Annotated in this window: 55 protein-coding genes (1 of these 55 running past the window's edge); 31 read left to right on the top strand and 24 right to left on the bottom strand. The window is 74.0% G+C overall.

What is annotated here, in order from left to right; all coding sequences use genetic code 11:
• From FRZ03_RS05655 to FRZ03_RS05640, 4 genes are all read left to right on the top strand, one after another.
• A protein-coding gene (locus FRZ03_RS05655) for a hypothetical protein (RefSeq protein ID WP_261398594.1) crosses the window boundary here: on the top strand, positions 1–885 show its 3' portion. It extends 21 nt beyond the left edge of the window; 885 of the gene's 906 nt are visible here — the last part of the coding sequence; its start codon lies beyond the left edge, outside the window; the stop codon is at positions 883–885.
• Complete coding sequence (locus tag FRZ03_RS05650; protein WP_261398593.1) at positions 882–2,279, top strand: peptidoglycan-binding protein; 1,398 nt, start codon at positions 882–884, stop codon at positions 2,277–2,279. Before FRZ03_RS05655 ends, FRZ03_RS05650 begins: the two co-directional genes overlap by 4 nt.
• Positions 2,276–3,091, top strand: a complete 816-nt coding sequence (locus FRZ03_RS05645) for an ABC transporter ATP-binding protein (protein ID WP_186785267.1) — start codon at positions 2,276–2,278, stop codon at positions 3,089–3,091. The genes FRZ03_RS05650 and FRZ03_RS05645 overlap by 4 nt, the downstream gene beginning before the upstream one ends.
• A 113-nt stretch (positions 3,092–3,204) precedes the next feature.
• Positions 3,205–4,401: an ABC transporter permease gene (locus tag FRZ03_RS05640; RefSeq protein WP_146464017.1), complete on the top strand. Its 1,197-nt coding sequence runs from the start codon at positions 3,205–3,207 to the stop codon at positions 4,399–4,401.
• A 187-nt stretch (positions 4,402–4,588) separates the two neighbouring features.
• On the opposite strand, the gene FRZ03_RS05635 is transcribed toward FRZ03_RS05640, so the two are convergent.
• On the bottom strand, positions 4,589–5,233 hold the full coding sequence (locus FRZ03_RS05635; RefSeq protein ID WP_146464016.1) for a TetR/AcrR family transcriptional regulator: 645 nt from the start codon (positions 5,231–5,233) through the stop codon (positions 4,589–4,591).
• Between the two features lie 50 nt (positions 5,234–5,283).
• Here FRZ03_RS05635 and FRZ03_RS05630 point away from each other — a divergent pair, with 50 nt between their 5' ends.
• Entirely contained in the window at positions 5,284–6,249 is a 966-nt protein-coding gene (locus FRZ03_RS05630; protein ID WP_146464015.1) for an NADP-dependent oxidoreductase, read from the top strand.
• 219 nt (positions 6,250–6,468) lie between these two features.
• On the opposite strand, the gene FRZ03_RS05625 is transcribed toward FRZ03_RS05630, so the two are convergent.
• Positions 6,469–7,680 carry a glycoside hydrolase family 6 protein gene (locus tag FRZ03_RS05625; RefSeq protein ID WP_146464014.1) on the bottom strand — a complete coding sequence of 404 codons (1,212 nt, stop codon included), beginning with the start codon at positions 7,678–7,680 and terminating at the stop codon, positions 6,469–6,471.
• Between the two features lie 420 nt (positions 7,681–8,100).
• Between FRZ03_RS05625 and purB the strand changes: the two genes are divergently transcribed.
• Positions 8,101–9,543 (top strand): adenylosuccinate lyase, encoded by a 1,443-nt coding sequence (gene purB, locus FRZ03_RS05620; RefSeq protein ID WP_146464013.1) that lies wholly within the window; start codon positions 8,101–8,103, stop codon positions 9,541–9,543.
• Positions 9,544–9,599: 56 nt separating this feature from the next.
• The gene (mug, locus tag FRZ03_RS05615) at positions 9,600–10,088 is read left to right on the top strand and encodes a G/U mismatch-specific DNA glycosylase (protein ID WP_261398592.1); all 489 of its coding nucleotides are present in this window, start codon (positions 9,600–9,602) and stop codon (positions 10,086–10,088) included.
• A 43-nt stretch (positions 10,089–10,131) separates the two neighbouring features.
• Here mug and FRZ03_RS05610 read toward each other — a convergent pair whose 3' ends face one another.
• On the bottom strand, positions 10,132–10,431 hold the full coding sequence (locus FRZ03_RS05610; RefSeq protein ID WP_146464011.1) for an ABC transporter ATPase: 300 nt from the start codon (positions 10,429–10,431) through the stop codon (positions 10,132–10,134).
• Positions 10,432–10,739: 308 nt separating this feature from the next.
• On the opposite strand from FRZ03_RS05610, the gene FRZ03_RS05605 reads away from it, so the two are divergent.
• Positions 10,740–11,897, top strand: a complete 1,158-nt coding sequence (locus FRZ03_RS05605; protein WP_146464010.1) for an ROK family transcriptional regulator — start codon at positions 10,740–10,742, stop codon at positions 11,895–11,897.
• A gap of 160 nt (positions 11,898–12,057) precedes the next feature.
• Here the strand turns inward: FRZ03_RS05605 and FRZ03_RS05600 are convergent, their stop codons facing one another.
• Both FRZ03_RS05600 and FRZ03_RS05595 read right to left on the bottom strand, forming a co-directional pair.
• The gene (locus FRZ03_RS05600) at positions 12,058–12,819 is read right to left on the bottom strand and encodes a GntR family transcriptional regulator (protein ID WP_146464025.1); all 762 of its coding nucleotides are present in this window, start codon (positions 12,817–12,819) and stop codon (positions 12,058–12,060) included.
• 241 nt (positions 12,820–13,060) lie between these two features.
• Complete coding sequence (locus FRZ03_RS05595; RefSeq protein ID WP_146464009.1) at positions 13,061–13,945, bottom strand: RNA polymerase sigma-70 factor; 885 nt, start codon at positions 13,943–13,945, stop codon at positions 13,061–13,063.
• 122 nt (positions 13,946–14,067) lie between these two features.
• Here FRZ03_RS05595 and FRZ03_RS05590 point away from each other — a divergent pair, with 122 nt between their 5' ends.
• The 4 genes from FRZ03_RS05590 to FRZ03_RS05575 all read left to right on the top strand — a co-directional run bounded on the left by FRZ03_RS05590 (position 14,068) and on the right by FRZ03_RS05575 (position 18,956).
• Positions 14,068–14,721 (top strand): NADPH-dependent F420 reductase, encoded by a 654-nt coding sequence (locus FRZ03_RS05590; RefSeq protein WP_146464008.1) that lies wholly within the window; start codon positions 14,068–14,070, stop codon positions 14,719–14,721.
• A 100-nt stretch (positions 14,722–14,821) separates the two neighbouring features.
• Positions 14,822–15,655 carry an alpha/beta fold hydrolase gene (locus tag FRZ03_RS05585; protein ID WP_146464007.1) on the top strand — a complete coding sequence of 278 codons (834 nt, stop codon included), beginning with the start codon at positions 14,822–14,824 and terminating at the stop codon, positions 15,653–15,655.
• Positions 15,656–15,766: 111 nt separating this feature from the next.
• A complete protein-coding gene (locus FRZ03_RS05580) occupies positions 15,767–17,350 on the top strand; it encodes an alkaline phosphatase D family protein (protein ID WP_146464006.1) in 1,584 nt (527 codons plus the stop codon).
• Between the two features lie 247 nt (positions 17,351–17,597).
• Complete coding sequence (locus tag FRZ03_RS05575; RefSeq protein WP_261398591.1) at positions 17,598–18,956, top strand: GNAT family N-acetyltransferase; 1,359 nt, start codon at positions 17,598–17,600, stop codon at positions 18,954–18,956.
• Between the two features lie 123 nt (positions 18,957–19,079).
• On the opposite strand, the gene FRZ03_RS05570 is transcribed toward FRZ03_RS05575, so the two are convergent.
• Positions 19,080–20,279 carry a trans-sulfuration enzyme family protein gene (locus tag FRZ03_RS05570; protein ID WP_146464004.1) on the bottom strand — a complete coding sequence of 400 codons (1,200 nt, stop codon included), beginning with the start codon at positions 20,277–20,279 and terminating at the stop codon, positions 19,080–19,082.
• A 60-nt stretch (positions 20,280–20,339) separates the two neighbouring features.
• On the opposite strand from FRZ03_RS05570, the gene FRZ03_RS05565 reads away from it, so the two are divergent.
• The 5 genes from FRZ03_RS05565 (at position 20,340) to FRZ03_RS05545 (ending at position 25,615) form a co-directional block, all read left to right on the top strand.
• Positions 20,340–20,825: an Lrp/AsnC family transcriptional regulator gene (locus FRZ03_RS05565; RefSeq protein WP_070028223.1), complete on the top strand. Its 486-nt coding sequence runs from the start codon at positions 20,340–20,342 to the stop codon at positions 20,823–20,825.
• Positions 20,826–20,878: 53 nt separating this feature from the next.
• Positions 20,879–22,570 (top strand): DUF885 domain-containing protein, encoded by a 1,692-nt coding sequence (locus FRZ03_RS05560; protein ID WP_146464003.1) that lies wholly within the window; start codon positions 20,879–20,881, stop codon positions 22,568–22,570.
• A gap of 159 nt (positions 22,571–22,729) precedes the next feature.
• The gene (locus FRZ03_RS05555; RefSeq protein ID WP_146464002.1) at positions 22,730–22,951 is read left to right on the top strand and encodes a ferredoxin; all 222 of its coding nucleotides are present in this window, start codon (positions 22,730–22,732) and stop codon (positions 22,949–22,951) included.
• Positions 22,941–24,332 carry an NAD(P)/FAD-dependent oxidoreductase gene (locus tag FRZ03_RS05550; RefSeq protein WP_146464001.1) on the top strand — a complete coding sequence of 464 codons (1,392 nt, stop codon included), beginning with the start codon at positions 22,941–22,943 and terminating at the stop codon, positions 24,330–24,332. Before FRZ03_RS05555 ends, FRZ03_RS05550 begins: the two co-directional genes overlap by 11 nt.
• Before the next feature lie 41 nt (positions 24,333–24,373).
• On the top strand, positions 24,374–25,615 hold the full coding sequence (locus tag FRZ03_RS05545) for a cytochrome P450 (protein ID WP_146464000.1): 1,242 nt from the start codon (positions 24,374–24,376) through the stop codon (positions 25,613–25,615).
• Positions 25,616–25,622: 7 nt separating this feature from the next.
• Here FRZ03_RS05545 and FRZ03_RS05540 read toward each other — a convergent pair whose 3' ends face one another.
• The 6 genes from FRZ03_RS05540 to FRZ03_RS05515 form a co-directional block, all read right to left on the bottom strand.
• A complete protein-coding gene (locus tag FRZ03_RS05540; protein WP_146463999.1) occupies positions 25,623–26,138 on the bottom strand; it encodes an immunity 21 family protein in 516 nt (171 codons plus the stop codon).
• A gap of 342 nt (positions 26,139–26,480) precedes the next feature.
• Positions 26,481–29,477 carry an AAA family ATPase gene (locus FRZ03_RS05535; RefSeq protein WP_146463998.1) on the bottom strand — a complete coding sequence of 999 codons (2,997 nt, stop codon included), beginning with the start codon at positions 29,475–29,477 and terminating at the stop codon, positions 26,481–26,483.
• On the bottom strand, positions 29,474–30,637 hold the full coding sequence (locus FRZ03_RS05530; protein ID WP_146463997.1) for an exonuclease SbcCD subunit D: 1,164 nt from the start codon (positions 30,635–30,637) through the stop codon (positions 29,474–29,476). The genes FRZ03_RS05535 and FRZ03_RS05530 overlap by 4 nt, the downstream gene beginning before the upstream one ends.
• Positions 30,638–30,744: 107 nt before the next feature.
• Positions 30,745–31,371 (bottom strand): YigZ family protein, encoded by a 627-nt coding sequence (locus FRZ03_RS05525; RefSeq protein ID WP_146463996.1) that lies wholly within the window; start codon positions 31,369–31,371, stop codon positions 30,745–30,747.
• 33 nt (positions 31,372–31,404) lie between these two features.
• Positions 31,405–31,938 (bottom strand): SixA phosphatase family protein, encoded by a 534-nt coding sequence (locus FRZ03_RS05520; RefSeq protein WP_146463995.1) that lies wholly within the window; start codon positions 31,936–31,938, stop codon positions 31,405–31,407.
• Positions 31,935–32,702: a hypothetical protein gene (locus FRZ03_RS05515; RefSeq protein ID WP_146463994.1), complete on the bottom strand. Its 768-nt coding sequence runs from the start codon at positions 32,700–32,702 to the stop codon at positions 31,935–31,937. Before FRZ03_RS05515 ends, FRZ03_RS05520 begins: the two co-directional genes overlap by 4 nt.
• A 146-nt stretch (positions 32,703–32,848) precedes the next feature.
• On the opposite strand from FRZ03_RS05515, the gene FRZ03_RS05510 reads away from it, so the two are divergent.
• Together FRZ03_RS05510 and FRZ03_RS05505 are read left to right on the top strand one after the other, a co-directional pair.
• Positions 32,849–33,256 (top strand): CoA-binding protein, encoded by a 408-nt coding sequence (locus tag FRZ03_RS05510; protein WP_146463993.1) that lies wholly within the window; start codon positions 32,849–32,851, stop codon positions 33,254–33,256.
• A 202-nt stretch (positions 33,257–33,458) separates the two neighbouring features.
• Positions 33,459–35,102, top strand: coding sequence for an APC family permease (locus FRZ03_RS05505; RefSeq protein WP_146463992.1), 1,644 nt, complete (start codon positions 33,459–33,461; stop codon positions 35,100–35,102).
• 111 nt (positions 35,103–35,213) lie between these two features.
• Here FRZ03_RS05505 and FRZ03_RS05500 read toward each other — a convergent pair whose 3' ends face one another.
• On the bottom strand, positions 35,214–35,576 hold the full coding sequence (locus FRZ03_RS05500; protein WP_261398590.1) for an ArsR/SmtB family transcription factor: 363 nt from the start codon (positions 35,574–35,576) through the stop codon (positions 35,214–35,216).
• A 62-nt stretch (positions 35,577–35,638) separates the two neighbouring features.
• On the opposite strand from FRZ03_RS05500, the gene FRZ03_RS05495 reads away from it, so the two are divergent.
• On the top strand, positions 35,639–36,667 hold the full coding sequence (locus FRZ03_RS05495) for a cation diffusion facilitator family transporter (RefSeq protein WP_146463991.1): 1,029 nt from the start codon (positions 35,639–35,641) through the stop codon (positions 36,665–36,667).
• Here FRZ03_RS05495 and FRZ03_RS05490 read toward each other — a convergent pair whose 3' ends face one another.
• Positions 36,668–37,222 (bottom strand): YbaK/EbsC family protein, encoded by a 555-nt coding sequence (locus FRZ03_RS05490; RefSeq protein ID WP_146463990.1) that lies wholly within the window; start codon positions 37,220–37,222, stop codon positions 36,668–36,670.
• Positions 37,223–37,265: 43 nt separating this feature from the next.
• Complete coding sequence (locus FRZ03_RS05485) at positions 37,266–37,838, bottom strand: helix-turn-helix domain-containing protein (RefSeq protein WP_146463989.1); 573 nt, start codon at positions 37,836–37,838, stop codon at positions 37,266–37,268.
• A 107-nt stretch (positions 37,839–37,945) separates the two neighbouring features.
• On the opposite strand from FRZ03_RS05485, the gene FRZ03_RS05480 reads away from it, so the two are divergent.
• Entirely contained in the window at positions 37,946–38,803 is an 858-nt protein-coding gene (locus FRZ03_RS05480) for an EamA family transporter (protein ID WP_146463988.1), read from the top strand.
• 6 nt (positions 38,804–38,809) lie between these two features.
• Here FRZ03_RS05480 and FRZ03_RS05475 read toward each other — a convergent pair whose 3' ends face one another.
• Complete coding sequence (locus FRZ03_RS05475; protein WP_146463987.1) at positions 38,810–39,574, bottom strand: acyltransferase; 765 nt, start codon at positions 39,572–39,574, stop codon at positions 38,810–38,812.
• Between the two features lie 109 nt (positions 39,575–39,683).
• Between FRZ03_RS05475 and FRZ03_RS05470 the strand changes: the two genes are divergently transcribed.
• Entirely contained in the window at positions 39,684–40,211 is a 528-nt protein-coding gene (locus FRZ03_RS05470; RefSeq protein ID WP_146464023.1) for a gamma carbonic anhydrase family protein, read from the top strand.
• 78 nt (positions 40,212–40,289) lie between these two features.
• Here the strand turns inward: FRZ03_RS05470 and FRZ03_RS05465 are convergent, their stop codons facing one another.
• Positions 40,290–40,940 carry a DedA family protein gene (locus tag FRZ03_RS05465; protein ID WP_146463986.1) on the bottom strand — a complete coding sequence of 217 codons (651 nt, stop codon included), beginning with the start codon at positions 40,938–40,940 and terminating at the stop codon, positions 40,290–40,292.
• 220 nt (positions 40,941–41,160) lie between these two features.
• Here FRZ03_RS05465 and FRZ03_RS05460 point away from each other — a divergent pair, with 220 nt between their 5' ends.
• Positions 41,161–42,171: a lysylphosphatidylglycerol synthase transmembrane domain-containing protein gene (locus FRZ03_RS05460; RefSeq protein ID WP_261398582.1), complete on the top strand. Its 1,011-nt coding sequence runs from the start codon at positions 41,161–41,163 to the stop codon at positions 42,169–42,171.
• A 55-nt stretch (positions 42,172–42,226) separates the two neighbouring features.
• Here the strand turns inward: FRZ03_RS05460 and FRZ03_RS05455 are convergent, their stop codons facing one another.
• Both FRZ03_RS05455 and FRZ03_RS05450 read right to left on the bottom strand, forming a co-directional pair.
• The gene (locus tag FRZ03_RS05455; RefSeq protein ID WP_146463984.1) at positions 42,227–43,381 is read right to left on the bottom strand and encodes an endo-1,4-beta-xylanase; all 1,155 of its coding nucleotides are present in this window, start codon (positions 43,379–43,381) and stop codon (positions 42,227–42,229) included.
• A gap of 240 nt (positions 43,382–43,621) precedes the next feature.
• Positions 43,622–44,074, bottom strand: a complete 453-nt coding sequence (locus FRZ03_RS05450; protein ID WP_186785266.1) for a DUF4442 domain-containing protein — start codon at positions 44,072–44,074, stop codon at positions 43,622–43,624.
• Between the two features lie 117 nt (positions 44,075–44,191).
• Here FRZ03_RS05450 and FRZ03_RS05445 point away from each other — a divergent pair, with 117 nt between their 5' ends.
• Positions 44,192–45,271, top strand: coding sequence for a DUF8017 domain-containing protein (locus tag FRZ03_RS05445; RefSeq protein WP_146463983.1), 1,080 nt, complete (start codon positions 44,192–44,194; stop codon positions 45,269–45,271).
• A 49-nt stretch (positions 45,272–45,320) separates the two neighbouring features.
• Here the strand turns inward: FRZ03_RS05445 and FRZ03_RS05440 are convergent, their stop codons facing one another.
• From FRZ03_RS05440 to FRZ03_RS05430, 3 genes are all read right to left on the bottom strand, one after another.
• A complete protein-coding gene (locus tag FRZ03_RS05440; protein WP_146463982.1) occupies positions 45,321–46,166 on the bottom strand; it encodes a spermidine synthase in 846 nt (281 codons plus the stop codon).
• A 60-nt stretch (positions 46,167–46,226) separates the two neighbouring features.
• Positions 46,227–47,405: an elongation factor Tu gene (gene tuf / locus FRZ03_RS05435; protein WP_146463981.1), complete on the bottom strand. Its 1,179-nt coding sequence runs from the start codon at positions 47,403–47,405 to the stop codon at positions 46,227–46,229.
• A gap of 315 nt (positions 47,406–47,720) precedes the next feature.
• On the bottom strand, positions 47,721–48,170 hold the full coding sequence (locus FRZ03_RS05430; RefSeq protein ID WP_146463980.1) for a hypothetical protein: 450 nt from the start codon (positions 48,168–48,170) through the stop codon (positions 47,721–47,723).
• A gap of 246 nt (positions 48,171–48,416) precedes the next feature.
• Between FRZ03_RS05430 and FRZ03_RS05425 the strand changes: the two genes are divergently transcribed.
• Positions 48,417–49,163, top strand: a complete 747-nt coding sequence (locus FRZ03_RS05425) for a TVP38/TMEM64 family protein (RefSeq protein ID WP_146463979.1) — start codon at positions 48,417–48,419, stop codon at positions 49,161–49,163.
• Between the two features lie 4 nt (positions 49,164–49,167).
• Here FRZ03_RS05425 and FRZ03_RS05420 read toward each other — a convergent pair whose 3' ends face one another.
• Entirely contained in the window at positions 49,168–50,337 is a 1,170-nt protein-coding gene (locus tag FRZ03_RS05420; protein WP_146463978.1) for a thiolase family protein, read from the bottom strand.
• 120 nt (positions 50,338–50,457) lie between these two features.
• On the opposite strand from FRZ03_RS05420, the gene FRZ03_RS05415 reads away from it, so the two are divergent.
• The 4 genes from FRZ03_RS05415 to lnt all read left to right on the top strand — a co-directional run bounded on the left by FRZ03_RS05415 (position 50,458) and on the right by lnt (position 53,596).
• Complete coding sequence (locus FRZ03_RS05415) at positions 50,458–50,928, top strand: winged helix-turn-helix transcriptional regulator (protein WP_146463977.1); 471 nt, start codon at positions 50,458–50,460, stop codon at positions 50,926–50,928.
• Between the two features lie 229 nt (positions 50,929–51,157).
• Positions 51,158–51,337 carry a hypothetical protein gene (locus FRZ03_RS05410; protein ID WP_146463976.1) on the top strand — a complete coding sequence of 60 codons (180 nt, stop codon included), beginning with the start codon at positions 51,158–51,160 and terminating at the stop codon, positions 51,335–51,337.
• A 143-nt stretch (positions 51,338–51,480) separates the two neighbouring features.
• Entirely contained in the window at positions 51,481–51,939 is a 459-nt protein-coding gene (locus FRZ03_RS05405; protein ID WP_186785265.1) for a nuclear transport factor 2 family protein, read from the top strand.
• A gap of 82 nt (positions 51,940–52,021) precedes the next feature.
• The gene (lnt, locus tag FRZ03_RS05400) at positions 52,022–53,596 is read left to right on the top strand and encodes an apolipoprotein N-acyltransferase (protein ID WP_146463975.1); all 1,575 of its coding nucleotides are present in this window, start codon (positions 52,022–52,024) and stop codon (positions 53,594–53,596) included.
• On the opposite strand, the gene FRZ03_RS05395 is transcribed toward lnt, so the two are convergent.
• Positions 53,514–54,425 carry a Gfo/Idh/MocA family protein gene (locus FRZ03_RS05395; RefSeq protein WP_146463974.1) on the bottom strand — a complete coding sequence of 304 codons (912 nt, stop codon included), beginning with the start codon at positions 54,423–54,425 and terminating at the stop codon, positions 53,514–53,516. The two genes, lnt and FRZ03_RS05395, sit on opposite strands and share 83 nt — an antisense overlap.
• A 129-nt stretch (positions 54,426–54,554) precedes the next feature.
• Here FRZ03_RS05395 and FRZ03_RS05390 point away from each other — a divergent pair, with 129 nt between their 5' ends.
• On the top strand, positions 54,555–55,067 hold the full coding sequence (locus FRZ03_RS05390; RefSeq protein ID WP_146463973.1) for a DinB family protein: 513 nt from the start codon (positions 54,555–54,557) through the stop codon (positions 55,065–55,067).
• Between the two features lie 115 nt (positions 55,068–55,182).
• The coding region (locus FRZ03_RS40070; protein WP_261398573.1) for a hypothetical protein at positions 55,183–55,595 on the top strand (413 nt) is incomplete at its 3' end.

Genomic DNA, 55,595 nt, shown 5'->3' with positions numbered 1-55,595 from the left:
CTGCTGGCGGCGTGCGGCGCCGAGACGGCGTCGCACGCGGCGGGCGGCGCGAAGGACCCGGCCGGAGCGCGGGGACAGCTCGACGTTCCCCCGGACGCCGGACCGGACCTCAAGAAGCGGTACCTGCTGGAGAACGCGCTCGCGGTCTGCATGAAGAAGCAGGGGTTCACCTACACGCCCGTCGCCCCCGAGGACCCGGCTGCCTCCTGGGCCACCGACGGGGCGGACTACGACCTGACGAAGAAGTACCGCCAGAAGTACGGCTTCGGCATCTACGCGGCCGCCGTCTACCCCGACGATCCGAAGGCGCCGGGCAGCGCGGCGTTCCGGGAGACCTCGAACGGCTCCTCGCCCAACGCGGACTACGTCGCCACCCTCACACCCGGGCAGAAGGCCGCCTACGACAAGGCGCTGGGCGGCCCACCGGACCCGAAGACCGGGAGGAAGGAGTGGACCGGCTGCTCCGGGGAGGCCGACAGACAGGTCTACGGCTCCGCGTCCGCCCAGGAGCGAAGCGTCACCACCGCCGAACAGAACCAGGCCAACGCCCAGGCGCTCAACGGTGATCCGCGGCTGATCGCCCTGGCGCAGTCGTACGCCACCTGTCTCAAGGACCACGGCATCCCCGTCACGACCACACAGCCGACCGGCATCGGGGAGATGGTCAAGCTGGGGGCGATGGCGTCCGCCGGCCCCGCTGCCGGGCCCGCCGCGGTGGGCCCCGACGGGAAGCAGGCGAAGACCCTGAGCAAGGAGGAGGCCATGCCCCGCCTCGCCAAGGACGTCGACCTGGCGCTCACGGACCTGGAGTGCGGCAGGAAGTTCCGGGCCGCCTACTTCCCGAAGTTCATGAAGGCCCCGGCCAGCGGCGGAGGTGCCGGGTGACGCGGCGCCCCGCTCGGGCGGCCAGCCGTCCCCGGCAACTGGCGCTCATCGTCGCGGCAGTGGCGCTGGTCGGGGCGGGCGGCTGGTTCGCCGGTTCGCAGATGCGGTCGCCGGCGGACGCCGCAGCCGCGCACCGGCCGCCGAAGGCCGGGCCGGTCACCGTCGCGGTCACCCGGCGGTCCCTGACCGCGCGCGTGGTCGCCCAGGGCACGGTGGAGTTCGACTCGCCGCAGAGTGTGTCCTTGGCCGGACCCGTCGGCGCCCCGGATTCCGGCTCCGGGGGGCCCGCGGCCGGTGATGCCGTCGTCCAGCGGGTCACCAGGGCGCCGGTCGCCGGGGCGGAGGTGACGGAGGGTGATGTGCTGATGCAGGTGAGCGGCCGGCCGGTGCTGGTGCTGCGGGGCGCCGTCCCGATGTACCGCACGCTGGGTCCGGGCACGTCCGGGGACGACGTCAGGCAACTCGAACAGGCCCTGGCCCGGCTGGGGTTCGACCCCGGGGCCGTCGACGGGACGTACGGGCAGTCGGACGCCGCGGCGGTGAGCCGCTGGTACCGGAGCAGGGGCTATGGCGCGCAGGAGCCCGACAGCGCCGACAAGCAGCAGCTCGCCACCCTCGAAACGGCGGTGACCACCGCCCAGCAGGGCCTCCTCGACGCCCGGGACGGCGAGTCCAAGGGCTCCGGCACCGGTGGGGACGGGCAAAGGCTCCGGCTCAAGGCGGCACAGCAGCAGCTGGATGCGGCCAACGCGGCGCTCGCCGCCTTCCAGGCCGGATACGGAACGAAGATCCCGGCGGGCGAGGTGGTCTTCCTGCCGAAGCTGCCGGCCCGGTGGGACAAGGTGTCCGTGAAGGTCGGTGACCAACCGTCCGCGGCGATCGGCACGGTGACCGGCTCCAAGGTCGTGGTGCGGGCCGTGGTGCCCGGCAGTGACGCCGGGCTGCTCCGCACGGGCATGACGGCGCGGGTGCGGACCACCGACGGCACGGAGGTGACCGGCCGACTGACGGCGCTCCGCGAGGACGTGCCGAAGGACGGCACACAGGACGGCAAGGACCGGTCGGGGTCATCGGAGACGTCGGGCGGCGGGAGCGGGGACGGGGCGGCTCCGGTACCGGTGCGGATCTCCGTCCCAGCGGGCCGGCTGACGAAGAACGCCGGGGACACGGTGCGGGTGACCATCGAGGTGGGCGCGTCGCAGGGCGAGGTGCTGACGGTGCCTCTCACCGCGCTGCACACGTCGGCCGACGGACGGGCCAGGGTGCAGGTCGTGCACGCCGGCACGACCGTGGACGTCCCGGTCACGGCGGGCCTGACGGCGGACGGGCAGGTGGAGGTCACACCGTCCGGCGACGACCTGAAGGCGGGCGACCAGGTGGTGGTCGGGCGATGACCGAGCCGCCGACGAGCGCCCCGCCGAAGACGCGCCAGCCGAAGACCTTCGCGCCCGTCGGGAGCACCGGGATCACAGGGAACACCGAGAACGCCGAGAACGCCGACGAAGGGGAGAACGTCGGGGACGCCGTCATCCAGCTCGTCTCCGTCGGCCGGACATTCGACTCCGAACCGCCGGTCCACGCCCTGCGTGACGTGAACCTGACCGTCCGGCGCGGCGAGCACCTGTCGATCGTCGGCCCGTCCGGTTCCGGTAAGTCGACGCTGCTCAACACGCTCGGACTGCTCGACCGGCCGACCTCCGGCACCTACCGGCTCGACGGGGTGGAGACCAACGCCCTCGGCGACCTGGAGCGCACCGCACTGCGCGGCAGCCGGATCGGCTTCGTCTTCCAGTCCTTCCATCTGCTGCCGTACCGGACGGTGGAGGAGAACGTCATGCTGGCCGAGACCTACCGCCGGCCGCGCCCCGGCCGCGGCCGGGGCGGCCGCCGGGCCAGGGCCGAGGAGGTGCTGGACCGGGTCGGCCTGGCGCACCGGGCAGGCTTCCGGCCGGACCGGCTCTCCGGGGGTGAACGGCAGCGCGTGGCGATCGCCCGGGCGCTGCTGGGCGAGCCCGCACTCCTGCTGTGCGACGAGCCCACCGGCAACCTCGACAGCGAGAACACCGAATCGGTGCTGGACCTCTTCGACCGGCTGAGCGAGCAGGGCATGACCCTGGTCGTGATCACGCATGAGGAGGCGGTGAGCCGACGCGCCGACCGGCGGGCGAGGATCAGCGACGGACGACTCACCGAGGAGAGCCGATGAGGGCCCCCGCGCGCCTCCCGGAGGCGGCAGAAGTGAACACCGGCGGACGGCGCACCGGTCGCCGCGCACGGCCCCGGCGTCGCGGCGGGGCCAGGGGCGTCGAGCGTCCCCGGATGGACGTCAGGGACCTGTGGACGGAGGCGCTGGCGGGGGTGCTCGCCCGTCCGCTGCGTTCCGCCCTGACCACCCTGGGCACCGTGCTGGGCATCACCACCCTGGTCATCACCATCGGTGTGTCGTCCACCGCGGGCAACCAGATCGTCGGCCGGTTCGACGCGCTCGGCGCCACCTCGGTCACGGTGGTGGTGCCCCCGCCGCCGCCGTCGGCCGACCCCGTCCCGCTCGTGGACTGGTCGGGTGTCCGGGCGGTCGCGCGGCTGGCCGGGGTCGAGTCCGTGGCGGCGATCGCCGACTCCCAGGAGACCGCGAGCGTCCAGGTACGGGCGAACGACGTGGTGGCCCCCGGCGAGGTCACCGGCCAGACCATGGCGGTCGTCGCGGCGTCCCCGACGCTGCCCGCGGCGGTCCGGGGCAGGATGACCGCCGGGCGGTTCTTCGACGACGGGGACGTCTCCCGGCACGAGCGGGTGGCGGTGGTCGGCGACCAGGCCGCGCGGCTGCTCGGCATCGGCTCGGTCGAGGACTCGCCCGCGGTCTTCCTGAAGGGGCAGGCCTACACCGTGATCGGCGTCCTCGGCGGGGCCGAACGGGAACAGCGGCTCGCCACCGCGGTGATCCTGCCGCCCACGACGGCAGCGGACCGGCTGGGCCTGGGAACGGTGACCCGGGTGCTGATCAACACCGCGCTCGGCGCAGCGGACCAGGTGGCCCACCAGGCGCCGATCGCGCTGGCCCCCGGCGCCGACGACGCCCTCGCCGTCATGGCGCCGCCCGATCCGGCCGACGCGCGCAAGGGGGTGCAGGGCGACGTCAACGGGCTGTTCCTGGTCCTCGGACTGGTCTCGCTGGTGGTCGGGGCCATCGGCATCGCCAATGTGACGCTGGTGACGGTCATCGAGCGGATCGGCGAGATCGGGCTGCGCCGCGCCCTCGGTGCCTCGCGGCGCCAGGTCGCCGGCCAGTTCCTGCTGGAGTCGACGACGATCGGCCTCCTCGGGGGCGTCGTCGGTGCGGCCCTGGGTCTGGTCGTGGTGGTGGCCGTCTCCGCCGTCCGGGACTGGACCCCGGTCCTGGACGTCCGGCTCGCTTTCGGCGCCCCGGTCGCCGGTGCGCTCGTCGGCCTTCTGGCCGGGCTCTACCCGTCCCTGCGGGCCGCCCGCATGGAGCCGGTCGACGCGCTGCGGTCCTGAGGCGCGGCCCTGCCGCGAGGGACTACCGCCCACGGAGGCAGGGGCCGACGCGCTCCAGCGGCCGTGGGCGAGGGCGCCGTACACCGGGCGGGGGCCGGACCGGACGGGGAAGGCAGCAGAGGTGGTGGGGTGGATCAGGGCGGGGTCGCGGCCACGAAGGGCACAGGCCGGCCCCCTTGCGACATATTCAGGAAGCGACGTCCTGCGCTTCCTGGGGGCCCAGACGGCCCTGGGACCGCAGGCCGTCCATCAGGAGGTCGAGCAAGCGGGCGGCCCTGGCCTCGTGCCCGGGCGGGGGGAACACGGTGAAGATGCCGATCAGCGAGGCGGCGACGTCATCCGCGGTCACGTCGGCGCGCAGTTCCCCGGTCGCGCGGCCCGCGTCGAGGATCGTGTCGATGGCCGTCAGCAGCTCGGTCCGGGTCCGCGCATGGGTGATCTCACCCGATTCGATCATCGCGAGCAGCGTGTCGAGCATGCCGTTCTTGGTGGCGATCCAGTCCCCGAACGAGTCCATCCAGTGCCGCATCGCCGCAGGTGGGGGTAGCTGGCCGAGCAGTTCGCGGGCGCCCGTCGTCAGACGGACGACCTGGTCCTGGTAGACCGCGTCGACGAGCGACTCCCGGGTCGGAAAGTGCCGGTAGAGAGTGGCGATACCGACCCCTGCCTCGCGGGCGATCACGCGCATCGACGGCTCGGCGTCGGCCGCCATGAAGACGCGGGTGGCCACGGCGAGGAGCTGCTCGCGGTTGCGGACCGCGTCCGCCCGTGGCGGGCGGACGCCCGCCCCATCGGAAACGGAGCGCGCTCCGTTTGTGCTACGGTCGTTCATGTAAACGGAGCATAGTCCGTTTCGTCGTACGGCAAAGGAGACGGGCGCCCATGCAGGCACGGAGCAGGCAACCAGGCGCGGGCGGCAGCAGGGCGGTTCGCCTCGATTCGTTCGGCGGCCCGGACGTCCTGGTCGTCCGCGAGGTCGCCGCGCCGCAGGCCGGCCCGGGGCAGATCCGCGTGCGGGTCACCGCGGCCGGCCTGAACCCGATGGACTGGATCATGACCGCCGACGCGGACACCGCCGCCAGGTTCGGCCTGGCCCTGCCTGCCGGGTTCGGGACCGACTACGCAGGAGTGGTCGACCAGGTCGGTGACGGGGTGAGCGGCTTCGCGCCCGGCGACCGGGTGTTCGGGGGAGCCCTGTCCCGCGCGGTCGCCGACTTCGTGGTGGTCGACCCGGCCGGAGGGATCGCGGCGAACGAGGCCCACCACACCCCCGACGGCGTCGACGACCGCACCGCCGCCACCCTCACGATCGCCGGCCGCACGGCATCCGCCGCCCTCGCCGCGATCGACCCCGGCCCGGACGACACCGTGCTGATCGGCGGCGCCGGGGGCGGGGTCGGGGTGTTCGCCGTCCAGCTGGCGCGGATCGCGGGAGCGCGCGTGATCGGGACGGGATCGGCGACATCGGCCGACCACCTGCGCAGCCTCGGAGCCGAACCGGTCGCCTACGGCGACGGCCTGGCCGACCGGGTCCGAGCCCTCGCTCCCGGCGGCATCACCGCCGCCCTCGACCTGCACGGGACCGAGACAGTGCACGTCGCGAGGGAACTCGGCGTCCCGGACAGCCGCGTCTGCACCATCGCCGCGCAGGTCGAGGGGGTGGCAGCGGGCAACGGCGCGAACGCGGCCCCCGGAGCCCTGGAGGAGATCGCCCGCCTGGTCGCCGCGGGCCGGCTGCGGGTGCCTCTCGCGGGGAGCTTCCCGATCGAGCAGATCCGCCGTGCGGCGGAGTTCCAAGCCGGACGGCACGTACAGGGCAAGGTCGTCATCGACCTCCGGGTCGGGTAGGCCGGGGGTCCGCCGCCGCTGGCGTCCACATCCCGCACGATCCCTGCGGCCGGGAACGGTGTCTGCTTGCGTCGCCGCGAGACCGCGGGGCCCTCGGAGACCGGCCGCCCGGAGCGCCGCGCCGCACCCCTCCGCCCGACCCACCGTGGCGGGGCCGACGGTCGACGCCGGACGGCCACGCCACGGGGCATGGCCGTCGGCTCAGATCCGGTTCCCCGCTCAGCGGTGCCACAGGTCCGGGTTGAAGGTCAGCGGCGGCGAGGCGTCGGCGGCCAGAGCGTGGGCCTGGTCGGGCCACCAGGCGCCGGCGATCGGGTCGACGACGCCGTACTCCGGATCGGTCGGGCCTGCGGTGCCGCGGGTGCAGCTGCCGTCCGACTCACCGGGCACCTTCACCCACAGGTAGGCGTCGAGCAGCCGGTTGCCGGTGTTGGTGGTGGGGCGCACGCCGAGGCCGCGGCCGGGCGGGTTGCACCACTCCTGGGCGTCCGGGTAGGAGGCGGTCGGCGTCCACGGACCCTGGCCGTTGCGGCTGCTGTCGATCACGAAGTGGGTCAGCCGGGCGTCGGCGGGCACATGCGAGGCGTACCACGCGTCGGCGTCCGCAGCCGGCCACGACCGGTCGGCGCAGTCGCCCGGTCGGGCGCCCGCCGTGTTCCGCAGGTACCAGACGCACTTGGCGATCTGGGTTCCGTAGCGGACCAGATCGCTGTCGGTCCGGTAGTTGGAGACATTGAGGAAGAAGCCCTGGGCCCGGGCCACCCCGCCGTCGATCAGCAGCTGGGACATGGTGCCGACGGGCTGCCAGGAGCTGTGGCCGGCGTCCAGGTAGACGACCGCACCGGGCTGCCGCTCCAGCCGGTCCACCGCGCCGTTGATCTCCGCGAGCCGGGCGGTCTGCTGTTCGGCGGTGCCGCCGCAGTATGCGGGGGAAAGGGCGAGCCCGTCGGGCTCCAGGACGACCACGGTCTTGTGGCGGTCGATGCCCTTGGCCAGGGCGTCGACCCAGGCGGCGTACTCCTCGCCGGTGGCGGCGCCGCCCGCGGAGTACTGCGAGCAGTCGCGGCCGGGGACGTTGTACGCCACGGTGACCGGCACCCGCTTCTCCACCGCGGCCTTGGCCTGGAGCTTCGCCATGTCGCGCGTGGTCTGCTCGGGGTCGGCGGTGCCGGTGAACCACTGGGCGACCGGGTACGAGGCCATCGCGGCCATCGCGGCGGCGTCCGCCTTGTCGCCCGCCTTGAGGTCGGCGAGGGACTGCTTGGCCGCCTTGCTCGCGGGCTCGACGTAGAACCTGGTGCCCTGGGCGAGCGTGTGATCGTCGGCGGGGGACGCCTTCGCCGCGGCGGCCGGTGCTGCGAACAGGCCGACGAGGGCGGCGGTCGCGGCCGCCGCGGCGAGGAAGGGCCCGGCCTTGCGTGTATGGGGCACGGATGAACTCCTCGGGTCGAAGAGATATGGGAGCGCTCCCAAGCGTTAGTCCCACATCAAGTCAGGCAGCCGAGGCGGCGTCAAGGGAGCTGTCGGCCCGATTTCCTCACGACTCCCCCGGCCCGCCGCCGGGCGCACCGGCCGGGACGGCGCGGACGGTCACCGCCGGCCGCGCCCGGCAGGTGAACGACCAGGGCGCTCGCGGCTTCGGGGGTCGCCGTACGCGCCCATTACCCTACGTACGGGGAGCCTCGCAGGTGTCGCGCCGTCCGGGGACGGCGGCCGTCCGCCCGAGCGGCCGGAGCCGCTGCCGCACGAGGCCCACCAGAGGCAGGGCAGCGCCGGGAGCGGGCTCTCGTAGCTTCCGACGAATACCCCGGTGGCGCTGAGCTGCACGAATCGCCAGTAGAATCCGGTTACGTGACTTCAGCGCCCGCCAAGCCCCGCATCCCGAACGTCCTCGCCGGACGCTACGCCTCCGCCGAGCTCGCCACGCTCTGGTCGCCCGAGCAGAAGGTGAGGCTGGAGCGGCAGCTCTGGCTCGCCGTGCTGCGTGCCCAGAAGGACCTCGGCATCGAGGTGCCGGACGAGGCAATCGCCGACTACGAGCGCGTCCTCGACACCGTCGACCTGGCCTCCATCGCGGAGCGCGAGAAGGTCACCCGGCACGACGTGAAGGCGCGGATCGAGGAGTTCAACGCCCTCGCCGGTCATGAGCACGTGCACAAGGGCATGACCTCCCGTGACCTCACGGAGAACGTCGAGCAGCTCCAGATCCGGCTCTCCCTGGAGCTGATGCGCGACCGCACGGTGGCGGTCCTCGCCCGTCTCGGCAAGCTGGCCGGCGAGTACGCCGAGCTGGTCATGGCCGGCCGCTCGCACAACGTGGCCGCGCAGGCCACCACCCTCGGCAAGCGCTTCGCGACCGCCGCCGACGAGCTGCTCGTGGCGTACGGCCGGGTCGAGGAGCTGCTCACCCGCTACCCGCTGCGCGGCATCAAGGGCCCCGTCGGCACCGCGCAGGACATGCTGGACCTGCTGGGCGGCGACGCGGGGAAGCTGGCCGAGCTGGAGCAGCGGATCGCCGCCCACCTGGGCTTCTCCCAGGCGTTCACCTCGGTCGGGCAGGTCTACCCGCGCTCGCTGGACTACGAGGTCGTCACCGCGCTGGTGCAGCTGGCGGCGGCGCCGTCCTCGCTGGCCAAGACGATCCGGCTGATGGCCGGCAACGAGCTGGTCACCGAGGGCTTCAAGCCCGGCCAGGTCGGCTCCTCGGCGATGCCGCACAAGATGAACACCCGCTCCTGCGAGCGCGTCAACGGCCTGATGGTGGTCCTGCGCGGCTACGCCTCGATGACCGGCGAGCTGGCGGGCGACCAGTGGAACGAGGGCGACGTCTCCTGCTCCGTGGTGCGTCGCGTCGCGCTCCCGGACGCGTTCTTCGCGCTGGACGGCCTGCTGGAGACCTTCCTCACCGTCCTCGACGAGTTCGGCGCCTTCCCGGCGGTCGTCGCCCGTGAGCTGGACCGCTACCTGCCGTTCCTCGCCACCACCAAGGTGCTGATGGGCGCGGTGCGCGCCGGGGTCGGCCGCGAGGTGGCGCACGAGGCGATCAAGGAGAACGCCGTCGCCACCGCGCTCGCCATGCGCGAGCAGGGCGCCGAGCGCAACGACCTGCTCGACAAGCTGGCCGCCGACGAGCGCCTGCCGCTGGACCGCGGGGAGCTGGCGGCGCTGATGGCCGACAAGCTGTCCTTCACGGGCGCGGCGGCCGACCAGGTCGCCCAGGTCGCCGGCCGGATCGAGGAGATCGTCAAGGAGCGTCCTCAGGCCGCCGGCTACACCCCGGGAGCGATCCTCTGACCCCGCGTTTCACCAAGGCGGACCTGGAGGCCGCCCGCGACCGTCTCGTCCCGGACGTGGTCGCGGGCGGCCTGCGGGTGCTCTTCTGCGGCATCAACCCGGGCCTGCTGACGGCGGCCACCGGCCACCACTTCGCCCGCCCCGGCAACCGGTTCTGGCCGGTGCTGCACCTGTCCGGGTTCACGCCGAGGCAGCTGAAACCGGCCGAGCAGGAGGAACTGCTGTCGTACGGCCTCGGCATCACCAATGTCGTGGCCCGCGCGACCGCCCGCGCGGACGAGCTGACCGCCGCGGAGTACGCCGAGGGCGGCCGACTGCTGACCGAGAAGGTACGACGCCTGGAGCCGCGCTGGCTGGCGGTGGTCGGCGTGACCGCCTACCGCGCCGCCTTCGCCGACCGCACCGCCCGAGTGGGCCCCCAGGAGCGGACCATAGGCGACACCCGCGTCTGGGTCCTGCCCAACCCCAGTGGCCTGAACGCCCATTGGACGGCGGCGACGATGGCGGAGGAGTTCGGGAGGCTGCGGGTGGCCGCGCAGGACTAAGGCCTCTCGTTCGGATCAGGCCGGGTCCGGCGGGTCGGGGCGGCTACGCGGCGCCGGTGGCGGCGCAGGCCAGGGCCGCCTCGGCCCACGTCCAGGCCTGGTCCTGCAGATCCGCGAAGTCCCCGGCCCGTTCCTGCCGCCGCGCCGCGTCCAGCGCCCGGCCCGCCGCCTGGACCGCACGGGGCGACGGGGCCGCGGCGACGGCCGTGCACGCCTGCGCCACCCGTGCCCACAGCCGGGCCCGCGCCACGTCGCGGCCCGAGCCCGTCGTCCGCCCGTCCACGTGCACCGCCCACTCGTGGGCGCGTCGTGCCGCCTCGGCGGCTTGCGCGGAGAAGTCCATGCCGGCCTCCCTGAACCCGGTTCCCGCCGTCCCGCGGAGCACCGGCCCGCACCTCACGCCTCCAACGTCCGTCAGTGTGACGGGTGTTGACCGCGCCCCGGTCACCGGGCGGGACGCAGGCCCTCGACACCCGAGAGCGTGACCCGCCGACGCGGCCGCGCCGACCCCACGTGGAGGAAGGGCTCTGGCGGGCCCCGGGCCCGCCGGCCGTCCCGGTGTTCTCCTCCCGGCTCCGTCCGGCGCTCGCCCGGGATGGGGCCGGACGAGTACGATCCGGCCAATACGCCCGCGAGCTGGGAGGACGGACGGTGGGTCAGCTGACCGGCGGCGATCCCTCGCTGCTGCGGAGGATCAACTCGGCGGTGGTGCTGCACGCGCTGCGTGCCGCGGACTGCGCGACGCTCACCGAGGTCGCCCGGGTCACCGGGCTGTCCCGGCCCACCGTCGAGGGTGTGGTCGAGGGGCTGATGGAGGCGGGGCTCGTGGTGGAGCGGGCCGCCGACGAGGGCATCGCGCGCCGCCAGGGGCGGCCGGCCCGCCGGTTCCGGTTCCGGGCCGAGGCGGGGCACCTGCTGGGCCTGGAGGTCGGCGCGCACCGGGTCGCCGCGCTGCTGTCGGACCTGGACGGACGGGTGCTGGGCGGACAGTCCAAGGAGGTCGGGGAGACCGCGTCGGCGGACGAGCGCCTGGACCGGTTGCGCGGCGCGGTCGCCGAGCTGTTGCGACGCTGCGGGGTCCCCCGTGACTCGCTGCGCGCGGTGGGCGTGGGCACGCCGGGCATCGTGGCGGCCGACGGCACGGTGCGGCTGGGGACCGCGCTGCCGCAGTGGACGGGGCTCAACCTCGGCGAGCGGCTAAGCCGTTCGTTCAAGTGCCCGGTGCTCGTGGAGAACGACGCCAACACGGCGGCCGTCGCCGAGCACTGGAAGGGCGCGGCGGAGGGCACCGACGACGTGGTGTTCGTGCTGGCCGGGCTCAGCCCGGGGGCGGGCGCGCTGATCGGGGGGCGGCTGCACCGGGGCTTCGGCGGGGCGGCCGGGGAGATCGGCGCGCTGCACCTGCTGGGCCGGGAGGCCACCCCGGAGACGCTGCTGTCCACCACCGACGAGCCGTTGCACCCCCTGGACGAGCAGGCGGTGGCCGAGGTGTTCGCGCTGGCCCGCCAGGGCGATCTGCGGGCGCGGGCGGCCGTGGAGCGCTTCCTCCAGCGGCTGGTGCACGATGTGGCCGCGCTGGTGCTGGCGCTCGATCCGGAGCTGGTCGTGATCGGTGGCTGGGCGGCCGGTCTGGACGGGGTGCTGGAACCGCTGCGCCGGGAACTCGCCCGTTACTGTCTGCGCCCGCCCCGGGTGGCGCTGTCGGCGCTGGGCGAGGCGGTGGTGCCGACGGGCGCGCTGCGGCTGGCCCTGGACCATGTGGAGGAGCAGCTGTTCGCGGTGGAGGGCACGGTCACGGCGCGCCGCTGACCGTCGGGCGCGGGCCGGGGGGTCGCCGCGTGGTGGCCGCCGCGGGCCGCGTGCGGTCCGCCTAGACGGCGTCGATCACCCGTCCGGCACGGGTGCACCCAGCTTCGGCGGCTTCTGCCGCTCCCGGCTCGTCCCCGAACGGCCGCCTCGCACCGCTTGGTCAGGAGGCTCGCCGCTCCGGGTCGTGGTGGATCTCCACGCCGGCCGTGTCGCCGAACGTCAGCCGGCAGGTGTCGGCGCGGTAGGTCGCCACGGAGAGGGCGGCGGTGCGGCCCTCGGCGGTGAAGCGGGTGGTGACGACGAGCACCGGGGAGCCGGGCAGCCGGTCGAGTTCGCGGGCGTCGTCCGCGCGGGCCGAGCCCAGTTCGACGGCGCGGTCCTGGCCCTCCGGCTCCAGGCGGTGCAGCTCCCGCAGCACGGTGCGGGCGCGGGCCGGGCCGGAGGGCGCGTCGATCGCGGTGAGGCCGGGCACCGAGTCGGCCGGGATGTACAGCAGTTCGGTGGCGACCCGCTGGCCGCCGGACGTCCGGGCGCGGCGCACGGTGTGCACCGGCTCGTCCGCACCGGTCTCCAGGGCCGCGGCGACGGCCGCGGGCGGCACCTGCTGGACGCAGTCGGTGGCCTGCCAGGCGTCCCCCGGGCCACCCGGCCAGGCGTGCTGTTCGCCGCCGACGGCCACGCCCACGCGCGGCGGCGCGACGGTGGTGCCGACGCCGCGGCGGCGCTGCAACCGGCCTTCCAGTTCCAGCTGTTCGAGGGCCTGCCGGAGCGTCGCCCGGGCCACGCCGAAGCGGGCCGCCAGATCGCGCTCGTTGGGCAGGATCTCGCCGACCGAGAACTCGGAGTCCAGTGCCTCGCTGAGCACGGTCTTGAGATGCCAGTACTTCGGTTCCTGTACCGAATCCAGCTGCGTGGTCCCCACCCTGTCCTCCGCAAGAGCCGTCATCCGGCGGTTTTTAGCGCCCTTGTTTATTAAAGGTTGTTGCACTTCTCTGCGACCATAGGACGGCCGACACCCTTGGTCAAGACCAATCCTTCATCCCCGCGCGAACGCGGAGGCGGGCCGCCGCGCAGCGTTCACGAGGCGTTCGCACGAGGTGATGCGGGTGACATCACGGCAAAGCCCCCGTCGCTCGACGGGGGCCGGGGGCCGTGCGGAGGGCTCAGCGGTCGGCCAGATGGCGCAGCTTGTCGGGGTTGCGCTGGATGTAGACGGACGTCACCCGGCCGTCCACGACGTCGAGTTGGAAGAGGCTGTCCGGCTTGCCGCCGGACAGGACCAGCGCGGCGGGGCCGCCGTTGGCCTCCAGCACCCGCACGGACAGGTCCGCACCGGCCCCGGGCGCGACGGCGGCCAGGAAGCGGGCGACCTTGTCGGCGCTGTGCACGATCCGCAGGGCCGACCTGACCTTGCCGCCGCCGTCGGCGACCAGGCGGACGTCCGGGGCGAGCACCGACATCAGCCCGTCCAGGTCGCCCCCGGACGCGGCGGTCAGGAAACGCTCCGTCAGCTCGCGTCGCTGGGCGGGGTCGACCTCGTAGCGCGGGCGCCGCTCGTCCACGTGCCGGCGCGCGCGCCCGGCGAGCTGCCGTACCGCCGGCTCGCCGCGGTCGAGCAGCGCCGCGATCTCGGCGTACGGGAAGCCGAACGCCTCCCGGAGCACGAACACGGCCCGCTCCAGCGGGGACAGCGACTCCAGGACGACCAGTACGGCCAGGGAGACGCTGTCGGCGAGGACGGCGCGGTCGGCGGCGTCGGGCGCGGTGTCGCCGTACTCGGTGAGGCAGGGTTCCGGCAGCCACGGCCCGACGTACGACTCGGCGCGCGACCGGGCGAGGCGCAGCCGGTCGATGGCCAGCCGGGTGGTGATCCGCACCAGGTAGGCGCGTGGTTCGCGGATCTCCGCGTGGTCGGCGCGGGACCAGCGCAGCCACGCGTCCTGGACCACGTCCTCGGCGTCGGCGACGCGGCCGAGCATGCGGTAGGCGACCCCCGTGAGCAGGGGCCGGTGCTCCTCGAAGACGTCGGTCGCGGGGTCGGCGGTCATGTCCTCATCCCATCCGACACGCGCCGCGGCTGTCCACCCGGAATCAGGCACCGCGCGCCCGCCCCGGACCACAATGACCGCGCGGACCGCCAGGCCGGCGGCCGGGTGACGGGAGGTGGCCATTGCGGTACGGGGTGCTGGGCACGGGCGAGGTGGGCCGGGCACTGGCCGGCCGGCTGGTGGAGCTGGGGCACGAGGTGACGCTGGGCTCGCGCACCGCGGACAACCCGGTGGCGCGGGAGTGGGCCACCGCGGCGGCGAGCCGGGCGCGCGCCGGGACGTTCGCGGAGGCGGCCGAGGCGGGCGAGCTGGTGATCAACGCGGTGAGCGGGCAGGTGGCGCTGGACGCGCTGCGGGCGGCGGGCGCGGCGCATCTGGACGGCAAGGTGCTGGTCGACGTGTGCAATCCACTGTCGTTCGAGGGCGGGCTGCCCCGGCTCGACCCGGTGGAGTCGGACAGCATGGGCGAGCGGATCCAGCGGGCCTTCCCCGGGGCGCGTGTGGTGAAGGCGCTGAACACCGTCGATTTCAGGGTGATGACGGACCCCGGGCGGGTGCCGGGCGAGCACCATCTGTTCGTGTGCGGGGAGAGCACGGCGGCCAAGGAGCAGACGAGGGCGCTGCTCGGGGATTTCGGGTGGCCGGCCGCGCGGGTGCTCGACCTGGGCGGCATCGGGGCGGCGCGGGCGCTGGAGATGTATCTGCCGCTGTGGCTCCAGCTGGCGCGCGCGCTCGGGCACGAGGACTTCAACATCGAGGTGCGGCAGGCCGGTTGAGGGACAGGATCGGCACGCCCCCGGGGGCTACCCGTCGGTAGTGATCGCTGCCAAGCTGGGCACGGCGTCCGTCGTCGAGCAGCCCAGCCGAGGAGCACCCATGTCCGCCACCGTCTCCTTCCCCGTCCCGACCCCGCGCGGCCCCGAGGACGTGACCGTCTCCTACGCGCGCGTGGGGCGCGGCGAGCCACTGGTGCTGCTGCACGGCATCGGCCACCACCGGCAGGCCTGGGACCCGGTCGTCGACATCCTCGCCACCGAGCGCGAGGTGATCGCCGTCGACCTGCCCGGCTTCGGCGCCTCCCCCGCCCTGCCGGACGGCCTCGCGTACGACCTGCCCACCACCAACGCCGTGCTCGCCGCCCTGTTCGAGGCGCTGGACCTGGACCGCCCGCACGTGGCCGGCAACTCGCTGGGCGGGCTGCTGGCCCTGGAGCTGGGCCGCGAGAAGCTCGTACGGTCCGTCACCGCCCTCGCCCCCGCCGGGTTCTGGACCCAGGCCGAGCGGCGGTACGCCTTCGCGACGCTGCTCGCGATGCGGGGCATAGCCCAGCGGCTCCCGCTGCCCCTGGTCGCGCGACTGAGCCGCAGCGCCGCCGGCCGCACCGCGCTGACCAGCACCATCTACGCCCGTCCCGCCCGCCGCCGCCCCGAGGCCGTGGTCGCGGAGACACGGGCGCTGGTCGAGGCCACCGGGTTCGAGGCGACCCTGCGGTCCGGCGTCACCGTCCGCTTCACCGACGACCTGCCGGGGCTCCCGGTCACCGTGGCCTGGGGCACCAGGGACCGCATCCTCGTCCGCCGCCAGGGCATCCGCGCCAAGCAGACCATCCCGCACGCCCGGCTGATCCGGCTGCCCGGCTGCGGGCACTGCCCGATGAACGACGATCCGGCGCTGGTGGCGCGGGTGCTGCTGGACGGCAGCCGGGACTGAACTCCCCGGGGCGGGCGCACGGTTGTTCACCTCTGGTTCGTGTGCGCGTCTCGGAGCGGCAGTAGGTGTGGCTGTGCACACTGGCCGGATCCCGTCCCTGGAGGCGCAGCCATGTCCCACCGTCCGCTCCCCGGCCGCCGCAGCGTTCTGCGCGGCTCCCTCGCCGCGTCGGCGGCGCTGGCCCTGCCCACGGGACTCGGCGCGGCCCCGGCGTTCGCCCGGTCCGGGCGGCCCCGGGCCGACTGGGGTGTCCAGACCGGTGACGTCACCACCGACTCGGGCCTGGTCTGGGTGCGGTCGGACCGGCCCGCCCGGATGGTCGTGGAGACCGCGGCGACCGAGTCGTTCCGCAACCCGCGCCGGTTCCTGGGCCCGCTGCTCGGCGCGGGCAGCGACTTCACCGGCACCACCCGGCTGCACGGCCTGCCCTCCGGCGAGCAGATCCACTACCGGGTGCTGCTCGCCGACCCCGACGACCCGCGCCGCACCGGCGAGCCGGTGACCGGCACCTTCCGCACCGCGCCCGGCAAGCGGCGCCAGGGGGTGCGGTTCGTCTGGTCCGGCGACCTGGCCGGGCAGGGCTGGGGCATCAACGAGTCGATCGGCGGCTACCGGATCTTCGACGCCATGGCCCGGACCGATCCGGACTTCTTCCTGTGCAGCGGCGACAACATCTACGCCGACGGGCCGATCTCCGCGACCGCCGCCCTGCCCGACGGGAGCGTCTACCGCAGCCTGACCACCGAGGCGAAGTCGCACGTGGCGATCACCCTGGACGACTACCGGGGCAACTTCCGCTACAACCTGCTGGACGGCGCGCTGCGCCGGTTCAACGCCCAGGTGCCCGGCATCATCCAGTGGGACGACCACGAGGTCCGCAACAACTGGTACCCCGGCGAGGTCATCGGCGGCGGCACCCCCTACCCGGCCGGCACCCGCCTGGACGACCTGGCGCGCAACTCCCGGCGGGCCTTCGCCGAGTACTTCCCGCTCTCCACGCCGGGCGCCCGCGCCGACGGCCGGATCTACCGCACCCTCCACCACGGCCCGCTGCTGGACGTGTTCGTGCTGGACATGCGCACCTACCGCAACGCCAACTCCCCCGACGACCAGACCACCGACCCCGTGGGCATCCTCGGCCGCGAGCAGCTGGAGTGGCTCAAGCGCGAGCTGGCCGCCTCCCGCGCGGTGTGGAAGGTGATCGCGAACGACATGCCGCTGGGCCTGGTCGTGCCGGACCCGGTGGAGGGCAAGCCGAACTTCGAGGCGGTCGCGCAGGGCGATCCGGGCGCGCCGCTCGGGCGGGAACTCCAGATCGCCGAGCTGCTGCGGTTCATCAAGCACCGGCGGATCACCGGCACGGTGTGGCTGACCGCCGACGTGCACCACACCTCGGCGCAGCACTACGACCCGTCGCGGGCCGCGTTCAAGGACTTCGAGCCGTTCTGGGAGTTCGTGTCCGGACCGCTCAACGCCGGCGCGTTCCCGGCCAGCGCCCTGGACGGCACGTTCGGCCCCGACCGGGTGTTCGTCAAGGCGCCCGCCGTCTCCAACGTCTCGCCGGCCGAGGGCTACCAGTTCTTCGGCGAGGTCGACATCGACGGCGCGAGCGGCGAACTGACGGTACGGCTGCGGGAGTACGACGGCACCGTGCTGTTCACCCGGACGCTTCAGCCGGGCCGGGTCGGCCAGTAATCGACCCTCGCGTCCCCGGTTCCCGTACGCTTCGAGCCATGTCGCGCGCCGGCGTCATCCCCCGGCGCGCGGCAACGCGAGCGTGCGGGCCGTTCTCCCGCCGTGCCGGGCGCACCGGCCCCGGAGGCGTGCGGTGAGTGACCGTAGAAAGACAAACAAATCGGGCGGAGCATGCTTTACCTGACGGTCACAATCAGTTCGTGATCACGCAACACGTTTCCTTCACAGTGGCTGTATGACTCCGGAAATGTCTGATGTGACCCGGGCCCGGCACGGCCGGCCCGTCCACCACTGGCGGCGGGACCTCGTGGAGCTCGCCGCGGTCTTCACCGCCGTCGCCGTGGCCGACGCGGTGGCGAACCTCGTCGGGCACGGCCCCGGCGGCCCGGCCCTGCTGGGTGTCTCGGCGCTCGCGCTGGCCGCGACGGCGGGCTTCCACACCTGGTGGGCACGGCGCCACGGGCATGCCCCGCCCGCCGGTGATACCGGTGCCCGGCCGGCCGCCGAGACGCGGTCGGCCGGGCCCGGCGTGCTGTGGCGGATGCGGACGACGGTCCGGGACGAGCCCGGTTCGCTGGCCGAACTGTGCGGTGCGCTGGCCGGGCACCGGGTGGACATCCTGAGCCTCCAGACGCACCCGCTGGCCGACGGCACCGTGGACGAGTTCCTGCTGCGGGCGCCCGGGGCGCTGTCGGCCACGGAGCTCGGCCGGGCGGTGGCGGCGGCCGGGGGCACCTCCACGTACATCGAGCGGGCCGACGCCCACGATCTGGTGGACGCGCCGACGCGGGTGCTGGGCCTGGCCGCGCGCACCGCCGTGGACGCCGCGGAACTGCCCCTGGCGCTGCGGCAGTTGCTCGGCCGCTGCACGATCCGCTCGCTGCCCGGCCGCGCGGTCGACGGTGCGCACCGGGTGCCGGCCGAGGGTGTCCTGGAGGACACGGTCATCCGGCTGCGGGCGCCGGAGGGCGGGGTGCTCACCGTGGAGCGGCCGTATCTGCCGTTCACCCCCGCGGAGTTCGCGCGGGCCCGGGCGCTGGTGGAGCTGGACGCGCGGCTGGGCCCGCGGATTCCGGACGGCCAGGACGTGCTGACGCTGCCCGAGGGCAACGACATCACCGTACGGCGGATCGACACCGGGGAGCTGGCGGCGGCGAAGGAGATGCACGAGCGGTGCTCGGCCCGCACGCTGTCGCTGCGCTACCACGGTCCGGTCGGCGACGCGGACCGCTACCTCAACCACCTGCTCAGCCCCCGTTTCGGCCGGACGCTGGCCGCGCAGACGCCCTCCGGGCGCGTCGTCGGCCTCGGGCACCTGCTGTGGGACGGCGACGAGACGGAGGTCGCGCTGCTGGTCGAGGACGACTGGCAGCGACGGGGCGTCGGCGCGGAGCTGCTGCGCCGGCTGGTGGCCATGGCCCGCGAGGCCCGCTGCGACAGCGTGTACGCGGTGACGCAGGCCTCCAACACCGGCATGGTCGCGGCGATGCGGGGCCTCGGCCTGCCGCTCGACTACCAGGTGGAGGAGGGCACGCTGGTGATCACGGCACGGCTGACCGCGGAGCCCTCCTCCCGGCCGGCGTTCGACCGGGCCCGCCAGAACTGAACCGGGCCCGCCAGGGCTGAACCGGGCCCGCGAGGCTGAACCGGGTCCGCCGAGACGGGCGGCCCGCCGGGACCGGACCGGACTCGCGGGCCCGGTCCCGGCCGGGTGCCGCCGCGCCGACCGTCAGCCCACCGCCCGCCCCAGCGGCACCGGCGTCCGCACCTGCTGTCCCAGCGCCCGGTCCAGGTCCGCCCAGAGGTCCTCCACGTCCTCCAGCCCCACCGACAGCCGGAGCAGTTTGTCGCTCACCCCGGCGTCCTGGCGGTCGCCCGCGGCGACGATGCGGTGGCTGATGGAGGCGGGGTGCTGGATGAGGGTGTCGACGCTGCCGAGGCTCACCGCCGGGGTGACGAGGCGGACCCGGGAGATGACCTCGTGCGGGTCGCCGTGCACCTCGAAGGCGATCATCGCGCCGCCGAGGCGCGGATAGCGGACCCGGGCCACCCGCGGGTCGGCGGAGAGCCGGCGGGCCAGTTCCGCGGCGTTCGCGGAGGCGGCCCGGACCCGGACCGGGAGCGTGGACAGGCCGCGCAGCAGCAGGTAGCCGGCGAGCGGGTGCAGGACGCCGCCCGTGGCGAAGCGGATCTGCCGCAGCCGGCCCGCGAGTTCCTCGTCGCAGGCCACGACCCCGGCCAGCACGTCGCCGTGTCCGCCGAGGTACTTCGTCGCGCTGTGCAGCACCAGTCGCGCGCCCTGCTCGGCCGGCCGTTGCAGCACGGGCGTGGCGAAGGTGTTGTCGGCGAGCAGCGGCACCGAGCCGCAGGCGTGCGCGACGGCCCGCAGGTCGAGTTCGGCGAGCGTCGGGTTGGCCGGGGACTCGACCATCACCAGGCCGGTGTCCGGGCGCAGCGCGTCCGTGATGCCGGCCGGGTCGGTCCAGGTGACCTCGGTGCCGAGCAGCCCGGCGGTGAGCAGATGGTCGGAGCAGCCGTACAGGGGCCGTACCGCGACGACATGGCGCAGCCCCGTCGCCGACCTGGCGAGCAGCACCGCGCTGAGGGCGGCCATGCCGCTGGCGAAGGCGACCGCGGACTCGGTGCCCTCCAGCCGGGCCAGCGCGGTCTCGAAGCGGGCGACCGTCGGATTGCCGAGCCGGCCGTAGACCGGCGGCCCCACCGGGTCCGCGCCCTCGGCGGCGAAGGCGTCGATGCGGGCGGCCTCGCCGCGGCTGTCGTAGGAGGGGTAGGTGGTGGACAGGTCGATCGGCGGGGCGTGCAGCCCCTGGCGGGCGAGATCGTCGCGGCCGGCGTGCACGGCCTCGGTGGCCAGGGCTCTCGGTGCGGGGCGTACGTCGTCGTAGGCGCCCGTGCTCGCTGTGTCCATGGCCGGAAGGGTGAACATCGAACGGTTTCAAGGGGAGAAACACCGTGCTATGTTCGGCCGATGGCCGATTCCGTCGTACTGGATCCGGTGGATCTCCAGCTGCTGCGGCTGCTGCAGAACGACGCCCGGATCACCTACCGCGACCTCGCCGCCCAGGTGGGTGTCGCGCCGTCGACCTGTCTGGACCGGGTGACCCGGCTGCGCCGCTCGGGCGTGATCCTCGGCCACCGGTTGCGACTGGATCCGGCCAAGATCGGCCGCGGTTTGCAGGCGCTGCTCTCGGTCCAGGTCCGGCCGCACCGCAGGGAGCTGGTGGGGCCGTTCGTGGAGCGGGTGCGCGCGCTGCCGGAGGCCCGGACGGTGTTCCATCTCACCGGCCCGGACGACTACCTGGTGCATGTGGCCGTCGCGGACATGGCCGATCTCCAGCGGCTGGTGCTGGACGAGTTCACCGCGCGGCGCGAAGTGGCCCGGGTGGAGACCCGGTTGATCTTCCAGCAGTGGGAGTGCGGCCCGCTGCTGCCGCCCGGCAACGCCGACAGCTGAATCGTCCGGCACGCGGGTGACGCGGGGACACCCGCCGTACGAGGATGGGCGGCATGTCTGAGACCAACAGCCCGCTGCCCCGCCAGGTCGCCGACGCCTACGTCGACGACCTCATCGCCCTCGACCCCGTGACCGGCACCTACCTGGGGGTGCCGGAGAGTTCGGGCCGGCTGCCCGACTACTCGCCGGCCGGCCAGGAGGCGTTCGCGGAGCTGGCCCGGACCACGCTCGCCAAGCTGGCCGAGGCGGAGCGCCGGCCGGGCGCGGACAGCGACGTGGAACGGCGCTGCGGGCGGCTGCTGCGGGAGCGCCTGACCGCCGAACTCGCCGTGCACGAGGCGCACGAACACCTGCGCGCGGTCGGCAACATGCACACCCCGGGCCACTCGGTGCGCGACATCTTCACCGTGATGCCGGCGGCCACCGAGGAGGACTGGGCGGCCATCGCCGAGCGGCTGCGCGCGGTGCCGGGCGCGCTCGCGGGCTACCGCGAGTCCCTCCAGGCCGGCCTGGACCGCAAGCTCTTCGCGGCGCCCCGGCCCACCGAGACGTTCATCGGGCAGCTCACCGAGTGGATCGACCCGGACGGCAAGGGCCGCGGCTGGTACGAGGAGTTCGCCGCCGCCGGACCCGACGCGCTGCGCGCCGAGCTGGACGAGGCGGCGCGCGCGGCCACCGCCACCCTGGTGGAACTGCGCGACTGGCTGCGCGAGGTGTACGCCCCGGCCATCGAGGGCGCCCCGAACGTCGTCGGCCGGGAGCGGTACGCGCGCTGGTCGCGCTACTTCAACGGCACCGACCTGGACCTGGACGAGGCGTACGCGTACGGCTGGTCGGAGTTCCACCGCATCCTCGGCGAGATGAAGCGGGAGGCGGAGAAGATCCTGCCCGGCGCCGAGACGCCCTGGGTGGCGCTGGCCCACCTGGACGAGCACGGCCGGCACATCGAGGGCGTGGACGAGGTCCGCGACTGGTTGCAGAGCCTGATGGACCGGGCGATCGCGGACCTGGACGGCACGCACTTCGAACTCGCCGAGCGGGTGCGCAAGGTGGAGTCGCGCATCGCCCCGCCCGGCGGCGCGGCGGCCCCGTACTACACGGGCCCGTCGGAGGACTTCTCCCGGCCGGGCCGCACCTGGCTGCCCACCATGGGCCAGACCCGCTTCCCGGTCTACGACCTCGTCTCGACCTGGTACCACGAGGGCGTGCCCGGCCACCACCTCCAGCTGGCGCAGTGGGCGCACGTGGCCGCGGACCTCTCCCGCTACCAGGCCACGGTCGGCATCGTCAGCGCCAACGCCGAGGGCTGGGCGCTGTACGCGGAGCGGCTGATGGACGAGCTGGGCTACCTCACCGACCCGGAGGAGCGCCTCGGCTACCTGGACGCGCAGATGATGCGGGCGGCCCGGGTGATCGTGGACATCGGCATGCACCTGGAGCTGGAGATCCCCGCCGACTCGCCGTTCCACCCCGGTGAGCGCTGGACGCCGGAACTGGCGCAGGAGTTCTTCGGCGCGCACAGCAGCCGCCCCGCGGACTTCGTGGAGAGCGAGCTGACCCGCTACCTGACGATCCCGGGCCAGGCGATCGGCTACAAGCTCGGCGAGCGGGCCTGGCTGCTGGGCCGGGAGCGGGCGCAGCAGCGGCACGGTGCGGCGTTCGACCTGAAGTCCTGGCACATGGCGGCCCTCTCCCAAGGCTCCCTCGGCCTGGACGACCTGGTGGACGAGCTGTCCGCGCTCTGAGCCGGTCCCGGCTCCGCTCACCCGATCGGCGTGCCCGGCGCGCGGCTCCCCCCGGTTCGCTCCCATGCTGGCGAGCGGGGGGCGACCGCCGTCCGGGTACGCCGCGCCGGCCGCGTGGCGCGTGCACCGGACCCTGGCCACCGGAAGGGCGGAGCGTCGATGAGGCTCGTCGTCGATCTCAACAAGTGTCAGGGGTACGCCCAGTGCGCGTTCCTCGCGCCTGACGTCTTCGCCATGCACGGCGAGGAGTCGCTGGTCTACGACCCGCGGCCCGACCCCGGGCAGCGTGAGCGGCTGGCCCGGGCGGTGGCCGCCTGCCCGGTGCAGGCGATCACCGCCGACGGGCTCGACGGGTCGCCGGAGGCCGCCGGTGCCCGTTGACGGAGTGGAGCGACTGCGGCGCGAGGGCCGGATCGTGATCGTGGGCGCCTCGCTGGCCGGGCTGCGGGCGGCGGAGACGCTGCGCGCGGAGGGCTTCACCGGGGAGCTGACCCTGATCGGCGACGAGCCGTACGAGCCCTACGACCGGCCGCCGCTGTCCAAGGCGGTGCTGCTCGGCAAGGCCGGCCCGCACCGCACCGAGCTGCCCCGGCGCCGGGAGCTCGACGCCACGTGGCGCCTCGGCGTGGCGGCGACCGGCCTGGACCTGAGGGCCAAACGGGTCCGGCTGGCCGACGGGGACGAGGTGCAGTACGACCGGCTGCTGATCGCCACCGGGGTGCGCGCCCGGCCCTGGCCGAAGGAGCCGGAGGCCCGGCTGGACGGCGTCTTCCTGCTGCGCACCCGGGACGACGCGGCGGGGCTGTACGGGCGGCTGAAGGCGGGGCCGCGCCGGGTGTTCGTGATCGGTGCCGGGTTCGCCGGCTGCGAGGTCGCCTCCGCGTGCCGGGAGCGGGGCGTCCCCGTCACGGTGGCGGAGCGGGCGGGCGCGCCGCTGGTGGGCGCCCTCGGCGGGGTGATCGGCTCGGTCGCCGCGGATCTGATGCGCGAGCACGGCGTGGATCTGCGCACCCGGGTGACGGTGACGGCGCTGGAGGGCGATCCGGCCGGCCGGGTACGAGCGGTGCACCTGTCCGACGAGAGCGTGGTCGAGGCGGACGTGGTGGTCGTCTCGCTGGGTTCGCAGCGCAACACCGATTGGCTGGCCGGGTCGGGGCTCGGCGCGGGCCCCCGGGGCATCGCCTGCGACGCGGGGTGCCGTGCCTTCGACTTCCGGGGCATCGTCACGGACGACGTGTTCGTGGCCGGGGACGTGGCGCGCTCCCCGCACGCGCTGTTCGAGTACCAGTTCCTCTCGCTCGAACACTGGGGCAACGCCGTGGCGCAGGCGGAGACGGCCGCGCACAACATGATCTGCGGCGCCACCGACCGGCGCCCGCACCTGTGGATGCCGGCGTTCTGGTCCTCGCAGTTCGGGGTGAACATCAAGTCGGTCGGGGTGCCCCCGATGGGCGAGGAGCTGATGATCACGCAGGGCTCGACGGCCGAGCGCCGGTTCGTCGGCGTCTACGGCCACAAGGGCAGGGTGGTGGCCGCGGTGAGCTTCGACAACACGCGGTGGCTGGAGTTCTACCAGCGGCAGATCGAGCGGGGCGCGCCGTTCCCGGTGGAGCACCCGACGCTGGACCGGCGCCCCGGGGACCGTCGGCCGGTGCCGGCCGACTTCCCGGACCCGTCGCTGCCGACCCACGCGGCCATGGTGACCCTCAGCGGTTACTCGCCCGCCGACACCCGGCTCGTCTTCCACCCGGCCCGCCACTGAGATCCCCGGCCTGCCCTCCCTCGACGCTCCAAGGACCCCTCATGACGCAAGACTCGCTCGTGCGCCGGATCACCGACTACGCCAGCCGCGCCGACCCGTACCCGGTGTACCGGGAGCTCCGCCGGACACCGGTGCTGCACGAGGAGGAGGGCGGCCCCTACGTCATCAGCTCCTACTGGGACATCGAGGCGCTGCTGCACGACCCGCGGATCAGCTCGGACGCGGCGAACCTGGCCGCCGCCGGCGACGATCCGCTGGCCGGCCCCGAGGAGACGGGCGGGCTGCCGCCGTCCTTCCTGCGGCTGGACCCGCCCGAGCACGACCGGCTGCGGCGCATCGCCAACAGCGGCTTCGGACCGCCGCACCGCCCGCACCGGATCGACGACATGCGCGGCGAGCTGCGGGAGATCGTCACCGCGCTGATCGACGGCTTCGGGGACGCCCGGCGGATCGACCTGGTCGACCAGTTCGCCTACCCCTTCCCCGTGACCGTGATCTGCCGGCTGCTCGGGGTGCCCCGGGAGGACGAGCCCCGCTTCCGCGCCTGGGTCGATCCGCTGGTGGCGAACCTGGACCCGGGGTTGCGGCAGGGCGGGGACGAGGAGTTCGAGCGGACGGCCCGCGAGGCCCGGATGCAGCTCGGCATGTATCTGGCCGGGCTGGTCGAGGAGCGGGCGAAGGAACCGCGCGACGATCTGCTGTCCGACCTGGTCAACAGCCGGGGGCCGGACGGCGCGATGACGATGATGGAAGTGCTCAGCACGGCCGTGCTGCTGCTCATCGCCGGTCATGAGACGACCGTCAACCTGATCACCAACGGCATGCTCACGCTGCTGCGCCACCCGGAGATCCTGGAGCGGCTGCGCCACGAACCGGAGCTCGCGCCCCGGCTGGTGGAGGAGCTGCTGCGCTACGAGCCGCCGGTCCAGCTGGTGCCGCAGCGCACCTGCATCGCGGACATCGAGGTGCGCGGGGTGACGATCCCCAAGGGGTCGCGGATCTGGCTGGTACTGGCCGCGGGCAACCGGGACCCGGAGCGGTTCGCGGACCCCGACCGGTTCGACCCGGACCGCGAGGACGTCCAGCACCTCGGCTTCGGCAGCGGCATCCACATCTGCTTCGGCGCGCCGCTGGCCCGGCTGGAGACCCAGATCGCACTGACCGAGCTGGCCCGGCGGCTGGAGAACCCGCGCCTGGTGCAGGACCCGCCGCCGTACCGGGAGAACGCGGTGCTGCGCGGGCCGCGGCACCTGGAGATCGACTTCGACGGCCTGCGTCCCTGAGCCCGCCTCAGCGCCCCAGCGGCCTGAGCTGGACCAGCCCGACCCAGGTCTCGGGCCCCGGCTGGGCGTAGGCGGTGCGCACGGTGTACGACCCGGCGGCGAGCGGCACCTTCAGGTGCTCCTGCCGGTCCGCCTCGCCGCCCGGCCAGGCCGAGTCGAACAGCACCACGGGCCCGGGCACGTCCCAGCGCAGCTCCTGCTCCCACACGGCGCCCTCCAGCGCGGCGGGCACCCCGGCCAGCAGCTCGCGCTCGGACTCGGCCGCGGACCACCGTACGAAGGTGCCGTGCTCGGGCAGATAGGAGGTGGCGGCGGGTTCGTCACCGAGGACGAGCGCCGCGCTGTCACCGACGGGCAGCAGCCCGGCGTACCCGGCGACCTCGCAGGCCCGGTCGTAGTCCGTGTCCAGCTCCTCGCTGTCGGCCCCCGCCCAGAACGGCAGGACCACCTCCGGAACGGCGATCAGGGGCCCACCGCCCGACTCCACCCACTCCAGCACTCCATGATCTTCAATCCGAGCCATGGGCGAAGAACCTACACGCACCCTTGACGGCGACTGAACTCGCCTGTCTCCATGGGCGGTTGAGACGGGCCGGCCCCCGCTGCCGCCGGACCGAGTCGGGGCCGCGTCGTTGCGATTCAGGCCTTCGCGGGAGCGCTCGCCACCGCTCCCGGCGGGCGCGTCACCGCCAGGGCCGAGGGCTCGGCTCAGCTGTGCCGCGCACGGTACTGGAGCGAAGGGACGAGCAGGGCATGGCCGTGGGCCTGAACGCCCTCCAGGGCAGTGCCGCCCGTCGGCCACCCATGGCCGCAGTGCCCCAGCCCGCCTCTTCGCCGTCCCTGTGACCGCCGTGCCTGATCGCCGTCAGACCCCCCGTTGCCGCAGCGCCGAGCCCGATCTGCCCTTGAGGACCTCCAGTTGGGCGTGGATGCGGCGGCGCAGGTCGGGGACGTGGCTGACGATGCCCACGCTGCGGTCGCGTTCGCGCAGGCCGTCGAGGACGTCGAGGACCTCGTCCAGGGTCTGGTCGTCGAGGCTGCCGAAGCCCTCGTCGATGAAGAGGGTGTCCAGGCGGACGCCGCCGGTCTCGTCGGTGACGACGTCGGCGAGGCCGAGGGCGAGGGCCAGGGAGGCGAAGAAGGTCTCGCCGCCGGAGAGGGTGGCCGTGTCCCGTTCGCAGCCGGTCCAGGCGTCCACCACGTGCAGGCCGAGCCCGCTGCGGCCGCGGCCACTGCGGTCGTCGGAGTGGACGAGGGTGTAGCGGCCGGAGGACATGCGCTGGAGGCGGACGGTCGCGGCGGCGGCGACCTGTTCCAGTCGGGCGGCGAGCACGTACGACTCCAGGCGCATCCTGCGCTCGTTGTCGGCGGCGGTGCCCGCGGTGAGGGCGGCGAGCCGGGCGACCCGGTCGTACTCCTCGCGCAACGGCCCGAGCCGGCGCACGGCCTCGGCGGCGCGGGCGGAGAGCCGGTCCAGCTCGGCGCGGCAGCGGTCGGCGGCGTCGCGGGCGGAGACGGCCTCCCGCAGTCGTCGCTCGGCCTCGGCGGCCGCCCGTTCGGCGCCGGCCGGGTCGGCGGACGGGCGCCGGGCGGCGGCCGCGGTGTCCGCCTCGGCGAGGACGGCACGCACGGCGGCCTCCTCCGACTGCCAGGTGTCCAGGCGGTGTTGCAGCTCACGGTGCCCGTCGTCGGCGAGCAGGGCGGCGGCCGCGGCCTCGGGGGTGGCGAAGCCGGCCCGGTAGGCGGCGTCGGCGAGCCGGGCGTCGGCGGTCTTCAGGCGCTGGGCGGTGTCCTCGGCGGCACGCACCGCGTCGGCGGCCTCGGCCAGCAGCGCCGCCCGCCGCTCCAACTGAGCGGCGCGCGCGGCCACGCTGCCCTCGGTGCCGCGCGCCTGGGTCAACTCGGCTTCCAGCTGGGACTGTTCGCGATCCAGCGCCTCGCGCCGGGTGAGCCGGGAGGCGCCCCGTACGGCGGCCTGCTGCCGTTCGGCGAGGCGCCGCTCGCGCTCCTGCTCGGCGCGCCGCAGCTCCTCGTGGGCGGCGTGCAGCCCGGAGGCGGCGTGCCGGGCGCGGGCGTATTCCTGCTGCAACTCATCTGCTTCGGCGGCGAGTTCCGCGACGGGTGTCTCGCCCGCCTCGGCGGTGGCGGCGGCCAGGGACTCGCGGACGGCGGCGACGCTCCGCTCGGCCTCGGTGTGCCGGCGGTCGGCCTCCTGGGATGCGGCGTGCGCCTGTTCCTCGGCGGCGCGGTCCACGTGCCCGGCGTCCTTGCGGGCGGGCGCCGGGTGTTCGGTGGCGCCGCAGACCGCGCAGGGTTCGCCGTCGGCGAGGCGGGCGGCCAGTTCGGCGGCGATGCCGTTCAGGCGCTGTTCCTTGAGTTCGAGCCAGTGGGCGCGGGCGTCCAGGGCGCGCCGTCCGGCGTCCTGGGCCCGCTGCCGGGCCGTCTCCAGGTCGGCGGTGAGGGCGTCCCGGGTGCGGGCCGCCGCCAGGCGCCGCCGCGTCGGTTCGCGGCGGACGCCGAGCTGCTCGGCGCGGGTGGCGGCCTCCTGGGCGGTGTCGATGCGCGCCTGGAGGGCGGCGCGCGCGGAGTCCCAGCCCTCAAGCCAGGCGTCGGCCTCGCGCAGCACGTCCTCGTCGGCGCGCTCCTGGCGGTCCAGTCCGGCGCGTTCCGCGGTCACCTCGGCGAGGCGCCGCTCGGCGCGCCGGGCCGCGTCCAGGCCGCCCAGTTCCTCGGCGGCGCGGCGGGCGGCGGCGGCCAGAGCGCTCGCGTCGGCGTCGGCGAGCGTGCCGGGCAGCAGGCCGCGGGCGCGGGCCTCGGCGGCGTCCGCCTCGCGGTGCTCGCGCTCGGCCTCGTCCCGCAGGTGCAGGGCGGGCGCGACCTGCTCGGCCTTCCGGGAACGCGCCATGCGCTCCTGGTCCTCGCGATGGCCGTCGGCCCGCTCCTCCAGCCGTTCGGCGCGCCGTCGCGCCTCGGCGAACCTGCCCTGCAACCGGGCGAGTTCGCGTGTCTCGTCCAGGGCGCGGCGGGCGTCGGCGTGGGCGGACTCGGCGGCCGCCAGTCGGCTGTGGGCGATGGTGAGGCGTTCCTGGGCGGTGGCCCGGGCGACGGCCGCGGCGCCGAGCACGGCCTCGGCGAGTCCCGGGTCGCCGGGCGCGAGTTCGGGCAGCTCCATGGCGTCGCCCGCGGCCTGCTGCATGCGGTGGGCGTCGGCGAGGAGGGCGGCGTCGCCCTCGCGCACCCGGGCCTCGGCGGCGCGGCGGCGTTCGGCGAGGCGCTTCTCGACGTCGGCGAAGCGCTGGGTGTCGAACAGGCGGCCGAGCAGCCGGCCGCGGGCCTCGGCGTCGGCGCGCAGGAAGCGGGCGAAGTCGCCCTGGGGCAACAGCACGACCTGGCAGAACTGCTCCCGGCTCATGCCGAGCAGCTGCTCGAACTCGGCCCCGATCTCCTGGTGCGAGCGGCTGAGGTCCTTCCAGGCGCCCGCCGTGGCGTCGTACTCGCGCAGCCAGGTCTGGGCCTTGTCGACGGTGGTGCCCTTGCCGCGCAGCTTGGGGCGCTCCCAGGGCGGCTGCCGGGTGACCTCCAGCCGGCGTCCGGCGACGGTGAGTTCGAGGCGCACCTCGGTACGGGTGCGGGGCTCGGCGTGGTCGCTGCGCAGGTTCATGCCCTGGCCCGCGCCGCTCTGGCGGGCGCCGGGCACGGAGCCGTACAGGGCATAGCAGACGGCGTCCAGGACGGAGGTCTTGCCCGCGCCGGTGGGGCCGTGCAGCAGGAAGAGGCCGGCGGTGGACAGCGCGTCGAAGTCGACGTGCTGGGTGGTGCCGAAGGGGCCGAAGGCGGTGATGTCGAGCCGGTGCAGCCTCACCGGGCCACCTCCCGTACGGTCGCGTCGGCACGGACCGCGTCGAAGGTCTCGCGCAGTATCGCGGTCTCGTGTTCGTCGGGTCCGGCGCCGCGGACGTGGGCGACGAAGTCCCGGGCGATCTGCTGGTCGCTGCGGCCCGCGAGGCGCCGGGCGTAGGAGGCCCGGGGGTCGTCGGGGGCGCGTTCGGGGGCGAAGACGAGGCTCAGGGTGTGCGGGAAGCGCTCGGTGAGCCGGGCCATCGGGTCGGCCGGGCGGACGGGGTCGGTGAGGGTGGCCTCGACCCAGGAGTCCTCGTGGCGGGCGAGGTCCGGGTCGGCGAGCAGCTCCTCCAGGGTGCCGCGGACGCGGGCCAGCGGGCGCGGCACCGGACAGTCGAGGCGTTCGGCGCGGACGGTGCCGTCGGCGGCCAGGTCGACCAGCCACATGCTCTTGCGGTGGCCGGCCTCGGAGAAGGAGTAGGCGAGCGGGGAGCCGGAGTAGCGCACGCGCTCGGTGAGGGTCTGGCAGCCGTGCAGATGGCCGAGAGCCACGTAGTGGGCGCCGTCGAAGACCCCGGCGGGTACGGCGGCGACCCCGCCGACGGTGATGTCCCGTTCGCTGTCGCTGGCCTCGCCGCCGGTGACGAAGGCGTGGGCGAGGACGACGCAGCGGGTGCCTTCCGGGCGGGTGGCGAGGTCGGCGCGGACCCGGTCCATGGCGGCCGCGAGGACGGCCTCGTGCCCGGCCCTGTCGACGCCGAACTCGTCCTTGACCAGGGCGGGTTCGAGGTAGGGCAGGCCGTAGAAGGCGACGTCGCCGTGGGCGTCGGCGAGCACCACGGGGGTGGCGACGGCGGACGGTTCGGTGCGCAGGTGGATGCCGGCGCGGTCGATGAGTCCGGCGCCGACGCCGAGGCGGCGGGCCGAGTCGTGGTTCCCGGAGATCATCACCGTGGGCACGCCCAGTGCGGCGAGGCGGTGCAGGGCGTCGTCGAAGAGTTCGACGGCGGCGAGCGGGGGCACCGCGCGGTCGTACACGTCTCCCGACACGAGCACCGCGTCCACCTCGCGCTCGCGCACGGTGGCGACGAGGTGACCGATGAACTCGGCCTGGGCCCCGAGCATGCTCACCCGGTGGAAGGCCCGGCCGAGATGCCAGTCGGACGTGTGCAGGAGTCTCATGACCACCGAGACTAACGGCCGGGTACGACACCCCGGCCGGTCACTCCCGCATCACCCGTCATACCGGGTGCACCGCACACGCGTTATGCCCTATTTGTCGCCAAGGGTCAGGCATCTCCGTATGCCTCGCCGCCCGGTTCGAACACGGCCGTGCCCGCGGTCGCGTCGGCGAGCCAGCCCCGGAAGGCGTCCACGTCGGCGTCCGGCAGGCCGATCTCGATGGTGACGGCCTCGCCGTAGCGCACGTCGCGGACCTCGCGGCCGGTGGCGCGCAGATCGTTCTGGAGCTTGCCCGCGCGCTGGTGGTCGACGGTGACGGTGGCCAGCCGGAAGCGGCGCCGGGTGCGGGTGCCGAGCGTGTCCAGGGCTTCGCCGACGGCGCCGCCGTAGGCGCGGATGAGCCCGCCGGCGCCGAGCTTGACACCGCCGTAATAGCGGGTGACGACGGCGACGACGTACCGCATGTCCCGGCGCAGCAGCATCTGGAGCATGGGGACGCCGGCGGTGCCGCCCGGTTCGCCGTCGTCGCTGGCCTTCTGCACCGAGGCGTCGGCGCCGATGACGTAGGCCCAGCAGTTGTGGGTGGCGTCGGCGTGCTCCTTGCGGACGGCCGCGATGAAGTCCTGCGCCTCCCGCTCGGTGGCGGCCGGGGCGAGGGCGCACAGGAAGCGGGAACGGTTGATCTCGGTCTCGTGCACGCCCGCGTGGGCGACTGTGCGGTACTCGTCCTGCATCCACCCACCCTATGCGCAGGCGGCGGGCGGCCCCTAGGCACGGTCCCCGCCCCGGGGCACCCGGAACCAGGTCAGCAGGGCGACGCCCGGGGCGAGGGCCGGCCAGCCGGTGGCATGCCAGGCGAGGGCGGCGATCGCGGAGGTGGGGAACTTGGCGCGCAGCCGGTCGAGGGTGTCGTCCAGGCCGTCCCCGGCCAGCGTCAGGACCAGGTCCTCCAGGCCCGGGTTGTGCCCGACGACGAGCAGCGTCTCCACCTCGGGCGGCGTCTCGCGCACGACCGCCAGCAGGGTGGACACGTCGGCCGCGTACAGCCGGGGCTCGTGGCGCACCGGGGGCGGCGTCCCCCATTCGGCGGAGGCCAGCTGCCAGGTCTGCCGGGCCCGTACGGCGGTGGAGCACAGGGCGAGGTCGGGCAGGAGGTCGGCCTCGGCGAGGGCGCGCCCGGCGGCGGGTGCGTCCCGCAGGCCGCGCGGGGCGAGCGGTCTGCGGTGGTCGGGGACACCCTCGGGCCGGGCGGACTTGGCGTGCCGGAGCACCACGAGCCGGCGCAGCGGACCGGAGCTCACGCGAGGGTCCCGAGGTCGCGTGCGAGGTCGAGGGCGAGCAGCCGGTCGGCGTAGGCGAAGGTCTCGAACCGGGCGCCATCGGGCACCTCGGGGTCGGCCTCCACGTCCGCCAGCACGTCCAGGACCTCCAGCATGTCCAGGTCGTCCTCCCATGCCGCGGCGAGCCGTGCCCGCACCGCCTCCGGCACGGGCCGTGAGGGCGAGCGGGCCCATCCGGCCACGGCCCCGCGCCATCCCGCCAGCCGCCCGGCGGCGGCGCCGACCGCGGCCTCGTCCAGCCGTGCGGTCTCCTCGCGGGGCACGCACAGCAGGGCCAGGCGGAGGGCGGCGGGGTCGGCGAGGAGCGCGGACAGCGGTGCCGGCCCGGCCTCGCCCGCCCCGGGCGTGCGCCCCGTCCACACCACCGGTGCGACGACGAGCACCGGCCCGGCCCCGGGCCATGCGGCGCCCTCGCCCTCCGCCACCACCAGCACCGCGTCCGGAACGCCGGTGCCCCAAGCGAGTCCGCGGGCCTCCTCGAAGGGGCGCACGGCGAGGGCGTCGGCGGCGGCGCGGAGTTCGCCGGGCAGGGTGGTGGCGAGGGTGGGCCAGGCCTGGGCGCCGTTCAGTTCCAGGGCGCGGGCGAGGAGGTCGGCGGTCAGGAGCACCCGCAGCGATGTGAGGTCGGGCCCCGGGGCACGGACCTCGATGCGGGCCAGGCCGCCGCGCCGGGCGGGCGCGGCGGGGACGGGTGCACCGGTTCGGGCGTCGAGGATGCGCAGCACGGGGCGAGCGTAGGCGCGCGGACGGCCGGACGCGGGTACCGCGCGCCGATTCCGGACACCGTGGCGGGGCGGGAACACGGGAATCCGTATTCACCGGGACCGGTTGAGGGCATCGGAGAACACCCCACACCGCAAAGGAGGCGGACGTGTACGGCGATGAGGCGACAGTTCGCAGGATTCTGACCGAACTGGGCGATACCTGGGCGGTGGTCGGCCTGTCCGGTAATTCCGCCCGGCCCGCCCACCGCGTGGCGCAGGTGCTCCAGCGGTTCGGCAAGCGGATCGTGCCGGTGCACCCGAAGGCGGAGACCGTGCACGGCGAGCGGGGCTACGCCTGCCTGGCGGACATCCCCTTCGACGTCGACGTGGTGGACGTCTTCGTCAACAGCTCGCTGGCGGGCGCGGTGGCCGACGAGGCCGTGGCGAAGGGCGCCCGGGCGGTCTGGTTCCAGCTCGGTGTCGTCGACGAGGCCGCGTACGCGCGAACCCGGAAGGCCGGTCTGGAGATGGTGATGGACCGCTGCCCGGCAATCGAAATTCCCCGCTTGACCTAGTGTCACCACTTCTTCATCACAATTCTGCGCTGAATATTGACATTCGCACACAGCGGATGAGCTGTGGAAACCCTGTCCTCAAGACCGGCAAGATCCTGAGTCAAGTTTTGGTAAGCGGTCTTTTGCCGACGGGGAAAGCGTTCCTAGCCTGTGGCCTTCTTCCTCGTTAAACCTGCGTTTACGATCTGAGAGGCCACTTGACATGGCGAAAGTCGACCAGGCTGCACCGGTAGCCGTCAGCGATACCGGGGGTCTGCGCCGCGACGTCGGACTCATCGGCCTGATGTGGGCCTCCGTGGGCTCGATCATCGGCTCCGGCTGGCTCTACGGCGCCGAGAAGGCCGTCGTCGTGGCCGGCCCCGCGGCGATCATCTCGTGGGTGATCGGCACGGTGGCCATCGTCCTGCTGGCGCTGGTGCACGCGGAGCTCGGCGGCATGTTCCCGGTGGCGGGCGGCACCGCGCGCTACCCGCACTACGCCTTCGGCGGCCTGGCCGGCATGTCCTTCGGCTGGTTCTCGTGGCTGCAGGCCGCGACGGTGGCTCCGATCGAGGTCGAGGCCATGATCGGTTACGCCGGGCACTGGAAGTTCGCCCAGGGTCTCCAGGACGCCGGCGGCACGCTGACCGCGAGCGGCGTCGTGACGGCCGTCGTCCTCATGGCCGTCTTCGTCGGCGTCAACTTCTTCGGCGTCCGCGCGCTGGCGCACACCAACAGCGCCGCGACCTGGTGGAAGATCGCCATCCCGCTCGCCGCGATCTTCATCATCGCGGTGGGCAACTTCCACGTCTCCAACTTCACCTCGCAGGGCTTCGCCCCGTTCGGCGCCAAGGGCATGCTGGGCGCGATCAGCTCCAGCGGCATCATCTTCGCGCTGCTCGGCTTCGAGCAGGCGATCCAGCTGGCCGGTGAGAGCCGCAACCCGAAGCGCGACCTGCCCCGCGCCACCCTCGGCTCGGTCGCCATCGGCGCCGGCATCTACATCCTGCTCCAGATCGTCTTCGTCGCCGCGCTGCCGCACGCCTCCTTCGCGCACGGCTGGGCGAAGCTGGCCTACGCCGGCATCAGCGGCCCCTGGGCGGGCCTCGCGACCGTGGTGGGCCTGGGCTGGCTGGGCTGGGTGCTCTACGTCGACGCGATCATCTCCCCCGCCGGCACCGGCCTGATCTACACCACGGCCACCTCGCGCGTCTCCTACGGCCTGGCCAAGAACGGCTACGCGCCCAAGGGGCTCACCCGGACCGACAAGCGCGGTGTGCCGTGGATCGGTCTCATCGTCACCTTCGTCACCGGCATCCTGTGCTTCCTGCCGTTCCCGAGCTGGCAGAAGCTGGTCGGCTTCATCACCTCGGCGAGCGTGCTGATGTACGCGGGCGCGCCGCTGGCCTACGGCGTCTTCGCAGACCGTCTGCCGCACTTCGAGCGCCCCTACCGGCTGCCCGCCGGCAAGGTCGTCGCGCCGGCCTCCTTCGTGATCGCCAACCTGATCATCTACTGGAGCGGCTGGGACACCCTGTGGCGGCTGGGCTTCGCCATCCTGCTGGGCTACGTCCTGCTGGGCTCCTACGCCTGGTGGGCCAACGCCAAGGGCAAGCCGGACGCGCCCCGGATGGACTTCAAGGCCGCCCAGTGGCTGCCCGCGTATCTGCTGGGCATCGGCGTGATCTCCTGGCAGGGCGGCTTCGGCGAGGGCAGCCAGGGCCACCTCCCGCTGTACTGGGACATGCTGGTCGTCGCGGCGTTCTCGCTCGTCGTCTACTACTGGGCGAAGGCCACCGCGTCCCGGACGGAGGCGATCGAACGCAGCATCGACGAGGTCGTCGTCACGGACGCACCGACCCACTGAGCGGTTCCCCCCGGTGCCCCGGCGTCCGTCCCCCGGCCGCCGGGGCACCGCCGTCCTCCGGGCACCGCTCCACCGCGCACGCGGGCCCCAGGCCACACCCACGCCAGACGCTCACCCTCGCTCGCGTCGCCTCTCCGCGAGCCGGTGGTCGGCGGTTTTCAGGGCTTCGTCCACCAGGCGGCGCAGATGGCCGTGGCGCAGGGAGTAGATCACCCGGCGGCCCTCCTTGCGGGTGTCGACCAGGCCGGCGAGGCGGAGGCGGGCCAGTTGCTGGCTGACGGCGGGGCGGGCGGCCGCGCAGGACTCGGTGAGGGTCGTGACGTCGGCCTCGCCCGAGGTCAGGGCGTGCAGCAGGGCGAGGCGGGTGCGGTCGCCGAGGAGGGCCAGGAGTTCGGCGGCGAGCGCGAACTGTTCGTCGCCCGGCGTGCGCTGCTGCACAGGGTGCGCAGTTGACAGGTGCATGCGTGCGCTCATACGCACATAATGGCGCCGTGGGCGTCCCGCGTCCACCGCCGCCCACCCGGAAGGGGACTCCCGTGAGCGATCACCACGAGCACGGCCCGCACCCGCACGGCACCTCCTCGCTCCGCCACCGCCTGGCCCACCTGCTCACCCCGCACTCTCACGAGAGCGCCGACAAGCTGGACGCGGCGCTGGAGTCCTCGGCGCGGGGGATGCGCGCCCTGTGGGTGTCGCTGGCCGTGCTGGGCGGCACCGCGCTGGCGCAGGCGGCGGTGGTGGCCGTCTCCGGGTCGGTCGCGCTGCTCGGGGACACCGTGCACAACGCCGCCGACGCGCTGACCGCCGTACCGCTCGGCATCGCCTTCGTGCTGGGGCGGCGGGCGGCGAACCGGCGGTTCACCTACGGCTACGGCCGCGCCGAGGACCTCGCGGGGCTGGTGATCGTGCTGACGATCGCCGCCTCGGCGGCCTTCGCCGCGTGGGCGGCCGTCGGCCGGCTGCTCGACCCCCGCCCGGTCACCGACCTGCCCGCGGTGGCGGCGGCCGCGCTGGTCGGCTTCGCGGGCAACGAGTGGGTGGCCCGGTACCGCATCCGGGTGGGCCGGCGGATCGGTTCGGCCGCCCTCGTCGCCGACGGGCTGCACGCCCGTACCGACGGCTTCACCTCGCTCGCCGTGCTGCTGGGCGCCGCCGAGTCCGCCCTCGGCCTCCGGCTCGCGGACCCGGTCGTCGGGTTGGTGATCACGGCCGCGATCGTGCTGGTGCTGCGGGACGCGGCGCGGGAGGTGCTGCGGCGGATGCTGGACGCCGTGGACCCGGCCCTGGTGGGCCGGGCCGAGCGGGCGGCGCTGGCGGTGCCGGGGGTGCGCTCGGTGAGCGAGCTGCGGCTGCGCTGGATCGGGCACCGGCTGCGTGCCGAACTGGCGGTGGTGGTGGACGGCGAGGCCACGCTCAGGCAGGCGCACGCGATCGCCGTGGCGGCCGAACACGCCCTGCTGCACGCCCTGCCCCGGCTGTCGGCCGCCCTGGTGCACGCCGATCCGGCGCCGGTGGCGGGCGAGCGGGACCCGCATCTCGCGCTCGCCCATCACCGCACGCCGTAGTCAGACGCCCAGCCCCTCCAGCACGACCGCGCCCGGCAGTTCGGCGAACACCTTGCCCGGCACCAGCAGTTTCCCGCGCCGCCGGCCGCTGCCGACCAGGACGTAGGGCAGGTCGACGACGGCCGCGTCCACCAGCAGGGGCCAGTCGGCGGGCAGTCCGATGGGGGTGATGCCGCCGTACTCCATGCCGGTCTCGCCGGTCGCCGTCTCCATCGGGGCGAACGACGCCTTGCGGGAGCCCAGTTGGCGGCGGACCACGCCGTTGACGTCGACCCGGGTGGTGGACAGCACCAGGCACGCGGCGAGCGTGGTCTCGCCGCCCCGCTTGCCGGCGACCACCACGCAGTTCGCCGACTGCTCGGTCAGATCGCTGCCGTAGTGCTCCAGGAAGACCGCGGTGTCGGCCCAGCGCGGGTCGGTGTCGACGTAGAGGACGCGGTCGGCGGGGATGCCCGCCCGCCAGTTCCGTACGGCGTCGGCCACCGGGGCGGTCAGTTCGTCCAGGCAGTCCGGTACGGGGGTCGCGGTCTCGAAGTTTCCGATGGGTGCGCGCATGGCCGCACGCTAACAAGGCTCCGGGGCCGGGCGCGGGAGTGTCTCACTGCACGGGCGGCACGGAGACGGCCATCGTCATCCGCATGGGGACGTCGCCGCGGTTGGCGTAGACGTGCGGGACGTTGGCCTCGAAGGTGGCGCTGGCGCCGGTCGGGACGCGGTGGTCCTCGCCCTCGACGGTGAGGGTGAGTTCGCCCTCGGTGACATGGACCAGCTCGACGGTGCCCGCCGGGTGCGACTCCGACACGCTCTCGTCGCCCGGCATCAGCACCCAGTCCCACAGTTCCAGCGGGCCGGGGGCCTCGGTGCCCGCGAGGAGCCGGTTGTGGCTGCCGGACTCGGACTGCCACAGCCGTACCGCCCGTTCGGCCGGGACGATGCGCACCTTGGGGCCCCGCGCGTAGTCGAGCAGGGTGGTGACACTGATGCCGAGCGCGTCGCCGATCTTGACGACGGTGCCGATGCTCGGGTTGGTGCGGGCCTGCTCGATCTGGATCAGCATCCCGCGGCTGACACCGGACCGGGCGGCGAGCACGTCCAGGGTGAAACCGCGCACCGAACGCCAGTGCCTGACGTTGCGCGCCAGTGACTGGGTCAGCATTTCGAGGTCAGACACGTTCCGTCCAATATCCGAGATGGTTCACTTTTTTGGATGGCGCAGTTCAAAAAACTGAACTACGGTGAAGCGCTCCCGTCGCCCGACGAACTGTACTGCGAGGCATCGTGACCGCCTTCTTCGCCCTGATCACCAGCCTGTTGTGGGGGCTGGCCGACTTCGGCGGCGGGCTGCTGACGCGACGTACGCCCGCGTTGACGGTGGTGGTCGTCTCCCAGGGCATCGCGGCGGCGGTGCTCGGCGCGATCGTCGTCGCCACCGGCGCCTGGGGCGAGGCCGGTCCGCGGCTCTGGTTCGCGTTCGCGGCGGGCGTGGTCGGCCCGGTGGCGCTGCTCTCCTTCTACAAGGCCCTGGCCCTCGGCCCCATGGGCGTCGTCTCGCCGCTCGCCACGCTCAGCGTCGTGATCCCCGTCGGCGTGGGCCTGTTCCTGGGCGAGCGGCCGGGGCTGCTCCAGTTCGCGGGCATCGCGGTCGCCGTCCTCGGGGTCGTCCTCGCGGGTGGCCCGCAGCTGCGCGGCGCGCCCGTGGAGCGGCGCACCGTCCTGCTCACCCTCGTCTCCGCGCTCGGCTTCGGCACGATGTTCGCCCTGATCACCGAGGCGTCCACGACACTCACCGGCCTGTTCCTCGCGCTGTTCGTGCAGCGGCTGACCAATGTCGCGGTGGGCGGGGCCGCGCTCGCCGCCTCCCTGCGGCGCGGCGGCACCGCCGTACCGGAGAGCGGCTTCCCCTACCGCTCGCTGCCCGCGCTGGCCTTCGTCGGCCTGGCCGACGTCGCGGCCAACGGCACCTACGCGATCGCCACCCGGCACGGCCCGATCACGGTGGCCGCCGTGCTCGCCTCGCTCTACCCGGTGGTGACCGCGCTGGCCGCGCGCGGCTTCCTCAGCGAACGGCTGCGCACGGTCCAGGCGGCCGGCGCGGGCCTCGCCCTGCTGGGCACGCTGCTGCTGGCGACCGGCTGAGCCCCCTCAGCCCTCGCTGTCCAGCTCCGCCAGCCGGGCCACCGCGGACTCGTCCAGCCGGGCCAGCGCGCGCAGCTGTTCCGGCGTCGTCCCGTCCGGGATCGGCACCGGGGCCGGGGTGCGCAGGGGCGGCTGCCAGCCGTCCTCGGCCGTCCAGCGCCGTACGACCCTGGCGGGGGCGCCGGCCACCACGGCGTGGTCGGGCACCGTGCCGCGCACCACGGCCCCCGCTGCCACCACGACGTTCCGGCCGATCCGCGCGCCCGGCAGGATCACCGCGCCGGTGCCGATCCAGCAGCCGGGGCCGATCTCCACCGGCTCCATGCGGGGCCACTGCCGGCCGATCGGCTCGTGCGGATCGTCGTAGGAGTGGTTGGTGGAGGTGACGTAGACGTACGGCCCGAAGTAGCAGTCCCGGCCGATGGTCACCGTGGTGTCCGCGATGACGTGGCTGCCGCGGCCGAGCACGACGCCGTCGCCGATGCGCAGGATCGGGTCCGGGCCGAGGTCCAGGTCCGGCATCAGCCCCGCGGTCAGGGTGACCTGCTCGGCGATGATGCAGTGGGAGCCGAGCCGGATCCATGGCTCGCCGAAGACCGTGCCGAGCGGGAAGGCGAGCCGGGTGGCCTCGCCGATGGCGCCGAAGCGCAGCCCTCCCGGGTGCTCCGCCGTGACGGAGCCGGCGCGCTGGACCCAGGCCCATGCCGTGTGGACGGCACGCTGGGCGAGGCCACGGCGCCAGGATGAGAACGTGTTCTTGCGCTTCGGCACGGGGTCACGTTACTCACGGGTCGCCTCGGCGCGGAGACCGGACCGCTGTGATCTTTGCCCCACCCGCTGTCGTACCGTGCGGCATACCTACGGACACGAGGAGACGATGATGACGCGGCGGGCACTGATCGTGGCAATCGGCGGCAAGGAACCGCGGGTCGACGCGGAGGCGTTCGTGGCGCCGAACGCCTCGCTGATCGGGGACGTGACGGTGGGCGCGGGGGCGAGCGTCTGGTACGGCGCGGTGGTGCGCGGCGACGTCGAGCGGATCTCCGTGGGGGCGCAGGCGAACGTGCAGGACAACGTCACGCTGCACGCCGATCCCGGGTTCCCGGTGCGCATCGGGGAGCGGGTGTCCGTCGGGCACAACGCGGTGGTGCACGGGGCGACCGTGGAGGACGACTGCCTGATCGGGATGGGCGCGACGGTGCTCAACGGGGCGGTGATCGGCGCGGGTTCGCTGGTGGCCGCGCAGGCGCTGGTGCCGCAGGGGATGGTGGTGCCGGCGGGGTCCCTGGTGGCGGGGGTGCCCGCGAAGGTGCGGCGCGAGCTGTCCGCCGAGGAGCGGGAGGGGCTGACCCTCAACGGCACGCTCTACGCCGGGCTGGCCCAGGCGCATCGCGAGGTGCACGAGTAGGGCCTCTCGTTCGGATCAGGCCGGGCTCGCGGGGCCCGGCCTGATCCACACGAAAGACCCTAGGCGCCCCCTGCGGGGTCAGTCCCCGGCGCCGACGGGCTCCGGTTCCTGGTGCGCGAGCTCCTGCTGGGCCTTCTTCGCCCTGCGCTTGACGATCAGCATGGTGGCCAGGCCCAGCACGACCGCGGCGGCGAGGCCCACGTAGGAGAACCTCTTGAGCCAGCCCTCGGCGACCACGCCCACGTAGTAGACGGCGGCCGTGGTGCCGCCGGCCCAGCAGATGCCGCCGAGGACGTTGGCGATCAGGAACTTCCAGTAGGGCATGTGGAGGACGCCGGCGAGGGGGCCGGCGAAGATGCGCAGCAGGGCGACGAAGCGGCCGAAGAAGACGGCCCACATGCCCCACTTCTGGAAGGAGCGCTCGGCGGTGGCCACATGGCCCTCGCCGAAGTGCCTCGGGAACTTCTTGCCCAGCCAGGCCAGCAGCGGCCGGCCGCCCTTGCGGCCGATGGCGTAGCCGATGGAGTCGCCGATCACCGCGCCCGCGGTCGCGCAGGCGCCGAGGACCAGCGGGTTGATGTGGGAGTGCTGGGAGGACATGAGCGCGGCGGAGACCAGCACGATCTCGCCCGGCAGCGGGATGCCGAGGCTTTCGACGCCGATCACCAGGGCCACCACGGCGTAGACGGCGACAGCCGGCACCGAGTCGAGCCATTCCTGGACGTGCACCGCGGGGTCCTCCCCTGTCGCTGACCTTGCCCGGAGCGCGGTGTGTAAAGCGCTCCCCAAAGAAGGCTACCCGGTCGGTGGTGAACGGCCGGTGGCGCGCGTCCGCCCGTCGGCACCGCCTCGCCCCCGGCCATTGGGTTCCGGGACACCCTCGTGTCATACAACGGGGGAAGGCTCCTGGCGGTTCCCTCCCGGCCCCGCGCGGAAGGACGGCGTGCCCGTGTCCTCACCGTCCCCGACCTCCTCCGTCGCCGCGCCCCGCGCCACCGGTCCGGCGGCCCCCGTCCGGCCGCCGGCGCCGCGGCCGGGCCGGGCGGTGCGGCTGGCGCTGTGCCTGGCCCCGCTGCTGCTCGCGGGCTGCTGGGCGGTCGTCAACCGGCCCGTGGTGCACGAGGGGGTACGGCGGCTGGTCGCGGCCGATCCGCGGTGGCTGCTGGCCGGGGCCGGGTGTACGTGCCTGACCTGGGTGGCGGCCTCCTGCGCCCGGCAGGGCGCCCTGCCGGACCGGGTGCCGGCCGGGTTGCTGCCGGCCTCGCAGTGCGCCGCGGGTGCCGCGAACCATGTGCTGCCCGGCGTGCTCGGCGCGCATGCCGTCACCCTGCGCTTCCTGCGGGCCCGGGGTGTGCCGCTGGACCGGGCGACGGCGTCGGGCCTCTACTCGCTGGTCAGGTCGGCCGCCAGGACGCTGTTGCTGCTCGTTTTCCTGGCCGTCTCGCCGGCCTGGCGGCGCCTTGCCGACCTGGTGCCGGACGGGCCCGGACTGGTGCCGGTCGCGGCGGTGGCGGGCGGGGTCGTGACCGGGGCGGGGGTGCTGCTGACGCTCGTACGGATGTTGCGGCGCCCGGTGACCGGACTGCTGCGCACCGCGCTCACCGACGTCCGGGTGGTGCACGCGCGGCCCGGCCGGGCGCTGGCGCTGTGGGGCGGTGCGCCGGCGCTGCCGCTGGTGCAGGCGGGCGCGCTGGCCTGCGTCGGCGCCTCGCTCGGGCTCGGGCTGCCCTGGGACCGGGTGGTGCCGGCCTTCCTCGTGGCGGGCACCGCCGCGGGCGCCGTGCCCGTACCCGGTGGGATCGCGGTGGACGCGGCGCTGGTGTGGACCCTGGCCGCCTTCGGCGCCGCACCCGCGACGGCGACCGCCACCGTCATCGGCTTCCGGCTGGTGACCGACTGGCTGCCGGTGCTGCCCGGAGCGCTCGCCCTGTCGGCCCTGGTCCGGACCAAGGCGCTCTGAACGACCGCACGAAGAAGGGGCCCCGGGCAGGGGCCCCTCCGTTCGCGGACGCGGCTCAGTCGCCCGCGTGGCGGACGGTGCCGGCCGCCAGCTTCAGGTCCTGCTGGAGCGTGGAGTACGCGGGCTTCGGCTTCAGGTTCACGTCGTAGAGCAGGCCGTACCCCTCACCGCTGAACGTGCCGGGGATCCAGGAGTCGCCGTCGTGGACGCCCCAGGCCGTGAAGGAGATGCACTGGCGGACCAGTTCGCAGCCCTTGAGCAGTTCGGAGAACTCGTAGGGCTGGGCGTACTGGGCGAGCGAGTCCGTCGGCACCTGGTCGGTGGCGTTGTCGACGAAGGTGCGCACGTCGGCCTCGGTGACGGCGACCTTCAGACCCAGGTCGCCGAACGCCTGGAGATCGGCCTGGTACTGCCGGGCGTCGAAGCCGTACTGGGTGTCGAGGTGGGCCTGTTCGCCGATGCCGTCGATCGGAACGCCCTGCGCGCGCAGCTTCTTGACGAAGTCGTGGACGGCCTGGAACTTGGCGTTGGTCCCGTCCTCGCCGGTGATGTTGTAGTCGTTGTACATCAGCAGGGCCTTCGGGTCGGCCTTGTGCGCCCAGCGGAACACGTCCGCCACGATGCCGGAACCGAGGTGCTTGATCCAGAAGTCGTCGGCGTTCAGCCCGTCGGCCTGCGGGGTCTCCCAGGAGTTGGCGAAGACCTCGTTGGCCACGTCCCACTGCCACACCTTGCCCTTGAAGTGCGTGACCTCGTCGGTGACGTGCTGGTGGAGGATGTCGCGCAGCCGGGCGTCGCTGATGGAGCCGTCCGCGACCCCGGTGGTCAGCCAGCCCGGCAGCTGGTTGTGCCACATGAGGGTGTGGCCGCGAACCGCCTGGCCGTGCTGCTGGGCGAACCGCACCAGCTCGTCCGCCTGCTTCCAGTCGTGGACGCCCTGGCTGGGCTCCACGCTCTCCCACTTCATGGCGTTCTCGGGCGTGACCGTGGAGAACTGACCGGCGACGATGTCGGTGTAGGGCTTGTTGGTGCCCAGCTGGGCCGCGTCGACCGCGGTGCCGATCCGCAGGCCCTGCTTCGACGCCAGCGCCCGCAGGGAGGTGTCGGACGGTCCGCTGTTCCCGCCCGCGACCGCGACGGCGGCGGGTACGAGCAGCAGGGCGGCGACACCGGTGGCGACGAGCGTGGATCTGCGCCGAAGTTGCTTCACGACGGGCTCCCGGGAGTCAGTGGGCCTCGAAAGTTTCGGGCCGCTGTTCGATCGGAGCTGCAAGCTAGACCCCGCGATCTCACGGAGTCAATGGGCCTGCACCCCACGATCCATGACGCCTTCGACCTCAGTGAGGGATTCGAAACTTTCGAAGCTGGCCTCCCGCCGATCTCCCGACTCCGTGAACACGAAGGGCCTCCGACGACACGCCGGAGGCCCTTCGCGAGCGAGGGAACGCACTCAGCCGTTGGGACGCAGCGTCCACACGACCGTCATCTCCCCCGTGACCGCGCCGTCCGCGCGCCGGATCTCTATCGACACCGGGAACTCGGGGCGCTGCCCGGCGTCCAGTTCGGCGACGACCTCGGCGGCCGGCCGGCCCAGGGTCGCGGTCGCGGTGACGGCGCCCATCGCCAGCTTCTTGTAGGCGATCTCGGCGCGCACCGCGAGCGGCACCGCGCGCGAGAGCTGGTCCCCGAAGGCGGCCAGCACGATCGCGCCGCTCGCCGATTCCCCGAGCGTGAACATCGCACCGGCGTGCGGCCCGCCCACGTGATTGTGGTACTCCCCCTGGTCCGGCAGGGACAGCACGGCCCGCTCGGCGGTGGTCTCCTGGAACTGGAGGTTCAGCGTCCGGGCCATCGGCACGGTGGCGGCGAGCATCTCGCCGATCGACATCTGGTCTGCGCTCATGGCCGTCATGTTACTCACGAGTAGGGCTTACTGACCAGGCCCGCCGACCCGTCTCGCGACGGCCCTGACGAGATCCCGTGACCGAACCGTGCCGCCGTCGCACTAGTGTTGTCGGCCATGTGGCCAGATCAGCAGCCGCCAGGGGGCGCGCAGAACCCGCAGCAGAACCCGTATCAGCAGCCGGGTTACCAGCAGCCGAATCCGTACCAGCAGCCCGGCTACCAGCAGTACCCGCAGGCCGGGCAGAGCCCGCAGGCGGGGCAGAACTGGCAGGCGGGGCAAGGTCCCCAGGCGGGGCAGTACCCGCAGGGCGGACCCTACGGGCAGCAGCCGCGGTGGGGGCAGCAGCCGCCCACGGTGCCCGTCCAGGGCCCCCCGCAGGGCGGCGGCGACGGCGGCGGCCGTACGAAACTGATCGCGGTCGTCGCGGCCGCCGCGGTGGTGGTCGCCGCCTGCGTGACGGGGTACCTGGTCCTCGGCGGCTCGAAGGACGACAAGGCGGACGGCAAGGCGAGCCAGTCGCCGAGCACCGCCCCGTCCACCCCGTCCACCCCGTCCTCCGGCGACAACCCGCGCGCCACGGAGAGCGAGAAGCCGACCGTGCCGGGCTGGAAGGTCGTGGTGAACCCCAAGTGGGGCATCGCCTTCGACGTGCCCGCCGACTGGCAGGCCCAGGCGCCCGACCTGGAGGTCGGCTTCGAGGACCACAAGTCCACCAGCGGCAAGCCGCTGATCGTGATGTCGGGCACGGCCGAGGACCAGCCCCAGTGGTGCACGTCCGACGACGACAAGGACGGCCGCACCGACGACACCCCGCTCGCCGTGGTGGGCACCAAGGGCGCCAGCGGCGCCAAGAGCACCGACGAGATAGCCGTCAACACCCCGGCCTGGTGGGTCTACGGCGGCTACACCCAGCCGGACAAGAAGAGCATCACCTTCGACAAGAAGGCCACCCCCTTCACCACCGCCTCCGGCATCAAGGGCAGCTACGGCTGGGCCCGCTCGGCCGGCACCCCGCAGAAGGGCAAGTGCGCGAGTGACGGCAAGGCACTCACCTTCGGCTTCCAGAACTCGGCCCACGACTATGTGTCGTTCAACTTCTACGGCGCCAAGGGCGTGCAGGACGAGGTCCCGGACGCCACGGTCCTGAAGATCCTCGGCACCGTCCGGCTGCACGGCACCCCGACGTCCGACTGACCGGCGCCGGCCGTCCACCGGCCGCCGCCCCGCTTCCCGCCCCGCCGGATCAGCCGATGCCGAAGGCACCGCCCGGCGGCACGGGCGACGGCACCGCGTCCGCGTCCTCGACCGGCCGCGCGGAGCCGATGAACTCCCCGAGACCGGCGCCGTGTTCGACCCGGGCGGGGAAGGCGTCCGCCGCCACCCGGCGGGCCAGCGTGGCGACGTCCGGCGGCCGGTGCGAGGCGACGAGCACCACGTTGCCGAACCGCCGCCCGCGCCGCACCCCCGGCTCGGCGATCAGCGCCAGCTCCTCGAACACCTCTGCGAACGTGGCGAGTTGGGAGCGCAGGAAGGCGAACGGCGCCGCGTCCGCGAGGTTGGCGAGATAGGTCCCGCCGCGCCTGAGGACCCGCTCGGCCTCGCGGGCGTAGGCGAGGGTGGTGAGGTGGGCCGGGACCCGGGAGCCGCCGAAGACGTCCGCGACCAGCACGTCGGCCGAGTCGTCGGGCGCCGCCTCCAGCCAGACCCGGGCGTCCGCGGCGTGCACCGTGACGCCCGTGCCCTCGGGCAGCGGCAGGTACTCGGCGACCAGGTCCAGCAGCCCCCGGTCGGCCTCCACGACGTCCTGCCGGGAGCCGGGCCGGGTCGCCGCGACGTACCGGGGCAGGGTGAGCGCGCCCCCGCCCAGATGCAGCACGTCCAGCGCCCGGCCCCGCGGCGCCACCGTGTCCAGCGCGTGTCCGAGGCGCCGCGCGTACTCGAACTCCAGGTACGTCGGCTCGTCCAGGTCGACGTACGACTGCGGCGCCCCGTCCACCGTCAGCAGCCAGGCCCGCTCCCGATCGACATCGGGCATGAGCTTGGCATCGCCATGATCGGTGGTGCGGAACACGGGTATCTGCTCGGTCACCACTTCATTGTGACGCGCCCCGCAGGGGCGCCGGGACCGCGTCTCCCCGCGGCCGGCGCCCTACGGACCGACGGAGACGACCGTCCCCGCGCCGACCGTCCTGCCGCCCTCCCGGACGGCGAACCCCAGACCCGGCTCCAACGGCACCTCCCTGCCCAGCTCCACCCTCAACTCCGCCGTCTCGCCGGGCCGGACGACGGCCGCCGCGCCGAGGTCGATCTCCCCCGGCACATCGGCGGTGCGGATGTAGAACTGCGGCCGGTACCCCGTGGCGATCGGTGTCGTACGACCCCCCTCACGCCCCGCCAGCACGTACACCCGCGCCGTGAACCGCCGCTCGGGCGTGACACTGCCCGGCGCCGCCACGACGTGCCCGCGCCGCACCGCGTCCCGGGGCACGCCGCGCAGCAGCACGGCCACGTTGTCCCCGGCCTGCGCCTGCTCCATCGGCCTGCCGAAGGTCTCCAGGCCGGTGACCACGGTCTCCACGCCGTCGGCGCCGAGCACCGCCACCCGGTCCCCCACGCGCAGGGTGCCGCGCTCCACCGCACCGGTGACGACCGTGCCCCGCCCGGTGATGGTCAGCACGTTCTCCACCGGCATCAGGAACGGCGCGTCCAGGTACCGCTCGGGCATCGGCACATAGGTGTCCACCGCGTCGAGCAGCGCCTCGATGGACGCCGTCCAGCGCGGGTCGCCCTCCAGCGCCCGCAGCCCGGAGACGCGTACGACGGGTACCGCGTCGCCCGCGTAGCCCTGCGCGGTGAGCAGGTCGCGGACCTCCAGCTCGACCAGGTCGACCAGTTCCTCGTCGCCCGCGCCGTCGGCCTTGTTGAGGGCGACGACGATGTGGTCGACGCCCACCTGCCGGGCGAGCAGCACGTGCTCGGCGGTCTGCGGCATGATGCCGTCGAGCGCGGAGACGACGAGGATCGCCCCGTCGAGCTGCGCCGCGCCGGTCACCATGTTCTTCACGTAGTCGGCGTGACCGGGCATGTCGACATGGGCGTAGTGACGGGTGTCGGTCTCGTACTCGACGTGCGCGATGTTGATGGTGATGCCGCGCGCGGCCTCCTCGGGGGCGCGGTCGATGCGGTCGAACGGCACGAACGTGCCGGTGCCGCGCCCGGCGAGGACCTTGGTGATGGCGGCGGTCAGGGTGGTCTTGCCGTGGTCGACATGACCCATGGTGCCGATGTTCAGGTGCGGCTTGGTGCGCACGTAGGCGGTTTTCGACATGGCTGTACCTCGAAGCCTTCGCTGTCGTGCGGGAGACGGGACCCCGGGAGACGGCCGACCCTCCCCCTGCGGGGTCCGCCGGACGATCCGGGGAGGGTCAGCTTCGGGCGCCGTCGACAGCGGCCGCGAGCGTGGGAACGGCAGCCTTCGGCACATCCGCGACCGCGGATGCCGTGAGGTGGAAGGCGTACCGGAACATGGGGTCGATCATCGCCGACCGGGGGTGCGGCGTCGAATGGTTTTCCGTGCGGCTGCGGGCGCACGAACGACCGGCGCCGCCCCGGGTGGGGGCGGCGCCGGTCGGTGGGGTGCGGCTCAGTGGCCGCCGTGCCGGGTGCGGCGGTCGCAGCCCTTGTCGTCCGGCTTGCCGTACCCGGACTTGCCGTACCCGGAGCCGTCGCCCGTGCAGACGTCGAGGTCGCCCTGGGTGATCAGGCACGACCCGTGGCAGGTGGTGCCCTGTCCGGGCGCGAGCGTGGTGGCGTCACAGGTCACGGTGGCGACCCGGTCGTCCGCGACGTGCACGTCGCGCAGCGTGGTGCTGCCGGGCGTCGTTGGGCGGCACCGGGCCAGCGCCCGCCGGGCAGCCGCCCAGCGGATGGTCGCCGGGCCCCGGCAGGGCGGCGGGCGGCGCGCCGGTGGGGCAACCCCGGTGAACTCCGGGGCCGTCGCTCCCGTGAACGTCTCGTCGACCAGCGTGGTTCCGCCTTGGCAGTGCTGCGCGTGCGCGAGGGCACCGGTGTCCAGTTCCAGGGAGCCGCCCACGCCGAAGGCCAGGGCCCAGCGCCGCCGCGGCGAGCCGGGAGGTCCGTGCGTCCGCCGAGTGGCGAGGAGCGTTGTTTTCGCCTCATGCGCAGCATACGCAGCAGTCACGTTCGGTACACGTAGAGTGACAAGCCGCTGTGTCACGGCCGACCACCCGGTCAGCCCCACCGGCCCGGCACGCGACGGCAAGGGCCCGGGCGCCCTCTATCATCGGCGTCGGGCCATCGGTGTCTTCTAGGGGGTCACGTGCTCGATGCCAGCAACCGCTCGGGGGGCACCGCCGAACTCGCCGTACCGGCACCGCCCCTGCCCGGCGCGGGTCCCGGCGCGCGGTGCGCCCGCGCGCTGCTCTCCCCGTGGGCGCGACTCTCGCTGCTGCTCGCCCTGTTGGCGGGCGCGGGCACGGCCGTGCTGCTGTTCGACCCGCAGCGGCTGCTGACGCACGGCTGGCCGCCGCAGGCGGGCGGCATCGCGGCGGCGCTGGTGTTCGGGGTCGGTTACGGGCTGTGCACGGTGGCGTTCGTACCGCGGCCGCTGCTGAACCTGGCGGCGGGCGCGCTGTTCGGTTCGCAGCTGGGGCTGACGACCGCGCTGGCGGGCACGGTGCTGGGCGCGGGCGTGGCCTTCGGGCTCGGACGGCTGCTCGGGCAGGACGCGTTGCGCCCGTTGCTGCGCGGGCGCCTGCTGCAGGCGGCGGACGGGCAGTTGAGCCGGCACGGGTTCCGGTCGATGCTGGCGGCGCGGCTGTTCCCGGGCGTGCCGTTCTGGGCGGCGAACTACTGCGCGGCCGTCTCCCGGATGGGATGGCTCCCGTTCCTGCTGGCGACGGCGCTCGGTTCGGTGCCGAACACCGCCGCCTACGCGGTGGCCGGCGCCCGTGCCTCGGCGCCGACGTCCCCCGCGTTCCTGATCGCGATGGCCTGCATCGCCGTACCGGCGCTGGCGGGCACGGTGGTGGCCTGGCGGCAGCGGCATCGGCTGCGGGGCCGATGAGGGGTCAGACCGCCTCCAGGACCATGGCGTTGGCGAGTCCGCCGGCCTCGCACATGGTCTGGAGGCCGTAGCGGGCTCCCCGTTCCCGCATCGCGTGGACGAGGGTGGTGGTCAGGCGGGTGCCGCTGGCCCCGAGGGGGTGGCCGAGGGCGATGGCGCCGCCGTGCACATTGACCCGGTCGAGGTCGGCGCCGGTCTCCTGCGACCAGGCGAGGACGACACTGGCGAAGGCCTCGTTGACCTCGAACAGGTCGATGTCGCCGAGGGTGAGGCCCGCCCGGCGCAGCACCTTCTCGGTGGCCGGGACGACCCCGGTGAGCATCAGCAGCGGGTCGGAGCCGGTGACCGCGAAGCTGTGCAGCCGGGCCAGCGGGCGCAGCCCGAGGCGGGCGGCCGTCTCGCCGGAGGCGATCAGGACGGCGGAGGCGCCGTCGTTGACCGGGCTGGCGTTGCCCGCGGTGATGTTCCACTCGATCTGCGGGAAGCGTTCGGCGAAGGCGACGTCGTGGTAGGCGGGCCGCAGGCCGGCGAGGATCTCGGGGGTGCTGCCGGGGCGTACGGACTCGTCGCGGGCGAGGCCCTCCAGGGGTGCGGTCTCGGCGTCGAACAGCCCCGCCTGCCAGGCCGCGGCGGCCTTGCGGTGGGAGGAGACGGCGAACTCGTCCATCCGCGCCCGGCTCAGGGACCACTTGGCGGCGATGAGTTCGGCGCTGATGCCCTGCGGTACCAGGCCCTGAGGGTAGCGGGCGGCGACGCCGGGCCCGAAGGGGTCCTTGCCCGCGGGCACGTTGGACCACATCGGCACCCGGCTCATCGACTCCACGCCGCAGGCGACGGCGATGTCGTAGGCGCCGGAGATCACGCCCTGCGCGGCGAAGTGCACGGCCTGCTGGGAGGAGCCGCACTGGCGGTCCACCGTGGTGGCGGGGACCGACTCGGGCAATCCGGCGGCGAGTACGGCGTACCGCGTGGTGTTCATGGCCTGTTCGCCGACCTGGTCGACGGTGCCGCCGATCACGTCGTCGATCAGCGCCGGATCGATTCCGGAGCGCTCGACCAGGGCGCCGAGGGTGTGGGCGAGCAGTTGTACGGGGTGGACGTGCGCGAGGGCGCCGTCGGCCTTGCCCTTGCCGATCGGGGTGCGTACGGCTTCGACGATCACTGCGTCTCGCATGGTGCGGCCTCCAGCACGGGCTACCGGTGAGTAGGAAATCTGGACTCACCATAGCGAGATGAGTTGGAAAAACAAACCCATCTGAGTTGGAAAACCGAACCCTCCCCTAGACTGGTGCGCATGGCCGCCACCAAGGACCCGCGCCCCTGTTCCATCGCCGACACCCTCGCGCTGGTCGGCGAGAAGTACTCCCTGCTCGTCCTGCGGGAGGTGTGCCTGGGCAACGGCCGCTTCGACCAGCTGGTGCGCAACATCGGCGCCCCGCGTGACGTCCTGTCCACCCGGCTGCGCCGGCTCGTGGACGCCGGAATCCTCACCAAGCACGCCTACAGCGAGCGGCCCCGGCGCTTCGAGTACCGGCCGACACCGGCGGGCCTGGACCTGGAGCCCGTCCTGATGACCCTCAAGGAGTGGGGCGACCGCCACCTCCACGGGAACACCGGCCTGCCCATGATCGTGGAGCACGACTGCGGCCACGAACTGGTCCCCGTGGTCACCTGCCGCGCCTGCGGGGACCCGGTGCGCCACGAGGACCTGACCGCGCATCCCCAGGCCCCCGGCTGGACACTGCGGGGCCCGGTGCACCCCTGAACCGGCTCGCGGAACGGGCCGGTCGACCGGTGTTCGACCCGCTCCACGCGGCACCGCACCCCCGTTTCGGCCAACTCCCGGACGCCCCTCTGCGTCAACCCGACGGGGCATATGCCGCTTGAACTGGGCCGACCACGGGGCGCGGCCGGCGCCGGCGGTGACCAACCGCATACGTTCTGCGTAGCCGCCCGGTAGCGCAGTGTCAGCCCCTGCCCCTAGGCTGTTCGACATGTCCCCCGATTCCCCTCCCCTTGGTTCCGCACGGTCCGCCGCCGAGGTGAACGAGCAGATCCGGGCGCTGTGGCGGCGTGCGGGCGGCTCCCTGTCGGCCCAGGAACGCGCGGAGTACGAACTCCTGGTCGTGGAGTGGGCCGAGGCGATCCGCGAGGAGATCATCCAGGCGGCCTGATCCACCGCCGCCCCGGACGCCCGGGTCGCCGAGTCGCCTCGCCCCGGGCCGGCGGGCTCCACCGTTCCGCGCCCGCGCGCTCCCTCGAGGATTTCCCGGCCCCGTCTCTTGGCTCCGCCCGCGCCGTGGCCAAGACTGAGCCGATGACGCAGCGTGCGGAAGTATCGGCCCTGCTGGACCGGCTGGCCGTGGACGAGCTGGTCACCGCGTACGCGGTGACGGTGGACGACGGCGACTGGGCGGCCTACCGGGAGCTGTTCACCAGGGGCGGGCGGGCCGACTACCGGTCGGCCGGCGGGATCGAGGGCGAGGCCGGGCAGGTCGCCGACTGGCTCGCCGGGCAGCTGGCGCGGTTCGCCGTGCGCCAGCACCTGTTCGTCAACCGCAGGGTGCGGTTCGGCACCCTGGAGCACGACACCGGGGACACGGCCCTGGTGCGGGCCGACTACCTCAACCCGATGCGCTTCGGCGGCGACGTCTCGGGGGCGCCGGACATGGAGAGCGGCGGCCGGTACGACTTCGGGTTGCTGCGCACGCCCGAGGGCTGGCGGCTCGGCGAGGTCGTCGTCACCGAGAAGTGGCGGCGGACGGCCTCGGTGTGACGACGGGCGGCCGGGCCGAAGGCCCCCTGTCGTAGATCGCTCGTGGCGCGCACACTGGAACTCTCGGGTAGGGAGGCTCCGTATGACGACGATCGACCGCCGACCGGCCTCCCGTTGGCGGCGCTCGGCCGTCGTGGCGCTCGCGGGTGCCCTGCCCGTCCTCGCGTTCCCGGCGCCGTCGCTGTGGTGGTTCGCCTATGTCGCCCTCGTTCCGTGGCTGCTGCTGGCCCGCTCCGCGCCGACCGGCCGGCGGGCGGCCTGGGACGGCTGGTGCGGCGGCTTCGGCTACCTGGTGGCCGTGCACCACTGGCTGCTGCCCAGCCTGCATGTGTTCATCTTCCTGATAGGGGCGCTGCTGGGCCTGCTCTGGGCGCCCTGGGGCTGGCTGGTGCGCCGGTACCTGGGCGGTGCGCCCTCCCCCGGCCGGTGCGCCCTCGCGCTCCTGGTGCTGCCCTCCGGCTGGCTGATACCCGAGCTGGTCCGCTCCTGGCAGGGGCTCGGCGGTCCCTGGGGCCTCCTGGGCGCCTCCCAGTGGCAGGTGGAGCCGGCGCTGCGGCTGGCCTCGGTGGGCGGGGTGTGGCTGCTGAGCTTCCTGGTGGTGGCCGTGAACGTGGCGGCGGCCGTGCTGGTCTCGGTGCGCGCGGCCCGCGTGCCCGCGGTGGCCGCGGTGGCCGCCACCGCCGCCGCGACCTGCGCCGCCTGGGCCTGGGCGCCGCGTCCGCAGATCGACGGCAGGACGCGGATCGCCGTCGTACAGCCGGGCACGGTGGCCGGGGCGGACAGCGTCGCGCGGCGCTTCGACCGGGAGGAGCAGCTGACCCGGCGGCTCGTCGGACAGGACGTCGACCTGGTGGTGTGGGGCGAGTCCAGCGTGGGCTACGACCTCGCCGACCGGCCCGACCTGGCCCGGCGGATCGCCGCGCTGTCCCGCGAGACCGGCGCCGACGTCCTGGTGAACGTGGACGCGCGCCGCTCCGACCGGCCCGGGATCTACAAGAGTTCGGTGCTGGTCGGCCCGGGCGGCCCGACCGGCGACCGCTACGACAAGATGCGCCTGGTCCCCTTCGGCGAGTACGTCCCCGCCCGTTCCCTGCTCGGCTGGGCCACCTCGGTGGGCAAGGCGGCCGGCGAGGACCGCAGGCGCGGCGCCGGGCAGGTCGTGATGAACGTGGGGCACGGGCTGCGGATCGGGCCGCTGATCTGCTTCGAGACCGCGTTTCCCGACATGGGCCGGCATCTGGCCGACGACGGCGCGGACGTGCTGCTCGGCCAGTCCTCCACCTCCACCTTCCAGGACAGCTGGGCGCCGGGGCAGCACGCCTCGCTGGCCGCGCTGCGCGCCGCCGAGACCGGCCGCCCGATGGTGCACGCGACCCTCACCGGCGTCTCCGCCGCGTACGGGCCGGACGGGCGGCGGCTCGGCCCGTGGCTGGGGACCGGCGCGAGCACCACGCGGGTGTACGACGTGCCGCTCGCGCACGGCGTCACGCCGTACGTCCGCTACGGCGACTGGGCGGTGCACGGGGCGCTGCTGGTGCTGGCCGCGCTGTGCGCCGGCGAGGGGGTGCGGGCGCTCAGGCTGCGTCGGGGCGGTCCTGGACCGCTCGTACCACCCGCTCGCACAGTTCATGGGTCGCCAGCGCGTCCCGGGCGCTGAGCACCTGCCCCGCGCGCACCGCGTCCAGGAAGGCGAGCACCGCCTGCTCGATGCCGCGCTGCCGGGCCACCGGCACCCAGTCCCCGCGCCGGCGCACGGTCGGCTCACCCCTGTGGTCGATCACCTCGGAGAGGTTGAGCACCTGGCGCTTCATGTCCTGCCCGGAGACCTCCAGGCTCTCCTCCGTGGAGCCGCTGAGGCGGTTCATCACGCCGAGCGCGGTGAAGCCGTCGCCGCCGAGCTGGAGCACGACGTGGTGCAGCAGCCCGTCCTGGACGCGGGCGCGGACCGTCACCTCGTCGACCGGTCCCGGCGCCAGGAAGCGCAGGGTGTCGACGACGTGGATGAAGTCGTCCAGGATCATCGAGCGGGGCTCCTCGGGCAGCCCGACCCGGTTCTTCTGCATGAGGATCAGCTCGCGCGGGTGCTCCAGGCACTGGGCGTAGCCGGGCGCGTGACGCCGGTTGAAGCCGACGTCGAGGCAGACGCCGCGCCGCTCGGCGAGCTCCACCAGCCGCTCGGAGTCGGCGAGCCGGTAGGCGAGCGGCTTGTCGACGTACGTCGGGACGCCCGCTTCCAGGAGCCGGGTGACGATCTCGGGGTGGACGGCGGTGGGCGCGTGCACGAAGGCCGCGTCGAGCCCGGCGGCCAGCAGGGAGCCGAGGTCCTCGTGCCGCTGTCCGGGCGGCAGGTGCAGGCCGTCGGCGACGCGGGCGAGGGTGGCCGGGGTGCGGGTGTGCAGATGGAGGTCGACCCCGGGCAGGGCGCCCAGCACCGGCAGATACGCCTTCCGCGCGATGTCCCCGAGTCCGATGCAGCCGACCTTCACGCGCTTCTCCCCTGGTGCTCGCCCGTCGTGACGTCCCCGGCAGCATACGGGGGCCGCCGGCCGGCGTGACCGTCGCCGGCCGCGAAAATGCCTGGTGGCCGACGGGTCAGCCGAGCGAGGATGCGGGGCATGACAAGCGAACGCCATGAGCCCGCACTGAACGCCCCCGAACGCGAGATGCTGGAGGGCTGGCTGGAGTACCACCGCCGGACGCTGGCCCTCAAGTGCGAGGGCCTGACCGACGAACAGCTGCGCACCGCCTCCGTCCCGCCGTCCGAGCTGACCTTGCTGGGCCTGGTGCGGCACATGGCCGAGGTGGAGCGGGCCTGGTTCCGCACGGTGCTGGCGGGCGACGACCGGGGCCCGGTCTACTGCTCCGAGGCGGACGAGGACGGCGACTTCCACGTCACCGACGCCGACACCTGGCAGGAGGCGTACACCACCTGGCAGGCGGAGATCGAGGCGGCCCGGCGGACCACGGCCGGTCTCGGTCTCGACGAACTCTCCCGGGGCCGGAGCCGGTCCACCCAGGAGCCCTTCAGCCTCCGCTGGATCTACACCCACATGATCGAGGAGTACGCCCGGCACAACGGCCACGCCGACCTGCTCCGGGAGCGGATCGACGGCGCGACCGGCGACTGAGGCGTCACCCGTGGCGCTCTGAAGCCCCCCGTTCGGTGCGGGAGTTCACCCGGGCGGGGGCATCGGGCTCGACTCCTTGCTGCCAAGGCGGCACGGAACCAGCATCGTTGCGTGGGTGCATCGAACGACGACCACCGCAGCGCTTCTGGTCACCGTCGCCGTCTCGGCCCTCTCCGGCTGTGTGACGGTACGGCACACGGCGGCTCCGGGACCGCCCCCGGGCGCCGTGCCCTCACGGCAGACGGCGCCCCGCACGGACGGCAGCGCGTCACCGCGGGAGGTGCAGGCGCCGGCCCGGGAGGCGCTGGAGATGGTCGGCCCGTCCGGGAAGCCGGACGCCCGCGAGCCGGCCCCGCACGGCAGCCCGGCCGTCATCCTCCCGCCCGCGACCCCCACCGTCGCCCCCCGCGCCCCCCCCTGTGTGCTGACGCCCCCCCACCGCAGCCCCAGTCCCGCTCCCGACATCCACTCCCCTCCCCCTACCGCCGTACCCCACCACGGATACACCGCTGCACAGCCCTTCAACCC

The sequence above is a fragment of the Streptomyces misionensis genome (assembly GCF_007896895.1).
Taxonomy (GTDB): Bacteria; Actinomycetota; Actinomycetes; order Streptomycetales; family Streptomycetaceae; genus Streptomyces; species Streptomyces misionensis_A.
Note: the sequence above shows the minus strand (reverse complement) of the source record. Positions and strands in the feature narration are given on the sequence as shown.

Coding starts and splice junctions, on each gene's coding strand:
- FRZ03_RS05645 (WP_186785267.1), top strand. CDS start 2,276: ATGACCGAGCCGCCGACGAGCGCCCCGCCGAAGACGCGCCAGCCGAAG.
- FRZ03_RS05640 (WP_146464017.1), top strand. CDS start 3,205: ATGGACGTCAGGGACCTGTGGACGGAGGCGCTGGCGGGGGTGCTCGCC.
- FRZ03_RS05635 (WP_146464016.1), bottom strand. CDS start 5,233: ATGAACGACCGTAGCACAAACGGAGCGCGCTCCGTTTCCGATGGGGCG.
- FRZ03_RS05630 (WP_146464015.1), top strand. CDS start 5,284: ATGCAGGCACGGAGCAGGCAACCAGGCGCGGGCGGCAGCAGGGCGGTT.
- FRZ03_RS05610 (WP_146464011.1), bottom strand. CDS start 10,431: ATGGACTTCTCCGCGCAAGCCGCCGAGGCGGCACGACGCGCCCACGAG.
- FRZ03_RS05595 (WP_146464009.1), bottom strand. CDS start 13,945: ATGACCGCCGACCCCGCGACCGACGTCTTCGAGGAGCACCGGCCCCTG.
- FRZ03_RS05585 (WP_146464007.1), top strand. CDS start 14,822: ATGTCCGCCACCGTCTCCTTCCCCGTCCCGACCCCGCGCGGCCCCGAG.
- FRZ03_RS05580 (WP_146464006.1), top strand. CDS start 15,767: ATGTCCCACCGTCCGCTCCCCGGCCGCCGCAGCGTTCTGCGCGGCTCC.
- FRZ03_RS05575 (WP_261398591.1), top strand. CDS start 17,598: ATGTCTGATGTGACCCGGGCCCGGCACGGCCGGCCCGTCCACCACTGG.
- FRZ03_RS05570 (WP_146464004.1), bottom strand. CDS start 20,279: ATGGACACAGCGAGCACGGGCGCCTACGACGACGTACGCCCCGCACCG.
- FRZ03_RS05565 (WP_070028223.1), top strand. CDS start 20,340: ATGGCCGATTCCGTCGTACTGGATCCGGTGGATCTCCAGCTGCTGCGG.
- FRZ03_RS05560 (WP_146464003.1), top strand. CDS start 20,879: ATGTCTGAGACCAACAGCCCGCTGCCCCGCCAGGTCGCCGACGCCTAC.
- FRZ03_RS05555 (WP_146464002.1), top strand. CDS start 22,730: ATGAGGCTCGTCGTCGATCTCAACAAGTGTCAGGGGTACGCCCAGTGC.
- FRZ03_RS05545 (WP_146464000.1), top strand. CDS start 24,374: ATGACGCAAGACTCGCTCGTGCGCCGGATCACCGACTACGCCAGCCGC.
- FRZ03_RS05540 (WP_146463999.1), bottom strand. CDS start 26,138: ATGGCTCGGATTGAAGATCATGGAGTGCTGGAGTGGGTGGAGTCGGGC.
- FRZ03_RS05530 (WP_146463997.1), bottom strand. CDS start 30,637: ATGAGACTCCTGCACACGTCCGACTGGCATCTCGGCCGGGCCTTCCAC.
- FRZ03_RS05525 (WP_146463996.1), bottom strand. CDS start 31,371: ATGCAGGACGAGTACCGCACAGTCGCCCACGCGGGCGTGCACGAGACC.
- FRZ03_RS05505 (WP_146463992.1), top strand. CDS start 33,459: ATGGCGAAAGTCGACCAGGCTGCACCGGTAGCCGTCAGCGATACCGGG.
- FRZ03_RS05500 (WP_261398590.1), bottom strand. CDS start 35,576: ATGAGCGCACGCATGCACCTGTCAACTGCGCACCCTGTGCAGCAGCGC.
- FRZ03_RS05490 (WP_146463990.1), bottom strand. CDS start 37,222: ATGCGCGCACCCATCGGAAACTTCGAGACCGCGACCCCCGTACCGGAC.
- FRZ03_RS05470 (WP_146464023.1), top strand. CDS start 39,684: ATGACGCGGCGGGCACTGATCGTGGCAATCGGCGGCAAGGAACCGCGG.
- FRZ03_RS05450 (WP_186785266.1), bottom strand. CDS start 44,074: ATGAGCGCAGACCAGATGTCGATCGGCGAGATGCTCGCCGCCACCGTG.
- FRZ03_RS05445 (WP_146463983.1), top strand. CDS start 44,192: ATGTGGCCAGATCAGCAGCCGCCAGGGGGCGCGCAGAACCCGCAGCAG.
- tuf (WP_146463981.1), bottom strand. CDS start 47,405: ATGTCGAAAACCGCCTACGTGCGCACCAAGCCGCACCTGAACATCGGC.
- FRZ03_RS05420 (WP_146463978.1), bottom strand. CDS start 50,337: ATGCGAGACGCAGTGATCGTCGAAGCCGTACGCACCCCGATCGGCAAG.
- FRZ03_RS05415 (WP_146463977.1), top strand. CDS start 50,458: ATGGCCGCCACCAAGGACCCGCGCCCCTGTTCCATCGCCGACACCCTC.
- FRZ03_RS05410 (WP_146463976.1), top strand. CDS start 51,158: ATGTCCCCCGATTCCCCTCCCCTTGGTTCCGCACGGTCCGCCGCCGAG.
- FRZ03_RS05405 (WP_186785265.1), top strand. CDS start 51,481: ATGACGCAGCGTGCGGAAGTATCGGCCCTGCTGGACCGGCTGGCCGTG.
- lnt (WP_146463975.1), top strand. CDS start 52,022: ATGACGACGATCGACCGCCGACCGGCCTCCCGTTGGCGGCGCTCGGCC.
- FRZ03_RS05390 (WP_146463973.1), top strand. CDS start 54,555: ATGACAAGCGAACGCCATGAGCCCGCACTGAACGCCCCCGAACGCGAG.